The sequence below is a fragment of the Streptococcus sp. 1559 genome (assembly GCF_013276735.1).
GTDB lineage: Bacteria > Bacillota > Bacilli > Lactobacillales > Streptococcaceae > Streptococcus > Streptococcus pseudopneumoniae.
Map to the genome: position 1 here is coordinate 1 of NZ_VMLO01000009.1, position 57,671 is coordinate 57,671.

The 57,671-nt window shown below is 39.7% G+C and carries 49 protein-coding genes, 1 tRNA gene and 3 pseudogenes (1 of these 53 running past the window's edge); 9 read left to right on the top strand and 44 right to left on the bottom strand.

Annotated elements, in window-relative coordinates:
• Window positions 1-509 precede the first annotated feature (509 nt).
• From HT688_RS02200 to gyrA, 17 genes and pseudogenes are all read right to left on the bottom strand, one after another.
• A pseudogene (locus HT688_RS02200) lies at window positions 510-1,421 on the bottom strand (Rpn family recombination-promoting nuclease/putative transposase).
• A gap of 337 nt (window positions 1,422-1,758) precedes the next feature.
• On the bottom strand, window positions 1,759-3,582 hold the full coding sequence (gene lepA / locus HT688_RS02205; protein WP_001047210.1) for a translation elongation factor 4: 1,824 nt from the start codon (window positions 3,580-3,582) through the stop codon (window positions 1,759-1,761).
• Between the two features lie 78 nt (window positions 3,583-3,660).
• The gene (locus HT688_RS02210; protein WP_172923507.1) at window positions 3,661-4,389 is read right to left on the bottom strand and encodes a metallophosphoesterase family protein; all 729 of its coding nucleotides are present in this window, start codon (window positions 4,387-4,389) and stop codon (window positions 3,661-3,663) included.
• Window position 4,390: 1 nt separating this feature from the next.
• The gene (gene recN, locus HT688_RS02215) at window positions 4,391-6,058 is read right to left on the bottom strand and encodes a DNA repair protein RecN (protein WP_172923508.1); all 1,668 of its coding nucleotides are present in this window, start codon (window positions 6,056-6,058) and stop codon (window positions 4,391-4,393) included.
• A 6-nt stretch (window positions 6,059-6,064) separates the two neighbouring features.
• The gene (locus tag HT688_RS02220) at window positions 6,065-6,496 is read right to left on the bottom strand and encodes an arginine repressor (RefSeq protein ID WP_172923509.1); all 432 of its coding nucleotides are present in this window, start codon (window positions 6,494-6,496) and stop codon (window positions 6,065-6,067) included.
• On the bottom strand, window positions 6,489-7,304 hold the full coding sequence (locus HT688_RS02225; RefSeq protein WP_001041041.1) for a TlyA family RNA methyltransferase: 816 nt from the start codon (window positions 7,302-7,304) through the stop codon (window positions 6,489-6,491). The genes HT688_RS02220 and HT688_RS02225 overlap by 8 nt, the downstream gene beginning before the upstream one ends.
• A complete protein-coding gene (locus tag HT688_RS02230) occupies window positions 7,297-8,172 on the bottom strand; it encodes a polyprenyl synthetase family protein (protein WP_000743837.1) in 876 nt (291 codons plus the stop codon). Before HT688_RS02230 ends, HT688_RS02225 begins: the two co-directional genes overlap by 8 nt.
• Window positions 8,169-8,381 (bottom strand): exodeoxyribonuclease VII small subunit, encoded by a 213-nt coding sequence (locus HT688_RS02235; protein ID WP_000043232.1) that lies wholly within the window; start codon window positions 8,379-8,381, stop codon window positions 8,169-8,171. The genes HT688_RS02230 and HT688_RS02235 overlap by 4 nt, the downstream gene beginning before the upstream one ends.
• Window positions 8,359-9,699 (bottom strand): exodeoxyribonuclease VII large subunit, encoded by a 1,341-nt coding sequence (gene xseA / locus HT688_RS02240; RefSeq protein WP_000417491.1) that lies wholly within the window; start codon window positions 9,697-9,699, stop codon window positions 8,359-8,361. The genes HT688_RS02235 and xseA overlap by 23 nt, the downstream gene beginning before the upstream one ends.
• 127 nt (window positions 9,700-9,826) lie before the next feature.
• Window positions 9,827-10,465: a uridine kinase gene (gene udk, locus HT688_RS02245; protein ID WP_001181364.1), complete on the bottom strand. Its 639-nt coding sequence runs from the start codon at window positions 10,463-10,465 to the stop codon at window positions 9,827-9,829.
• 107 nt (window positions 10,466-10,572) lie between these two features.
• Window positions 10,573-10,875, bottom strand: a complete 303-nt coding sequence (locus HT688_RS02250) for a bacteriocin immunity protein (RefSeq protein ID WP_000983427.1) — start codon at window positions 10,873-10,875, stop codon at window positions 10,573-10,575.
• Complete coding sequence (locus HT688_RS02255) at window positions 10,872-11,093, bottom strand: leucocin A/sakacin P family class II bacteriocin (RefSeq protein ID WP_000811515.1); 222 nt, start codon at window positions 11,091-11,093, stop codon at window positions 10,872-10,874. The genes HT688_RS02250 and HT688_RS02255 overlap by 4 nt, the downstream gene beginning before the upstream one ends.
• 148 nt (window positions 11,094-11,241) lie before the next feature.
• On the bottom strand, window positions 11,242-12,120 hold the full coding sequence (gene truB, locus HT688_RS02260; protein WP_001013283.1) for a tRNA pseudouridine(55) synthase TruB: 879 nt from the start codon (window positions 12,118-12,120) through the stop codon (window positions 11,242-11,244).
• A 10-nt stretch (window positions 12,121-12,130) separates the two neighbouring features.
• Window positions 12,131-13,405 carry a DUF2130 domain-containing protein gene (locus HT688_RS02265; RefSeq protein ID WP_050207941.1) on the bottom strand — a complete coding sequence of 425 codons (1,275 nt, stop codon included), beginning with the start codon at window positions 13,403-13,405 and terminating at the stop codon, window positions 12,131-12,133.
• 95 nt (window positions 13,406-13,500) lie between these two features.
• A pseudogene (locus HT688_RS02270) lies at window positions 13,501-13,782 on the bottom strand (PLP-dependent transferase); the annotation flags it as partial.
• 159 nt (window positions 13,783-13,941) lie between these two features.
• Entirely contained in the window at window positions 13,942-14,685 is a 744-nt protein-coding gene (srtA, locus tag HT688_RS02275) for a sortase SrtA (RefSeq protein ID WP_000018518.1), read from the bottom strand.
• A complete protein-coding gene (gene gyrA, locus HT688_RS02280) occupies window positions 14,685-17,153 on the bottom strand; it encodes a DNA gyrase subunit A (RefSeq protein ID WP_101514747.1) in 2,469 nt (822 codons plus the stop codon). The genes srtA and gyrA overlap by 1 nt, the downstream gene beginning before the upstream one ends.
• Window positions 17,154-17,346: 193 nt before the next feature.
• Here gyrA and HT688_RS02285 point away from each other — a divergent pair, with 193 nt between their 5' ends.
• Entirely contained in the window at window positions 17,347-18,315 is a 969-nt protein-coding gene (locus tag HT688_RS02285) for an L-lactate dehydrogenase (protein ID WP_000204723.1), read from the top strand.
• A 269-nt stretch (window positions 18,316-18,584) separates the two neighbouring features.
• Here the strand turns inward: HT688_RS02285 and HT688_RS02290 are convergent, their stop codons facing one another.
• From HT688_RS02290 to HT688_RS02340, 12 genes are all read right to left on the bottom strand, one after another.
• On the bottom strand, window positions 18,585-21,839 hold the full coding sequence (locus tag HT688_RS02290; protein WP_172923510.1) for a DEAD/DEAH box helicase family protein: 3,255 nt from the start codon (window positions 21,837-21,839) through the stop codon (window positions 18,585-18,587).
• 164 nt (window positions 21,840-22,003) lie between these two features.
• A complete protein-coding gene (locus HT688_RS02295) occupies window positions 22,004-23,875 on the bottom strand; it encodes an Eco57I restriction-modification methylase domain-containing protein (RefSeq protein WP_023940171.1) in 1,872 nt (623 codons plus the stop codon).
• A gap of 75 nt (window positions 23,876-23,950) precedes the next feature.
• Window positions 23,951-24,205, bottom strand: coding sequence for a type II toxin-antitoxin system RelE family toxin (locus tag HT688_RS02300; RefSeq protein WP_007285186.1), 255 nt, complete (start codon window positions 24,203-24,205; stop codon window positions 23,951-23,953).
• A 1-nt stretch (window position 24,206) separates the two neighbouring features.
• Window positions 24,207-24,449 carry a type II toxin-antitoxin system RelB family antitoxin gene (gene relB, locus HT688_RS02305; RefSeq protein ID WP_000208079.1) on the bottom strand — a complete coding sequence of 81 codons (243 nt, stop codon included), beginning with the start codon at window positions 24,447-24,449 and terminating at the stop codon, window positions 24,207-24,209.
• Window positions 24,450-24,539: 90 nt separating this feature from the next.
• Window positions 24,540-25,349, bottom strand: a complete 810-nt coding sequence (walJ, locus tag HT688_RS02310) for an exodeoxyribonuclease WalJ (protein WP_172923511.1) — start codon at window positions 25,347-25,349, stop codon at window positions 24,540-24,542.
• A gap of 1 nt (window position 25,350) precedes the next feature.
• Entirely contained in the window at window positions 25,351-26,700 is a 1,350-nt protein-coding gene (gene vicK, locus HT688_RS02315; RefSeq protein WP_050090938.1) for a cell wall metabolism sensor histidine kinase VicK, read from the bottom strand.
• On the bottom strand, window positions 26,693-27,397 hold the full coding sequence (vicR, locus tag HT688_RS02320; RefSeq protein ID WP_172923512.1) for a cell wall metabolism response regulator VicR: 705 nt from the start codon (window positions 27,395-27,397) through the stop codon (window positions 26,693-26,695). The genes vicK and vicR overlap by 8 nt, the downstream gene beginning before the upstream one ends.
• Window positions 27,398-27,452: 55 nt before the next feature.
• On the bottom strand, window positions 27,453-28,628 hold the full coding sequence (gene mutY / locus HT688_RS02325; RefSeq protein WP_172923513.1) for an A/G-specific adenine glycosylase: 1,176 nt from the start codon (window positions 28,626-28,628) through the stop codon (window positions 27,453-27,455).
• Between the two features lie 498 nt (window positions 28,629-29,126).
• Window positions 29,127-30,797 (bottom strand): formate--tetrahydrofolate ligase, encoded by a 1,671-nt coding sequence (locus HT688_RS02330; protein WP_172923514.1) that lies wholly within the window; start codon window positions 30,795-30,797, stop codon window positions 29,127-29,129.
• A 175-nt stretch (window positions 30,798-30,972) separates the two neighbouring features.
• On the bottom strand, window positions 30,973-31,641 hold the full coding sequence (locus HT688_RS11630; protein WP_240148154.1) for a hypothetical protein: 669 nt from the start codon (window positions 31,639-31,641) through the stop codon (window positions 30,973-30,975).
• Complete coding sequence (locus HT688_RS11635) at window positions 31,616-32,449, bottom strand: hypothetical protein (RefSeq protein WP_240148155.1); 834 nt, start codon at window positions 32,447-32,449, stop codon at window positions 31,616-31,618. The genes HT688_RS11630 and HT688_RS11635 overlap by 26 nt, the downstream gene beginning before the upstream one ends.
• Window positions 32,442-33,587, bottom strand: coding sequence for a kinetochore Spc7 family protein (locus HT688_RS02340; RefSeq protein ID WP_172923515.1), 1,146 nt, complete (start codon window positions 33,585-33,587; stop codon window positions 32,442-32,444). The genes HT688_RS11635 and HT688_RS02340 overlap by 8 nt, the downstream gene beginning before the upstream one ends.
• Before the next feature lie 135 nt (window positions 33,588-33,722).
• Here HT688_RS02340 and coaB point away from each other — a divergent pair, with 135 nt between their 5' ends.
• The 5 genes from coaB (at window position 33,723) to HT688_RS02365 (ending at window position 36,751) form a co-directional block, all read left to right on the top strand.
• Window positions 33,723-34,412, top strand: a complete 690-nt coding sequence (gene coaB / locus HT688_RS02345; RefSeq protein ID WP_172923516.1) for a phosphopantothenate--cysteine ligase — start codon at window positions 33,723-33,725, stop codon at window positions 34,410-34,412.
• Between the two features lie 11 nt (window positions 34,413-34,423).
• Complete coding sequence (gene coaC, locus HT688_RS02350; RefSeq protein ID WP_172923517.1) at window positions 34,424-34,975, top strand: phosphopantothenoylcysteine decarboxylase; 552 nt, start codon at window positions 34,424-34,426, stop codon at window positions 34,973-34,975.
• Window positions 34,959-35,522: an ECF transporter S component gene (locus tag HT688_RS02355; RefSeq protein ID WP_000747412.1), complete on the top strand. Its 564-nt coding sequence runs from the start codon at window positions 34,959-34,961 to the stop codon at window positions 35,520-35,522. The genes coaC and HT688_RS02355 overlap by 17 nt, the downstream gene beginning before the upstream one ends.
• 174 nt (window positions 35,523-35,696) lie before the next feature.
• Window positions 35,697-36,224 carry an ECF transporter S component gene (locus tag HT688_RS02360; protein WP_172923518.1) on the top strand — a complete coding sequence of 176 codons (528 nt, stop codon included), beginning with the start codon at window positions 35,697-35,699 and terminating at the stop codon, window positions 36,222-36,224.
• Between the two features lie 11 nt (window positions 36,225-36,235).
• A complete protein-coding gene (locus HT688_RS02365) occupies window positions 36,236-36,751 on the top strand; it encodes a transcription repressor NadR (protein ID WP_172923519.1) in 516 nt (171 codons plus the stop codon).
• Here HT688_RS02365 and HT688_RS02370 read toward each other — a convergent pair.
• The 6 genes and pseudogenes from HT688_RS02370 to HT688_RS02395 form a co-directional block, all read right to left on the bottom strand.
• Window positions 36,748-36,915, bottom strand: a pseudogene (locus HT688_RS02370) (8-oxo-dGTP diphosphatase); the annotation flags it as partial. The gene HT688_RS02365 and the pseudogene HT688_RS02370 overlap by 4 nt on opposite strands.
• A 103-nt stretch (window positions 36,916-37,018) precedes the next feature.
• Window positions 37,019-37,786, bottom strand: a complete 768-nt coding sequence (locus tag HT688_RS02375; RefSeq protein ID WP_172923520.1) for a class I SAM-dependent methyltransferase — start codon at window positions 37,784-37,786, stop codon at window positions 37,019-37,021.
• A gap of 193 nt (window positions 37,787-37,979) precedes the next feature.
• Window positions 37,980-38,447, bottom strand: a complete 468-nt coding sequence (locus HT688_RS02380) for an 8-oxo-dGTP diphosphatase (protein WP_172923521.1) — start codon at window positions 38,445-38,447, stop codon at window positions 37,980-37,982.
• Window positions 38,448-38,838: 391 nt separating this feature from the next.
• On the bottom strand, window positions 38,839-39,507 hold the full coding sequence (locus HT688_RS11640; RefSeq protein WP_240148156.1) for an acyltransferase family protein: 669 nt from the start codon (window positions 39,505-39,507) through the stop codon (window positions 38,839-38,841).
• 30 nt (window positions 39,508-39,537) lie between these two features.
• A complete protein-coding gene (uvrB, locus tag HT688_RS02390) occupies window positions 39,538-41,526 on the bottom strand; it encodes an excinuclease ABC subunit UvrB (protein ID WP_172923522.1) in 1,989 nt (662 codons plus the stop codon).
• A gap of 76 nt (window positions 41,527-41,602) precedes the next feature.
• Window positions 41,603-42,556 (bottom strand): CPBP family intramembrane glutamic endopeptidase, encoded by a 954-nt coding sequence (locus HT688_RS02395; protein ID WP_172923523.1) that lies wholly within the window; start codon window positions 42,554-42,556, stop codon window positions 41,603-41,605.
• Between the two features lie 172 nt (window positions 42,557-42,728).
• Between HT688_RS02395 and HT688_RS02400 the strand changes: the two genes are divergently transcribed.
• The 3 genes from HT688_RS02400 (at window position 42,729) to zwf (ending at window position 47,272) form a co-directional block, all read left to right on the top strand.
• The gene (locus HT688_RS02400; protein WP_172923524.1) at window positions 42,729-44,894 is read left to right on the top strand and encodes an ABC transporter substrate-binding protein/permease; all 2,166 of its coding nucleotides are present in this window, start codon (window positions 42,729-42,731) and stop codon (window positions 44,892-44,894) included.
• Complete coding sequence (locus tag HT688_RS02405; protein ID WP_172923525.1) at window positions 44,894-45,634, top strand: amino acid ABC transporter ATP-binding protein; 741 nt, start codon at window positions 44,894-44,896, stop codon at window positions 45,632-45,634. The genes HT688_RS02400 and HT688_RS02405 overlap by 1 nt, the downstream gene beginning before the upstream one ends.
• A 150-nt stretch (window positions 45,635-45,784) precedes the next feature.
• Window positions 45,785-47,272 carry a glucose-6-phosphate dehydrogenase gene (gene zwf / locus HT688_RS02410; RefSeq protein WP_172923526.1) on the top strand — a complete coding sequence of 496 codons (1,488 nt, stop codon included), beginning with the start codon at window positions 45,785-45,787 and terminating at the stop codon, window positions 47,270-47,272.
• A 42-nt stretch (window positions 47,273-47,314) separates the two neighbouring features.
• Here zwf and ftsY read toward each other — a convergent pair whose 3' ends face one another.
• The 9 genes from ftsY to HT688_RS02455 form a co-directional block, all read right to left on the bottom strand.
• Entirely contained in the window at window positions 47,315-48,589 is a 1,275-nt protein-coding gene (gene ftsY / locus HT688_RS02415; RefSeq protein ID WP_172923527.1) for a signal recognition particle-docking protein FtsY, read from the bottom strand.
• Window positions 48,590-48,592: 3 nt separating this feature from the next.
• Window positions 48,593-49,411: a Cof-type HAD-IIB family hydrolase gene (locus HT688_RS02420; protein WP_055386921.1), complete on the bottom strand. Its 819-nt coding sequence runs from the start codon at window positions 49,409-49,411 to the stop codon at window positions 48,593-48,595.
• Window positions 49,411-50,205 carry a Cof-type HAD-IIB family hydrolase gene (locus HT688_RS02425; protein WP_172923528.1) on the bottom strand — a complete coding sequence of 265 codons (795 nt, stop codon included), beginning with the start codon at window positions 50,203-50,205 and terminating at the stop codon, window positions 49,411-49,413. Before HT688_RS02425 ends, HT688_RS02420 begins: the two co-directional genes overlap by 1 nt.
• Window positions 50,202-53,741 carry a chromosome segregation protein SMC gene (gene smc / locus HT688_RS02430; protein ID WP_172923529.1) on the bottom strand — a complete coding sequence of 1,180 codons (3,540 nt, stop codon included), beginning with the start codon at window positions 53,739-53,741 and terminating at the stop codon, window positions 50,202-50,204. Before smc ends, HT688_RS02425 begins: the two co-directional genes overlap by 4 nt.
• Complete coding sequence (gene rnc, locus HT688_RS02435; RefSeq protein ID WP_138700098.1) at window positions 53,732-54,430, bottom strand: ribonuclease III; 699 nt, start codon at window positions 54,428-54,430, stop codon at window positions 53,732-53,734. The genes smc and rnc overlap by 10 nt, the downstream gene beginning before the upstream one ends.
• Before the next feature lie 179 nt (window positions 54,431-54,609).
• Window positions 54,610-54,681 (bottom strand) — tRNA-Arg (locus tag HT688_RS02440).
• A gap of 65 nt (window positions 54,682-54,746) precedes the next feature.
• Window positions 54,747-55,733, bottom strand: coding sequence for a GMP reductase (locus HT688_RS02445; protein WP_172923530.1), 987 nt, complete (start codon window positions 55,731-55,733; stop codon window positions 54,747-54,749).
• 174 nt (window positions 55,734-55,907) lie between these two features.
• Entirely contained in the window at window positions 55,908-57,212 is a 1,305-nt protein-coding gene (locus tag HT688_RS02450; RefSeq protein ID WP_172923539.1) for an McrC family protein, read from the bottom strand.
• Window positions 57,199-57,671, bottom strand: the 3' portion of a protein-coding gene (locus HT688_RS02455) for an AAA family ATPase (protein ID WP_524539347.1). 1,225 nt of this gene lie beyond the right edge of the window; only the last 473 of its 1,698 coding nucleotides appear in the window; the start codon falls outside the window, past its right edge; it ends in the stop codon at window positions 57,199-57,201. Before HT688_RS02455 ends, HT688_RS02450 begins: the two co-directional genes overlap by 14 nt.

A 57,671-nucleotide genomic window follows, 5' to 3' on the forward strand; every position in this document is an offset into this window, starting at 1 on the left:
ATATATATGGATAGGCTGTACAAAGCTATTCTATCAAGCTTCCTGACGATTCTGTCTTGAGAAACATATACAAATCAAGGTTTTATTACAATTTGATAACATTTTAGTTACGGTTTGTTTCGAAGTAATTTCCCCCTGATGTTAAGCACATCAAATGCTAATTGATAAAAACAAATCCTAGCATTGTATCATTAAAAAGCCGCTCTTCTGTAGTAGACACGCCATACCCTCTTTTTAATCATTTATGGATAAAACTAAATCATAGGCCAGTTTATAGATTCTAACCCCTTGCTTAGGGATTCTTATAGATTAGATTATTAGCTAGCCAGCTCCAGTTTTTCTAAGATCACTACTTCTCTTAGGCTTACTTGATTTACAAATGACCTAACTAGCTAACTCCGAAATCACTGTATTTTATCGAACCCTATCTAGGAGATAGAGAGTTACAAAAAACTCCAACCATGGCTTGCGAACCTTGTCTTTGCTGGTTTCTCTGTATTTTTTAGGGCTTATTTGTATTTTTTCAATAGCTCCTCAAACTCAGCGACGGTTATGCCCAACTGCTGGCTAGCAACCTCAGAAGTCAGAAGACCTTGGCGGACTAGATTTACTAAACCTACTTTTAATCCCTGTTCAAGCCCCTCTGCACGACCTCTCTCCAACCCTTTTTCTTCAGCTTGTTCCAAGGCATAGTCCTGTGCTAATAAGGCTTGTTCTTCTCGCATACGTAGTTGACTAAACATCTCCCTGTCCTCCTCAGACCAGCTCTTGTAATCTAGCAGTTGGTCTGCTTGGCTGATGGCTCGCTCAGGTTCTTGGGTAAAGGGTTTATTCCCGAAAAACTCCAACCATGGCTTGCGAACCTCGTCTTTGCTGGTTTCTCTGTATTTTTTTAGTTCCAAGAATGCCATCTTAACCAGATGGTTTTCCTGTCCATTGTTTGTAATTGTTAAAACCTCACCTGTCCTATCCTCTCGCATGCTAAAACTATGAAAAGCCAAGTCATCTGAGAAGTAGTTACTATCCACAATTGCGATAGCGTATACTGGTGAGATGTGTTTATAACTCTGATGAGTATCACCTTCTCGTTGACGAATTTTTTCAAGATTTTGATTGACCTAACTGCAAAGGTAAGCCCATAAACGATTGATGAAAAAATTATGATGATGAACCTGAATTTCGATGATAACTTGCGTACCATTATCCAACTCCGCCAAAACATCTATACTGGTATAGAAATCTTGCGCCGAATAGGGCATGGAAGGCAAGACGTGAATGTTACTTCCCTCCAAAATGGTCACATTTTTGGCTGGTAAATCCAGCATATCGCGAATAAATTGACAAGTGATTTCCGGATTGCTAAAAATCTTCTTAGCAACCAAATCATTGGTCGGGCTAATGCCCGGATGACGTACAGTCATATTGCTTCTCCTTTCATTATAGCACATTTTTTAATCTAGATTTGATTATTCTATTTACTTATTCGAAAAAGAGAGGAAAATACAGTCAAGATATGGTCACAAATTTAAAATTTTATAGTGAAATGAAAAAATAAGAACAGGGCAAATCTATCAGGACAGTCAAATCTATTTCTAACAATGTTTTAAAAGTAGAGGTGTACTATTCTAGTTTCAATCTACTATACCATTATTTTCTCCGATTTCTTGATAGTTTATAAAAAAGCAGGCCATTAAAGCCTGCTTTACTATTGATTCTTATATACATTTCCTGTGAACAAGGAAAGGCATTTCTGATAACTTATTCTTCATCCATGCTCAAGACGCTGAGGAAGGCTTCTTGTGGGACTTCCACTGATCCAATAGCTTTCATACGTTTCTTACCAGCTTTTTGTTTTTCAAGGAGTTTACGTTTACGAGAAACATCACCACCATAACATTTAGCAAGTACGTTCTTACGAAGGGCCTTAATATCAGTACGAGCGACAATCTTGTGTCCAATTGCTGCTTGGATTGGAACCTCAAATTGTTGGCGAGGGATGATTTTCTTGAGCTTATCAACGATGAGTTTCCCACGTTCGTAGGCAAAATCCTTGTGAACGATAAAGCTGAGGGCATCCACCTTGTCTCCGTTGAGAAGGATATCCATTTTCACCAGCTTAGATGGGCGATATTCTGACAATTCGTAGTCAAAGCTTGCATAACCACGTGTCGAAGACTTAAGTTTATCAAAGAAGTCAAAGACAATTTCAGCAAGAGGAATTTGATAGATAACATTGACACGGTTATCATCAATATAGTCCATAGTCACAAAGTCCCCACGCTTACGCTGAGCTAGCTCCATTACTGCTCCGACGAACTCCTGTGGTACCATGATTTGCGCCTTGACATAAGGCTCTTCAATGGTCGCAATCTTAGTTGGGTCTGGGAACTCAGATGGGTTTGACACATCCATAGACTCACCGTCGGTCAAATTAACCTTATAGATAACAGACGGAGCTGTCATGATGAGGTCAATGTTGAACTCACGTTCCAAACGTTCCTGGATAACATCCATATGAAGAAGTCCAAGGAAACCACAACGGAAACCAAATCCAAGAGCCTGAGATGTTTCTGGTTCAAACTGAAGACTAGCATCATTCAGTTGCAATTTTTCAAGGGCTTCACGTAGGTCATTGTACTTGTTTGACTCGATAGGATAGAGACCCGCAAAGACCATAGGATTCATCTGTTTGTAACCATGTAATGGCTCTGTCGCAGGATTGGTTGCCAAGGTAACGGTATCACCCACACGAGTGTCCTGAACCGTCTTGATAGAAGCCGCAATATAACCAACGTCCCCAGTCGCAAGAAAATCACGACCAACTGCTTTGGGTGTAAAGATACCGACTTCGGTCACATCAAAGGTCTTGCCATTGCTCATAAGCTGAATCTTATCGCCAGGTTTGACCACCCCATCCATGACACGCACTTGGAGGATAACCCCACGGTAAGCATCGTAAACTGAGTCGAAAATCAAAGCCTTAAGAGGCGCCGTCACATCACCCGTTGGTGCTGGTACTTTTTCTACAATTTGCTCAAGGATTTCCTCGATCCCAATACCAGCCTTGGCAGAAGCCAAAACTGCTTCACTGGCATCTAGACCGATGACATCTTCAATCTCTGTACGCACTCGCTCAGGGTCTGCAGCAGGCAGGTCAATTTTGTTAATGACTGGCATGATTTCCAAATCATTATCCAAGGCCAGATAAACGTTGGCAAGAGTTTGAGCCTCAATCCCTTGGGCAGCATCGACCACCAAAATCGCTCCCTCACAGGCAGCTAGCGAACGTGAAACTTCATAGGTGAAGTCTACGTGTCCTGGTGTGTCAATCAAGTGGAAAATATAAGTTTCCCCATCTTTTGCAGTATAATTGAGCTCGATGGCATTCAACTTAATGGTAATCCCACGTTCCCGCTCTAAATCCATACTATCCAAAAGTTGGGCCTGCATTTCACGACTGGATACTGTCTCTGTCTTTTCCAAAATGCGGTCTGCTAGAGTCGACTTTCCATGGTCAATATGGGCGATAATAGAGAAGTTACGGATCTTCTCCTGTCGTTTTTTCAATTCTTCTAAGTTCATGATTCTCTTCCTTTCAGGGTATCTATTTATTATAAATTGTTTTTGACATTTTGACAAGACCATCCCCTGCTAGGAGTACTAATCTTCAGCGACAAAGCCGTCATTCTCAATAAAGTGATGTTCTGTCATCCCTTGGTCTGTAAAGACAATCCCGTGAAGGACACCACCATAAACAGCTCCTCCATCCATTCCAATCTTACCATCTTCTGTAGTCCAAAGCTCAGCTGTACCTCGATCTTGCTTTAACAAACCATAGACCGGTGTATGACCAAAGACAATAGTTTTTCCAGTATGATTTTCGGCTTCATGGAATGGTTTTCTAAGCCAGACCTTTTTATAATCTGTGGTTTCATTCCAGTCATCCAAGGTCAAATCAATACCTGCGTGAACGAAGATATACTTGTCTGTCTCTACCACAAATGGCATTTGACGAATAAATTTGACCAAGTCTGCCGCTTCAGTAGCAACACGCTTGGCATCCTCAATCCCGTCAACTGGGGCATCCAAGGGACGACCTAGGATAGAGTTAATAGTTGTATCACCACCATTACGACGATAGTGGTCATAGCTTTCTTCTGGATCATCTAGCCATGTCAAAAACATATACTCGTGGTTTCCTGACAAACAGATAGCCCCTTGATTATCCACCAAGTCCTTGACCATTTCAAGGACACGGCGACTATCTTCACCACGGTCAATTAAATCCCCTAGAAGGAGCAACTGGGTCTGACCATCCCAGGTTTTGAGAAGGTCTTCCAGCATCCCAGCTTTTCCGTGAACATCTCCAATTACATAATAGTCAGTCATCTTATTTCTCTCTGTTTCTCAACAATTCTCTGGCTTGCGTCAGGGCTGCTTCGGTCACATCATCACCTGCCAACATCTTAGCAACTTCCTCCACTCGCTCTTCAACCGTCAAAAGACGAACAGTCGAAACCGTTGAATGGTCATTACTAATCTTCTCAATAAAGAATTGATAATCCGCAATCGCAATCACTTGTGGCAAATGGGAAATAGCCAGAACCTGACCATGCTGACCAATTTTATGAATCTTCTGTGCAATAGCTTGAGCTACACGACCTGAAACTCCTGTGTCCACCTCATCAAAGACTATGCTGGTCTTGCCTTCTTTACGTGAAAAGGCAGACTTAATGGCTAACATGAGACGAGATAATTCCCCTCCAGAAGCAACCTTAACCAAGGGTTTAAAGTCTTCTCCAGGGTTGGTTGAAATATAAAACTCAACCATTTCATTGCCCTCACGACTGAATTTGCCCTTGCTAAAACGAACCTGAAACTGGGCTTTTTCCATATAAAGGTCTTGCAGTTCTTGTTTAATCTCAACTTCGAGCTGCTGAGCCAAGTCATGACGAGCAGAGACAAGCTGACCTGCCAAGTCGACAAGATTGACTTCCAACTTCTTGAGCTCTGCTTCCATGTCCTCAGACGAAAGATTATTGCCTGTCAAGAGATTGTATTCTCCCGTGATCTTGGCAAAATAAAGCAAGATATCGTCTACAGTCCCACCGTACTTACGGGTAATGGTATGAAGGAGATCCAAACGATTCTCAACCTGCATGAGACGATTGCCGTCAAAATCAAGATCCTCGATAATAGCTTCCAAACGTTTGCTAATGTCTTCTAAGACATAGTAGGTCTCAGACAGAGAGCTTGAAATTTCACGGTATTCAGGGTCGTACTCTTCGACACTTTCCATATCATTCATAGCTGAACGAACATTGGCCAGACTTGAAAAGTCTTCATTGTCCAACATACTGTAGGCATTGGTCAGTGTATCCGCAATATTTTTATGGTTGAGCAGTTTATCACGTTCTTGATTGAGAGCCAAATCTTCTCCAGCCTGCAAGTTTGCTGCCTCAATCTCTGCCATTTGAAATTCCAACATTTCGATACGTGCCTTGTGTTCCTGTTGGTTTTTCTTGACTTCCAGAACCTGCTTACGCATTTTCCGATAGGCATCAAAACTCGTTTGATAGGTTTCTTTTAAGTCCCAAAAGGCTACATCGCCAAATTCATCCAACATCTGGATATGCAGTTGGGGACGCATTAACTCCTCTTGGTCATGTTGACCATGTATATCCACCAGATGTTGTCCAATAGCACGCAAAACAGACAGATTAACCATCTGGCCATTGACACGACTAATACTCCGACCATTTTGCAAGATTTCCCGACGGATGATAATTTCATCACCTAATTCTAAACCTTGCTCATCAAAAATTTCCTGTAAAAGACGACTATTCTCAACTGAGAAAAGCCCCTCAATCTCTGCCTTTGGCGCACCATGACGAATAACATCTGTCGTAGCACGAGCTCCCAACATCATATTCATGGCATCAATGATAATCGACTTCCCTGCACCCGTTTCACCAGTCAGGACTGTCATCCCCTTTTCAAAATGGAGGGAAATAGCCTCAATAATGGCAAAGTTTTTTATCGAAATTTCAAGTAACATATAGACCTACCATTTTTTTACTTGTTCAAAGATTTCCTCAGCTAGACTTTCACTTCTGGCCATGACTAAAATCGAGCTATCATCAGCCAAACAGCTGAAAATCTTATCCGCAAAAGTCTCAATTAACTGAGCTTTTACAAAAGACGTATTTCCTGGAATAACTTGGAGATTGATCATCTTGTCCATCAATTGAGCCGATTCGATATTATATTCAGCTAGTTGCAAACTTTTTACGATTGATTTTGGCAATTCATAGACATAGGTGTTGTCTCTCAAAGGAATTTTGACAATGCCTAGCTCTTTGATATCACGTGATACTGTCGCCTGAGTGGCAGTGATGCATGCCTCTTTCAAATGTTCTACAATTTCTTCTTGTGTACCGATTTGATAATCTGTCACAAATCGTCTAATTTTTTCAAGTCTCTCTTTTTTATTCATTTTTAAATTGACTATGCGCCCTTTCTACTATTTCTTCAATCTCAGCAAGAACCTGATTGCTTGCTGACTCTTCTTTTTTCAAATACGCTAAAAACTCGATATTTCCATGTCCACCTTGGATGGGAGAAAAATCCAATCCAAGGACTGAAAAGCCTTCCTCTACTGCCATAGCTGTGACAGATTCAAGGACATGTTGATGAACCTTAGCATCGCGAATAATTCCATTTTTCCCGATCTGCTCTCGACCTGCTTCAAACTGAGGTTTAACCAGAGCCACGACCTGCCCTTGATCTGTCAAGACTCGGTGCAAGGCCGGAAGAATCAGACTAAGGGAAATGAAACTCACATCAATACTGGCAAAGCTCGGTTCCTGCTCGAAATCGGTCTTTTCAGCATAGCGGAAATTAAACTGCTCCATGCTGACAACTCGTGGGTCTTGGCGTAGTTTCCAAGACAATTGATTGGTACCAACATCAACTGCAAAGACAAGTTCAGCACCATTTTGCAACATGACATCGGTAAAACCTCCAGTAGAGGCACCGATATCAATCGTTGTAGCTCCTTCCACTGACAAATCAAAGACCTGCAAGGCCTTTTCCAGTTTCAAGCCACCACGGCTGACATACTTGAGTTTCTCCCCCTTGAGTTTTAACTCAGTGTCGTCCGGGATTTTCTCTCCTGGTTTGTCAAACCGTTCTCCATTCAGGACTGCTAGGACTAGACCAGCCATGACACCGCGCTTGGCCTGCTCTCGCGTTTCAAACAAGCCCTGTTTATAAGCTAGTACATCCACTCTTTCCTTAGCCATTGATTCTCAAACTTTCTACTACTCTTACAATCGATTCTATCTCAAAGGGAATCTGCTGGGCAATGTCGTGTAATTTGGCATTAGCTTGATCCAAAGTCTGGTTACAAAAGGCAATGGCCTCTTCCAAGCCCAATAAGGCTGGATAGGTTGATTTTTCAGCCTGCAAATCCTTTTGTGGTGTCTTGCCGATTTCCTCAAAACTAGCTGTCACATCCAGCACATCATCTCTGACCTGAAAAGCCAGCCCAATCAATTCACCAACAGTTTTCAGCTTTGTCTGCATTTCAGGTGCCAATTCCGCAATGATAGCAGCCGCTTGGAAGGGATAGGCTAGTAGTTTTCCAGTCTTATTAGCATGAATAGTCTGGAGTTCTTCCAAAGACAAATGCTGGTGTTCGCCTTCCATATCCAAAACCTGGCCTGCTACCATACCCAGACTTCCTGAAGCAAGCGATAAGTTGGCAATCAAGTCTACCTTAATCTGACTTGGCAAATCTGCCTGCGCTATCAAGGCGTAAGGATCTAGGAACAAAGCGTCTCCTGCCAAAATGGCCATAGCTTCACCGAATTTTTTATGGTTTGTCAATCGTCCCCGACGGTAATCATCATCATCCATAGCAGGAAGGTCATCGTGAATCAAACTCCCTGTATGAATCATTTCCAAGGCCGCGGCCACCTGCGCGTGAGCAGGTTTGATCGCAACCTGCAAGGCTTCCAGAACTTCTAACAAGATAAAAGGTCGAATACGCTTGCCACCAGCATGAATAGAATAGAGAACAGACTCTCGCAAACTAGAGGCAAACTGCTGGCCTCCATAAAAATCTTCCAAGGCTGACTCGACAAGAGCTAATTTTTCTTGCTTCTTCATTCAAAATCACTTTCTGTTCCGTCTTCTTGCATGACCTTGACCAAGGTCTTTTCAGCCTTGTCCAGCGTCGCTTGGAGCTCTTTTGACAAGACCATGCCCTTTTGAAAAGCAGCAATCGCATCTTCCAGAGCAATTTTACCATTTTCCAAACTTTGGACAATGGTCTCCAGTTCTGCTAGATTTTCCTCAAATTTCTTTTGTTTTGACATCTTTAACCTCTAATTCTACTTGACCATCTCGCATCAAAAGCGTTACTTGGTCTTTTTTCTTCAAACTCTCAACCGAATCTACAACGGACTCTTCTTTTTTGACAATAGCATAACCACGCGCCACGATTCGACTGGTATCCAACATGAGCAGGGCTTCTGAAAGTCTCTTGACTTCAGCAACCCTGGCATCATAAACCAGCGCCATTTGGCTACGGAGGAGCTTGTCCAACTGGCCTAGACGGTCTTGATAGCGTTGGATTTTGGTAACAGGTGATAATTGAACCAGTTGATGCGTCCTTGCTTGGACTAATTGCTTGTTATCAGAAATCCGTGTTCGCAAACTTTGTTTCAAACGCAATTGCAGTTGATCCAAGCGTTGCATATAGCCATCATACAAACGTTCTGGTTGTCTAAAGATAACAGACTGACTGCATTTTTTCAAAGCTTCTTGTTTCTTAGATAGGACATTTCGGACTGCCGTTGCCATCCGTTTTTCCTGATTTTGCAAATGAGCTAATAGATCCAACTTGGTCACAGGTGTTGCTAGTTCAGCCGCCGCTGTTGGCGTTGCAGCGCGTCGATCTGCCACAAAATCCGCCAAGGTCACATCCGTCTCATGCCCCACACTAGAAATAACTGGCAAACGAGACTCAAAAATAGCTCGTACCACAATTTCTTCGTTAAAGGCCCAGAGATCCTCTATGGAACCACCACCACGACCAATAATGAGTAAATCCAAATCGTCCCCTTGATTAGCACGCGCAATATTTCTAGCAATTTCCTCGGCAGAGCCTTCACCTTGCACCTTAGTCGGATAAAGTAGGATATCGACACCTGGAAAGCGCCTGCTGACGGTCGTGATAATATCTCGAATAACGGCTCCACTGCGACTGGTTACCACACCAATTCTCTTAGAAAATTGGGGCAGAGCTTGCTTGAAGCGTTCTTGAAACAGGCCTTCTTCTGTCAATTTTTTCTTGAGTTGTTCAAACTGAATCGCAAGCGCCCCAACCCCATCAGGCTCAGCCTTTTCAATGATGATGGAGTAGCTACCACTTGGTTCATAGACCTGCACACGCCCAATCACATTGATTTTCATTCCTTCTTCTAGGTCGAAACCTAATTTCTGATAAACCCCAGACCAGATGGTCGCTTGAATAACTGCATGGTCATCTTTTAGGGAGAAATATTGGTGAGTAGGTCGTTTACGAAAGTTGGAAACTTGACCAGTTAAATAGACCCGCTCCAAGTATGGGTCTTTATCGAATTTCATTTTCAGATACTTGGTCAAAGTTGTTACCGATAAATACTTTTCCATCTCCACCTACTATTCATTTTCTTGCTCTTTCATGGGTATTATTATACCAAAAATATGCCTAAAAATCTCCATTTATGTACCATTATGAGGGAAAAATAGAAAAAGGAGGCAAGGCCTCCAATTCTGTTTATTTGCTATTTCGAGCTTCTTCCAAAATCTTAGCAATCTTGGTCGTCAACAGGTCGATAGCTACTGTATTGCTGACTCCCTCAGGAATGACGATATCAGCATAACGCTTAGTCGGCTCGATAAACTGATGGTACATGGGTTTAACCACACCTAGATACTGGTCAATAACGCTATCAAGGCTACGGCCACGTTCTTCCATATCGCGCTTGATACGACGAATAATGCGCACATCATCATCCGTATCCACAAAAATCTTGATATCCATCAAATCGCGTAGACGCTTGTCCTCCAAGACCAAAATCCCCTCAACAATAAAGACATCTTGAGGTTCCTGACGATAGGTCTTGCTACTCCGTGTATGCTCTGTATAGTCATAAGTCGGGATGTCCACCGGACGCCCTGCTAACAATTCCTTCATCTGCTCAATCATCAAGTCTGTATCAAAGGCAAATGGATGGTCATAGTTGGTTTTGATACGCTCTTCAAAGGTCAAATGAGACTGATCCTTGTAATATGAATCATGCTCAATCATGGAAATCTTTTCATCAAGAAAATGCGATAAAATGGCTCTTGAAACACTGGTTTTACCACCACCAGAACCACCTGTCACTCCAATAATGATTGGTCTATTTTGCATGCTATCCTCCGTTATTTTATCCGTCGTCTATTCTATCACATTTTTTACAAAATTTATAGTCTCATCAGCAAAAAACACCAGAGTCTTCCCTCTGATGTTCGATAGTTTTAACGAAAGCCCTGTAGGGTTTGAGCAAGCATCTGCAAGAAAGCCAGTCTCCCTCTTTCCTGGCTAGGAGCTTTGGCAATCCATAAACCAAAATCAATGACAGACTTAGGTGCCTGGTAATGATGCGTCATGAGGTAAAGCGACAACCCTTGACTCAAATTGGCCATGACCGATTGGTATTTTTCATTTCTGTCTAAATTTTGTATAGCAAGACGAAACAGGTGACTCAACTCACTATTTTCATTTATTTCTTTTTGTTGAAGAAGTTGCTCCACCCTTTCTCGAAACTCATTTTGCATCATGGAATTATCACACCAAATCCTGGTCTAGGTGCCCATGGACCATAATTAATCCAGCCATTGACTATTACACTTCCCGTGTACCCCCAAAACTCTCCAGGATTGATACTGCATTTTGCTCGACCTTTAACGTCTACACAATATATTCCTGGGCCTAAGTTCCCACCAGAACCTGTAATGGACTCTAAATATTTATCTGAAAGAATTTTAAGTTGCTTCATTTCACACCTCTAAATTTCTATATAGATTATTTGAGTATCTACAACTCGCAACAATTGGAATATTATAATTCCCAAAACTATTCTACTATTAGTATGGGGTTTTATCAAGCAATTGTTATCTATCACCCGATTTTTATTCCTAAACAATCTAGCTAAAAACCTTCCTTGGCTTATAGAGATTGCCTCGTTTTTCTAGAATGGCTAACAATTTATCATCTTCAAAGGCAGCCAGTTCTTTGTCCGTTTGGTCTAGCTCAATAAAACGACCAAAGCGAACTTCTGTAGCTTCTTCTGGACTTAGGAAAACTTTGACAAGATCACCTGTCCCAATCTCTAAAGGATGGAGAAAATCTAATTGCCCAGCCTCTACTTTTTCAGCAATTTCCTCCAAGGTCAGTGCGTCTTCTAATTGTAAGCCAGCAGCACTAGTACGAGTTAACTGAGACATATGAGCCGCATAACCAAGCTTTTCACCCAAATCAACTGACAAAGTACGGATGTAAGTCCCTTTACTGCATTTTACACGAAAAGTGAATCGGGCAAGTTGGCCATCATAAGAAATCGGACTTGTTCGCTCAAATTGATAAATGGTCACCTGACGTTCTGGACGCTCCACTTCCTGACCAGCACGCGCATACTCATAGAGCTTGCGACCATTAACCTTAACTGCCGAATACATAGGGGGAATCTGGGTAATAGGCCCAGTCAAGCTCGCAATCGCTTCATCAACAAGCTTTTCATCCAATTGCGATAAAACAGGTGTCTCTGCGACCACTTCCCCACTGGCATCCTCAGTTGTCGTGGAATAACCCAGAGTGATTTCCCCCTCATAGACCTTGCCCTCGTCCTGCATAAACTCGACCATGCGGGTCGCCTTGCCAACCGCAATGGGCAAAACGCCCACTACATCTGGATCCAAGGTCCCACCATGACCAATTTTCTTGGTTCCCAAAATCTTACGCAGTTTAAAAACCGCATCATGCGAGGTCATCCCCGCTTCTTTTTTTAAGTTGATAATACCGTTCATTTTTGCTTTCTCACTCCCCCTTCAATGCTTCAAATTTCGCTTTCATGGTTGGATTTTTCCGGGTCAATTTTTTAACAGAGACATCTTCCAATTTGTTGTTAGCTAAACGGAGTTGGTTTTCAGATGTGGTCAGGAATTTCTTAACCTCTTCCATGCGTTTGATGGCCTTGTCGATTTCATCAATAGCTTTTCCAAAGTTGGTCGAAGCTGAATTATAGTTCTTAGCAAAAGCTAGTTTAAAAGCATCCAAGTCTTCCTCAAAATGTGTAATGTCGATATTTTGCTCGCGAACAAGCGCTAACTCCTGCTTGTATTTTAAAGAATTAAGAGCCGCATTACGTAAGAGCCCAATCAACTGAATAAAGAATTGAGGACGAACCACATACATCTTTTCATACTCGTGACTGACGTCAACAATCCCTGTGTTAAAGTAGTCATTATCAGCCTCAAGCATGGTCACCAAAACGGCATACTCACAGTTCTTCTCCCGACGGTCCTTGTCCAATTCCTTGTAAAAATCTGCATTCTTGTGCTTCTTCTCCGTTCCGTCAGCTTCATTCTTCATCTCAAACATGATGGAGATAATCTCTACCCCATTTTCATCACACTCACGGAAGATGAAGTCTCCCTTAGACCCACGCGCAGAGACCTTGTTATCCTTCTCAAAGTAGGCATTTGGAAAGGCGAAACTACGGACCTTGTTAAACTCACTCTCTGCATACTGTTCCAGACTTTCCCCGATCGCTTTTGTAGATTGCTGGGCTTTGAAATTCTTATAGAACTCGACTTGTTCACTAGCTGCTTTAAGCTGGGCTTCATAGTTTTGCTTAACAGAAGCCAAAGACAACTCATTTTCCTTTTCTTGCAATAGTAACTGATTTTTAACCTGATCACGTTCTTTTTCTAGGTCAGAAAGGGTCTTTTGCAGTTGATTTTCATGCTCTAAACGCAAAGTGGCCAATTGGTTCTCCAAAGCCTGTACTTCCTTGTCCTTAGCCAAGAGGGCCTGATGGCTTGTCTCTTCAACTTCTTTCTTGGCCAATTCTTTTTCTGTATCAAAGTTTTGGATCTGACTCTGTAATTGCGCAATTTCTTGATCCTTCTGAGCCAGTTTAGTCTGTTGCTCATTCATAGCCTTTTGCTCAGCCAAGGCCAGTTCTTGCCTCATCCTATCGTGTAGTTCCTTATCAAACTCTGCCGTTCTCACTTGGGACAAAAGTTCAGCATACTGGCTTTCATTTACTGTAAAGACTTCCCCACAGTTGGGACATTTGATTTCGTTCATATCGTTCCTCTTTCTAGACTTCTTTATCCATTATATCATGCCTGAAGGAAAATCAAAAACAGCGAGTCGAAACCCACTGTTTATCTTCTTTTACTTTAAATTTTCTCCAAGGCCAAGCGCAAGTCTTCAATCAAATCATCTACATTTTCAAGTCCGATTGACAAACGAATTTGGTTTGGTGTGACACCTGCCGCTTCTAGGTCTTTTTCTGACAATTGACCGTGAGTGGTTGTTGCTGGATGGACAACAAGCGATTTAGCATCTGCCACATTTGCAAGATCAGAGAAGATTTCTAAATGATCAATGACCTTGCGTGCTTCTGCCTCCCCACCTTTGACATGGAAGGTAAAGATGGAGCCGACACCTTTTGGCAAGTATAGTAGATTGAAACTAGAATAGTACACCTCTACTTCTAAAACATTGTTAGAAATCGATTTGACTGTCCTGATCGATTCGTCCTATTCTTATTTCATTTTACTATATTTTTATGAAAATCTTAAAAAAATCAGTGAAATTCTGGATTTCACTGATTTGTATTAATAAAATTGTTTATATGGTTGATTGAAAGCTGTTAGGATTTCATCAGATGTTTGTGAATAATCTTTTGTTTCTTTCAAATCACCTTTGACAATAATACGTTCTGTAGCAGCAAGGTCTTCACAGGTTACTAATGTGATTTCATTGACCCCTTCTCTATCATCAACTTCATCAACACGATCCGGTGTCACACGTTTGACTTCACGTATTTCATAAGTATAAACTTTATTTTTATCGGTTAGATAAATCTTCATGCCATTTTTAGCATTATCTAAAGGAGAAAATAACATTTTATTAGCATTATCAACACCAAAGATATGGTGACTAGCTAGACTATAATTTCCTTCCCCCATTACTTGCTCGCGTTTCATTGTACCAGCTCCGTAGAAGAGATTAACATTATCAAGTCCTTTAAAAATCGGCAAATTCATTTCCAATTCAGGAATTGCAATTCCCCCAATAACTGGTAATTTTTGAGCATCCCATTGAGAAGTTAGAACAGCTTCCGAAGAGATAGCTTTGACAGAATCAAAGTCAAAATTGCCTTCTGTATCCTGATTTTCTTCTAATTTTTCTTTTGATACCTGGCTAACTTGATACTTATTGGTATTCCAGACTATGAAAATATTTCGAATTTGCGCATTAAAAATCAAAGCCAGTGACAGTAATATCAGAAATCCTGCTAGGATATTTGTCAGCAGATTTTTTCGCTTGTTTTTCTTTTTATTATTTTTATGAGACATTATTCTTCACCTTCTGTTTCATTTTCTGTCCCAACCTCTTCTTTTTCTGCCACCGCAACCGTTGTGAAAGTCACTATCTGAGCATCTTGATCCAGGCGCATTACTTTAACTCCCATAGTTGCACGTCCTGTTTGTGAAATATTGGCAAGATTGGTTCGAATCATGACACCTGTATCAGTGATAATCATCAAATCCTCATCCCCTTGAACAGTCATAAGACCGGCCAGCAAGCCATTTTTTTCGGTAATTTTAGCTGTCTGCATTCCCTTACCACCACGACCTTTTGTTGGGTATTCAGTAGCGACTGTACGCTTACCATATCCTTTTTCTGTGATAATAAGAACCTCATCTTGATCAGTAATCAAGCTGGCACCAACAACTGTGTCTCCTTCACGAAGGTTAACACCTTTCACACCAGTGGCGATACGACTCATACCACGAACGGCTGATTGATTAAAGCGAACTGCATAACCAAACTTGGTACCAATGATAATATCCATATCTCCTTCCGCCAACAAGACATTGATTAACTCATCTTCATCCTTTAAATTCAGCGCTTTGAGACCATTTTGACGAATATTGGCAAATTCCTTAACACTGGTTCTCTTCACAATACCGTGACGGGTTGTAAAGAAGAGATAAGCATCATCACTGCGATCAGACTCAACATTGATAACCGTCTGAATATTTTCGTCTTCATCCAATTTCAAGAGATTGACTACTGGTAGCCCTTTGGCAGTCCGACCATACTCAGGAATTTCATAACCTTTCAAACGATAAACTCGTCCTTTATTTGTGAAGAAGAGCAGATGATCATGGGTGCTAGTTGATACTAACTCACGAACAAAGTCATCATCTTTCACTCCTGTTCCTTGGACACCACGACCTCCACGTTTTTGAGCAGTAAATTCAGCTTGGTCCAGACGTTTAATGTATCCTTTGTTAGAAAGGGTAATTAAGACATCCGATTCTTCAATCAAGTCCTCATCCTCGAGACTCAAGACCTGTCCAACCATCAACTCTGTACGGCGTTTATCGGAAAATTTACGTTTAACTTCATCCAATTCGTCTTTGATGATTTGAGAAACACGTTCAGGCTTAGCAAGAATATCCGCTAAGTCCGCAATCAGAGCCAAGAGGTCATCATACTCAGATTGAATCTTATCGCGTTCCAAACCTGTCAAACGACGAAGACGCATGTCTAGGATGGCCTGACTTTGACGTTCAGAAAGCTTAAACTTACTCATCAACTCATCTTGTGCTTCCGCATCCGTTTCACTAGCACGGATGATACGAATCACTTCGTCGATATGGTCTAGCGCAATCAAGAGACCTTCTAAGATATGAGCGCGCGCTTCCGCTTTTTCCTTATCAAAACGTGTACGACGAACAACCACTTCTTTTTGGTGCTCGATATAAGCATCCAAAATCTGACGAAGAGACAAAATTTTCGGTATACCATTTTGGATAGCCAGCATATTGAAACCAAAATTGGTTTGCATTTGGGTCATTTTGAAGAGGTTATTGAGAATAACATTGGCTGAGGCGTCGCGCTTGACTTCAATAACAAATCGAACACCTTCACGGTTTGACTCATCACGTACTGCTGTGATACCCTCAATGCGTTTTTCCTGAACCAAGCGAACAATATGCTCATGCACCTTGGTTTTATTGACCATGTAAGGAAATTCTGTTACAACGATGCGCTCACGACCAGTCTTAGTCGTTTCAATCTCTGTACGAGAACGTAGGACAATCGAACCTTTACCTGTTTCATAAGCCTTATGGATACCTGATTTCCCCATGACAAGAGCACCAGTTGGAAAATCTGGTCCAGGCAAGACTTCCATCAAGTCCTTGGTAGTCACTTCAGGATTATCCATGACCAACTTCACTGCATCAATGGTTTCACCCAGATTATGAGGTGGAATATTGGTTGCCATCCCAACCGCGATACCAGTTGCTCCATTAACCAAAAGGTTTGGAAAACGCGCTGGCAAGACCAAGGGTTCCCGTTCGTTGGCATCATAGTTATCAACGAAATCAACTGTATTTTTGTTGATATCACGAAGCATTTCCAGAGCAATCTTGCTCATACGTGCCTCGGTATAACGTTGAGCGGCAGCACTATCTCCATCCATGGAACCAAAATTCCCATGACCATCTACAAGCATGTAACGGTAGCTCCACCATTGAGCCATACGGACCATGGCTTCATAGATAGAGGAATCCCCGTGTGGGTGGTATTTACCCATGACATCCCCTGTAATACGAGCAGATTTTTTATGGGGTTTGTCTGGAGTAACACCCAATTCATTCATTCCGTAGAGAATGCGACGGTGAACAGGTTTTAAGCCATCTCGAACATCAGGAAGAGCTCGCGCTACGATAACACTCATGGCGTAGTCGATAAAGCTAGCCTTCATCTCCTTTGTCAGATTGACATTCACTAAATTTTTATCCTGCATTAATAAATGCCTCATTTCACAATTAGTAAGTAACAACATTATACCATAAATTTCCATCTATTTCAGCCTCTAAACCACTAAAACGTTTACATAGAGAACTATACGGCATATTCGTGACAAAGTTTTTTAAAAGTGATAGAATGAAGTTGTCTAGGGAAAATCCCCTAATAAAATTAAGGAGATGTTTAGAACAATGACTTCAACTAAACAACACAAAAAAGTTATCCTTGTCGGTGATGGTGCTGTAGGTTCATCTTACGCTTTTGCACTTGTTAACCAAGGAATTGCACAAGAGCTTGGAATTATCGAAATTCCACAATTGCATGAAAAAGCTGTTGGTGATGCGCTTGACCTTAGTCACGCCCTTGCCTTCACTTCACCTAAAAAAATCTATGCAGCTCAATACTCTGACTGTGCAGACGCTGACCTTGTTGTGATCACTGCAGGTGCACCTCAAAAACCAGGTGAAACTCGTCTTGACCTTGTAGGTAAAAACCTTGCTATCAACAAATCAATCGTAACTCAAGTTGTTGAATCAGGTTTCAAAGGTATCTTCCTTGTTGCTGCTAACCCAGTTGACGTTTTGACTTACTCAACTTGGAAATTCTCTGGTTTCCCTAAAGAACGCGTTATCGGTTCAGGTACTTCACTTGACTCAGCTCGTTTCCGTCAAGCCCTTGCTGAAAAAATCGGTGTTGACGCTCGTTCAGTTCACGCCTATATCATGGGTGAACACGGTGACTCTGAGTTTGCCGTTTGGTCACATGCTAACGTTGCCGGTGTAAAATTGGAACAATGGTTGCAAGCTAACCGTGACTTGAATGAAGCTGACCTTGTAGAACTCTTCATTTCTGTTCGCGACGCTGCATACTCAATCATTAACAAGAAAGGTGCTACATACTACGGTATCGCTGTAGCCCTCGCTCGTATCACTAAAGCAATCCTTGACGATGAAAACGCAGTACTTCCACTTTCCGTATTCCAAGAAGGTCAATACGGAATTGAGAACGTCTTTATCGGTCAACCAGCTATCGTTGGAGCACACGGTATCGTTCGTCCAGTAAACATTCCATTGAACGATGCAGAAACTCAAAAAATGCAAGCATCTGCTAAAGAATTGCAAGCTATTATTGACGAAGCATGGAAAAATCCAGAATTCTAAGAAGCTTCTAAAAATTAATTTAACTATAGACAACTCCTTGAATCATCAGGGAGTTGTTTTTTCTGTATTATAGTAGGTTGAAGTTGAAATAGCACCCTATCACTCTAAAACGTTGTTATAAAATGCTTTAAATTCCTAATTGATTTGTTCATATCTTATTTCAATCCATTATACATCTTCCCACAATAAAACGCATAATATCAAGGATTGTCAATACCTTATCTTATGCGTTTTTTCTGATTTCAAAGAATTTTGACTCAGCCTTCTTTTTAATTATTTTCAAAATAGGAATCAACCAACTTTTGAATGCGCCCTTCTTTAGCCGCTGGAATGGTATCTGCTAAAACAAAATTCTTCCTACTGATATCTTTAGAAAGATTGCCAAATATAAAATTAGTGGAAATGTTATAGATAATCTCAGACGGAGCAAATCCATAAACTTGGTTTTCTAAGATATGTTTTAAGCGTTCTTCAGAATTTGGAAATGCATCTTTCAAACCTTCGCTATTATATAGTCGCTTAACAAGTTCAGCAATATAGAGACCAGACTTCATGTACAAATCAATAAATGTCTTAAATGGATCATCAAATATTCCTGGATTTTCTTTTTCAAGATCATCTACCATCCTCTTCACTACCCGTTTAGGAGTGAAAATCTGATTGGTTTTCTGTGGTGGAATATAGTCAAAAATATCTTCTTTTTGGTCTTTAAAATAATCCGCCAACTCCTCTTTCTTGCGAAGAAATTCTTGAATAGCTTCGTCAAATGTTGCTTTATCAAAGAGATGTCCTGCAAAATCTTGTCCTCCATCTCTCAAATAACGAAATTGATCAATCGTAATACTAGTCACCTCAAAGAAGACTTGCTCAGGAACAAAGGTCTCAAAATTATCAAGTGTTAGAGATTGATTGCCATAAGCCATAATAAAACTTGGGATGGTTCGTGCAAATCCACGAAGATGGTCACGAATCTCATCTTGAGCTGATTGTTTCAACTGCTCAACACGTTTTCTCTCAACCTGTTCGATAAATCTCTCAGGCATTTTCTCTACTTCTTTTTTGAGTGTTTGCTCTAGTTTTTCTTTGTGAATGAGATTATTTTCTTCTAAACGTTTATCAAAATCTTCTTGAATCTTATCCTTTTGCTCCTTATCATCTGCTTCTTTAATTTGTTGCTGCAATTCTTGCTTGATACGAGCTTCAGAAATTTTTCTTTCAATGTCATTTTTTCGAATTTCATTATCAAATGTTGCTGTAATTTGCTTCTTGATTTGGTCTGTTTCCCGAGTTTTAAGGTTGTATTCAGCTTTTAAATCTTCTACAATCACTGAAGAAACTGTCTTACTCAAATCATTTGCCAATTGTTTTTGAGTTCGTTCCTCATCTTTTGTGACTAACTCAGCAACAGATTCACCAAGCCCATAAACTTTTTCACCAAAAAGTCGCATTTGCTGATTAACTACAATTTCATGGTCTACTACTGCATTTCCCTCATCATCGACTGTAACATCTGAAAAGTCTAATAAATCAGAACTATCTTGTACCTTCCCTTCCTTTTCAACTGGCAGCTCATTTAAAATATCTAGAACTGTTTGACTAGCTTGGAAAATACCGCTAATATTATCAAATAATAGATTGGACATAAAGCCACGTTTAAGAACTTCTCTAGCTTTTATCTGGCGAGGAATGGTTAGAACCGCCTTGGCATCAATTTCAACCATTTTACCAGCACGGTCTTCAGCTATGACAGGGAAGAAATTGAGTAATTCTCTGATGTTTTCTTCACGAGTTGTCGAAGTCCCGCCGCCTCCTGCAGTCGCAAGCGATAAGTTGTTGGCAAACTCATCAAAGAGAATCAAGGTTCTTTCCGGCGCAAAGTCAAATACATAGGCTCTTTCTTTGCGAAAGTGATTTCCTTTGTTATCGATCCATGAGTAAGGATTTTGAGCACGGAAGGCGGCCTGCATATAAAGTGCAGGTGATTTCAAATTCGATAACATCAATACACCTGTCCACTCAGGGATAGTGACACCTGTCGTCAATTGACCGACGGATAGGGTAATGGTTTTGTCATTACCTGCTATCGCTTTTCTAACCAAGTCCAAGGATTTGAGTTTGACTTTATCGTCTTCTTCGGACATACGTCCGTCACCAGCAGCTAGAACGATCTCATAGTTTTCATAGATTGGGTGTTCTTCTAGTAGGGCTTTTAATGCTTTGGCCGAAGCGACACGTTCTAAAAGCCAAAAAGTATGCTTGAGTTCATTACGGAGTTCTTTGGTTGAAAATGGATATTTTTCATTGCTTGATAGAGTATCTAACCAATTTCTGACATCTTGCTCATGGATAAATTTACCTTTATCATCTGTAGCGAAAAATTCACTCAAGTCAAAAGCATAGTCAATATTTTCACCATCAAGTTGAGCGCCTTTCTCTAGCTCTTCACCAATCATCTGAGACATTTGATAGGTAAAGAGATTTAACTGAGGTAAGGTTTCATATGGATTTTCCTCTTCTTGCTCAGGCGACCAAATAGTTTTGGCTGCCTGCTCATCAGCATAAGACCAGTTATAGATTTGCTCCTCGGTAAACTCTCCCTTTGCCAATGCTTTAAATGGAGTTCCAGAAAGGTGTAAGGTAAAGTTTCGACGGATCTTATTAAAGGCTTGGTCAGTCTTGAAGGTATCAACTCCTTCATGAGCCTCGTCAATAACCAACAAATCCCAATGCAGATCAGTCACCCATTTGAGTTTATCGTGCTCGCCACCTAAATAAACAGAACCTTTCAAGTCTTGGAGACTGATAAAAGCAAGTTGTCTTACATCGTCAGCTAAAATACCAAGAAATTCTTGTCGTGACAAGATTGGACGACTCTTAAGGCTATCTGATTCAGAAACAAACTTGTAAGTCGTTTGACCTGCTATGAATGTTTCAAAATCATCATACCATGAGTTAGCAATGGCAGGGCGGTTTGTTACAATTAGGACATTGACAGCTTCCATCCGTCGAGCTAGGTCATAGGTAGACAAGGTTTTACCAAAGCGTGGCTTGGCATTCCAGAGAAACTTGCCTCCAGCATGTTCTTGGAAATAAGCTAATGTCTTAGCAACTGCTTCTTCTTGCTCTTGTCGCAGAGTATAGTCCTGTCCTTTTCCAGGCTGATAACCAGACAAATCATGCTGAACAAACTTATCAAAAAGATTTTTTGATTTTTCAGGAGTTCCATTAAAATAGAACCATTCCGTCTTAGGACGACGTTCTACATCATGGAAAGACAAGAAATGGTGGAAATCATGGTCCTTGAAAGTTTTCCCCTTATCAGGCTCTTCTGTATAAGCTGCATCACCAGTCCATAAGACATCTGTAGCTATATGAGCTGTATGCGTTTGCTCCTTGATACGTTGTGTGACATCACGTTCTGTATACCCAATCTTAATCCAGCCTTCATTACTGGTTACTGTCGGTGTGGTATAGGCATAGATTTTAGGATGAATCTCTTTAGTGGTTTTAATTTCTACTGGCATAAGTTTTCCTTTTTTGAACGTTTGCTAACGAAGTCAATTTATCTAACAAATGACTTTCTCATCTCATAAGTACAAAAAGGGTCAGGGCATCGTATGCTTCCTGACCTAATCCTATATAGTCATTTTAGATCATTGAGCACTATTTGTCAAATAAAAATACTTTTCTAATCCATCTCCCTTACATGATTCTCAATAAAGGCAATTTCTTCAGGGGAAAGGTCATATTTTTGATCAAGCTGGCGGTCAATATCAGCCACTGATTGTGTCCAATCAATGTCCGAATTGACCGTAAAGTCTTGGAGGGGGACGTAATACCAAGTTTTGCGTGAATTATGCTGAGTAACTTTCAAAACACCTAATAATACTCTAGCGAATTTAGTTTTAATAAATTTAATACAAGCATCGGCTTCAAATTTTGTTTTAAAATTACCAATAGATAAAAAAGTATCTGTATGCCCGATTAGGGGTTCCCCGATTAGGGGTGTTGATAAGACTTCACCTAAGGCACCACTTCCATTAGCTTCTGGTACAAAAACATTATAATTTTCGAATGTTTCCGGTAAATCTAAATATTTTTTATTAATATATCGATAAACACGTTCGGAGCCAATTCTTCCAAGTAGAGCAACATGGTCTTTTTCTTCGTTGTTTTTGAAAACAAAATCTAACTGAGTTAGTGATTTCGAAACAATTTTATTTTTTGTCCCTTTTCCTTGCAGCTTTTCAGCATTTGGATAATCAGAAAAAAGTTTATTTGAAAATCTATAAATACCTTGAGGATAAACTAAATCAGAAAAAGTTTCAAATTCTGGATGTTTTTCGATTTTTTTTACAATACCATTCAAAGTTTCAAAAATAGTAAATACTCCGATTGGTCCCAAATCTTTATCAACATCACGATAAGTTATTGCTACTCCACCCTTAATATCCGTTCCTGTAAATACTTTACCGCTTTTAAGTTCATAGAATTGAACTTTTAAATGCTTGTCTTCAAGCATCTTTTCCATCCAATTTTTAGGAGTTTGACCAGCTTTAAATAAAAACCTTGCTGGGGTGATTAGTATAGATTTATCTGCGATTTTATAAGCTTCATCAATAAAATAGTGATATATCGGCTCATCTCTAGCTTCTCCTATTTCCTGATACGGCGGATTTCCTATCACGACATCAAATTTCATTTCACTTTCCTCGCTAGATAGGCGCTCAAAACCTATCATTCTATTCTTTTTCCAGTCTTTGATATGGGTTTTAGATTCTTCTACATCTTGGACCTCTAGCTCATCCGCAAACAAACTCAATTGTTGAGATTGCCTTTGTTTAGCTGAATAAGGACTACTTTTTTTCAATCCATCCATCTGAAAGACATTGTAAGAAATAATAGTCGCAATTTCTTTCTTTTGCTCTAATGTTGGTTGATTTCCAGTCTTAGCTAGATAATAGTCCTCAAAAGTTGCCAAAAGATTCTCACGCGCCAAAAGGAGAGAATCTCCTTGATACTCATAGCCATAAGAAGCTCGATAAGCTTTTTTTACAAATTCATAAAAGGTGACTTCATCTGAGACCTCACGACTAATGCGCTGCAATTTTCTATCAACAAAACCAACTCGTTCAGATAATGGAATTTCCTTACCAGTCACTGTATCATAGCGAGTTACCATATAAGGTGCTTCACCACAGGTAATTTCTAGCCATCGCACTTGGATATAATCTTCAAGATCCAGAGCTTCAAGGTCGGCTTCCACATATCCATTTTGCTTTGCGACCAACCAAGTTGGTGTAAACACTTCTGCCCTTATTTTTGTACGATCTTTTTGCTCATACTTGGATTTTTCAGATCTGGGCTGAATCAAGTTAGCATAGTTTCCAGTAACCTTACTTGGACTAATACTATCACTAGGACTAAAGCCTTTTCCTAACAAGTTATAAGAATGCGTCGCCCAAACTATATTTTTCTTTGTTGTTCTATCTTTTAAAAGTATTTTTAATAAATCAGCAGACTCCTTAGCCAACTGCTCTTCACTAATATCTATTGCCATAAAGCAACCTCTCTTGTATTGTAAGCCCTATTATATCATATTTAAAAGAATGAAAATTTACTTGAAAAAAGTAATTCAATAAATATCTCTCCGATGACCAACTTCTAGAATAGCAACGACTAATTCATCATCTACAATTTGTACGATAACTCGATAATTACCAATTCTATAGCGCCATTGACCAACACGATTACCAACCAAAGCCTTTCCGTGTCGTCTTGGGTCTTCCAAAACATTGGCTTGTAAATAGTTTGTAATTAGCTTCTGCGTATAACGATCCAATTTTTTCAATTGCTTGATGAATCGTCTTGTCGGAACTAATTTATACAAATTATTCATCCTCCAAGCCTAAATCATGCATCATTTCTTCCCAAGTAATGGGTTCAACTCCTTTTTCCAAGTCTTCTAAATACTCTTGATAGGCTAAATCTGCCACACGAGCATCGTATTCGTCTTCTAGAGCTTCGAGAGTTTTGGTGCGGATCAGTTCCGACAGGGAAACTCCTTCAAACTTAGCCATTGCTTTCATAAATGTTTTATCAGCTTCAGAAACTTTTAATGTAATAGTAGTCATCTTTTGCACTCCCTTTTTTAATGGTAACACCATTGTATTACTTTTTAGGTGTTCAGTCAATATAAAAAGAACACCTTCTCAGCGTTCTTTCTATATGTCCGTCAAGGGTGTTGCGGTATCTGGTGAGGTATCATAAACCTTAAAGTCCACTCCGACTCCCAGATCAGCTTGAGCCAGCTGATTGACCATGGTCATATGAGCCAGTTCCTTGATATTGTTCTCCTTAGATAAATGCCCAAGGTAGATTTTCTTAGTGCGGTTTCCCAAGGTACGAATCATAGCTTCAGCACCGTCTTCGTTAGAAAGGTGACCGAGGTCAGATAGGATTCGTTGTTTGAGTCGCCAAGCGTAAGAACCTGCTCGCAAAATCTCTACATCATGATTGGACTCAATAAGATAGCCGTCCGCATTTTCGACAATTCCCGCCATACGATCGCTAACATAACCTGTATCAGTCAGCATGACAAAACTCTTGTCATCCTTCATAAAGCGATAAAACTGCGGTGCGACTGCATCATGGCTTACACCAAAACTCTCGATGTCGATATCTCCAAAGGTTTTGGTTTTACCCATTTCAAAAATATGCTTTTGCGACGAGTCTACCTTACCGAGATACTTGCTATTTTCCATAGCCTGCCAGGTCTTTTCATTGGCATAAAGATCCATACCATACTTGCGAGCCAAAACGCCTACTCCATGGATATGGTCTGAATGCTCATGGGTAATCAAGATGGCATCCAGGTCTTCTGGCTTGCGGTTAATTTCAGCAAGTAGGCTAGTAATCTTTTTACCAGACAAGCCAGCATCCACTAAAAGCTTCATTTTTGGGGTTTCCAGATAAAAGGAATTTCCACTGGAACCCGACGCTAAAATACTGTATTTAAAGCCTGTTTCACTCATTCTAGTCTTCTACTTCATCCTCCCATACTTCTTCTTTCACTGCATCCTTATCATAAGGGAGCACAATGGTAAAGGTTGATCCCTTACCGTATTCACTCTTGGCCCAAATAAAGCCCTTATGTTGTTTGATAATTTCTTTGGCAATAGACAGTCCTAAACCTGTACCACCTTGTGCACGACTTCTAGCACGATCCACACGATAAAAACGGTCAAAGATACGTGGTAAATCCTGCTTAGGAATCCCCAAACCGTGGTCAGAAATGGATAAAATCATCTGGTCTTCAGTTGTCTTCATTCTGACAGTGATTTTACCCCCATCTGGCGAATACTTAATGGCATTATTTAAAATATTGTCGACAACCTGCGTCATCTTATCTGTATCAATTTCCATCCAGATAGAATTGATAGGATAATCTCTCACCAACTCATATTTTTTCTCCTTTTCCTGTCCTTTCATCTTGTCAAAACGATTGAGGATAAAGGTAATAAAGGCAGTGAAGTTAATCAGTTCCACATCCAAGTGACTGGTGGCGTTATCAATCCGTGAAAGATGAAGGAGGTCCGTCACCATCCGCATCATACGGTTGGTTTCGTCCAAAGACACCTTGATAAAGTCTGGTGCTACAGTTTCACACAAAGCTCCCTCATCCAAGGCTTCAAGATAGGATTTTACGCTAGTCAGAGGAGTCCGTAACTCATGGCTAACGTTGGAAACAAAGAGTCTCCGTTCGCGCTCTTCCTTCTCCTGCTCCGTCGTATCATGCAAAACAGCCACCAAACCTGAAATAAAGCCAGACTCTCGACGAATCAAGGCAAAGCGAACTCGAAGGCTAAGATATTCCCCATTGATGTCTTGGGAATCTAGCAACAATTCTGGACTTTGGGTAATCAAATCACGCAATTCATAGTCTTCTTCTATCTTGAGCAATTCCAAAATGCTTCTATTCAGAACATCTTCTTTAACCAGCCCCAGTTGCTTCTTGGCTGTATCGTTAATCATGATAATCTGCCCCCGACGATTGGTCGCAAGAACCCCATCTGTCATATAAAACAGAATACTATTTAGCCTCTTACTCTCTTGTTCTAGATTTTCCTGAGTGAGACGAATAACCTCCGACAAGTCATTCAAATTATTGGTAATATTGGTGATTTCAGACCCACCTTGCATATCAAGAACCTTGGAATAATCTCCTGCAATCAAGTCTTTAACCTTTTGATTGATTTGCTTCAACCGAATATTATCACGTCTATTCTCTAGTAATAAGAGGGTCACAACAAGGATGAAACCTAACAAAATCAGGATAAAGATAAAATCTCTGGTAAAAATGGTTTGTTTCAGTAAATCAAGCATTATTTCTCATGTAATACCCTACACCACGGCGCGTCAAGATATACTCTGGTCGGCTGGGCGTATCTTCAATCTTCTCACGCAGACGTCGGACAGTCACATCAACTGTACGGACATCACCAAAATAGTCATAACCCCAGACAGTCTCAAGCAAGTGTTCGCGCGTGATGACTTGACCTGTATGCGATGCCAAATGATACAAAAGCTCAAACTCACGGTGGGTTAAGTCTAGTTCTTCGCCATATTTTTTAGCCACGTAGGCGTCTGGAACAATTTCTAAATCCCCAATTTGGATAGGTTGAGGCTTGCTATCTGCTTCCTGCCCATCTACTAGCATAGGTTGAGAACGACGCAGAAGAGCTTTAACACGCGCCTGCAACTCACGATTGGAGAAGGGTTTGGTTACATAGTCATCTGCCCCAAGCTCCAAACCGATAACCTTATCAAATTCACTGTCTTTAGCCGACAGCATGATAATAGGCACACTGCTGGTCTTGCGAATGGTCTTAGCAACTTCTAAACCATCAATTTCTGGAAGCATCAAATCCAGAATAATAATATCTGGCTGCTCTGCTTCAAATTGCTCTAGCGCTTCACGACCATTAAAAGCAGTTACAACCTCGTAACCTTCCTTGGTCATATTAAACTTGATAATATCCGAGATTGGTTTTTCATCATCTACAATTAGTATTTTTTTCATATGTTCACCTTTTTCTCTACTATTATACCAAAAAAATAGCAAGAAGACACAATAGCTAGTCTTTGCTACTGTCTAAGTTGGCTTTTGCATAAGCCTGCCAGATTTTTTGTTGGGGTTTGGCAAGTGGGTAATTCTTGAACTCTTCTGGTGAAAGCCAGCGAACTTCCCTATCTGAAAAATCATGGTAGTCAGTCACCTGACCGGCTACAATTTGAACATGCCACTTGCGATGGCTAAAGACATGCTTGACAGTCTCAAAATAAACATCAAGCCAAGCAACATCTAGGTCATAGTCCTGCTGGAAAATCTCCTCTGGACTGGGACCAAAGTTCACATTGTCTTCTGCAACCTGATGAAAGAGGTCAAACTGCTCCTCTTGCGAAAAGTTATCAACTTCTATCAATGGGAAATGCCAAAAACCTGCCAATAGCTTTTCACTTTCATTTTTTTCAAGCAAAAATTGTCCTTGAGAATTTTTCACAACTAAGGCTTTAAGATAAATAGGAACTGGCTTTTTCTTTGGTGCCTTAATTGGATAACGCTCCATGCTTCCATTCTGATATGCCGCACTAAAGTCCTTCACTGGACTGTCTTCTGGTCTAGGATTAACTGGCGCCTCAATATCAGACCCCAAGTCCATCAAAGCTTGATTAAAATCACCCGGACGATCCGGATCAATCAAGATTTCCATCATTGCCTGAAAAATTTTGCGATTACTTGGAATTCCAATATCGTGATTGACTTCAAACAGACGTGCCAAAACCCGCATGACATTACCATCGACCGCTGGCTCAGGCAAATTAAAAGCGATACTGGAAATGGCTCCTGCAGTATAAGGTCCAATTCCTTTCAAGCTGGAAATTCCTTCATAGGTGTTTGGAAATTGGCCACCAAAGTCAGTCATAATCTGCTGGGCTGCAGCCTGCATATTACGAACTCTAGAATAATAACCCAAACCTTCCCAAGCCTTCAACAAACGCTCTTCAGGCGCATTCGCCAATCTTTCCACTGTTGGAAACCAGTCCAAGAATCGTTCATAGTAAGGGATAACCGTATCCACTCTGGTCTGCTGGAGCATAATTTCAGACACCCAGATATGATAAGGATTCTTACTTCTCCTCCAAGGTAAATCTCTTTTGTTTTCATCATACCAAGTGAGGAGTTTCTGACGAAAAGAAACAATCTTCTCCTCCGGCCACATGACGATACCGTATTCTTTCAAATCTAACATATCTCTAGTATAACACAGAAGACTCTAACTGTCCTTTTCCTAGTATTAAAAAGCCTCTTCCCAAGGGAAAGAGGACTGATACTCAATGAAAATCNNGATAGAACTGACGTAGTCAGTAACATCTATACGGCAAGGTGAATCTGACGTGGTTTGAAGAGATTTTCGAAGAGTATAGTAGATTGAAATAGACTGTGAACAAATTGATAAGGAAATTTTAAAGTAATTCCTAATAATGCTTTAGAAACTATGATGTACTATTCTAAATTCAATACACTATATAAATCTTATTGATGAACTGCTTGCAGTCTGAGAAAAAATGAGTTTGGGACAAAAGTCTAACCTTAAATATAAAAAGCGAACAAAACGAGTTATCTGACATTCAGAATTCTATCTTGTTCGCTTTTTTTCTTAATCTATTGATTTTAAAAATTTATAATAAAGAATTCCTAAAATCAAAATCTTTTTGTCCCAGACTCACTTAAAGTCAATTACAATCCACTAGAACAAGCCTAGTACAGTTCCATCGCTTTCAACATCCATGTTGAGAGCAGCTGGTCGTTTTGGAAGTCCTGGCATGGTCATGACATCACCAGTTAAGGCAACGATAAAGCCTGCACCTAATTTTGGCACCAATTCACGAATGGTAATTTCAAAGTTTTCAGGTGCTCCAAGTGCATTTGGATTATCTGAAAAACTATATTGAGTTTTAGCCATACAGATTGGCAATTTGTCCCAACCATTTTGAACGATTTGAGCAATTTGTGTTTGAGCTTTCTTCTCAAAGTTCACTTTGCTACCACGGTAGATTTCAGTAACAATCTTTTCAATCTTTTCTTGGACAGAAAGGTCATTATCATACAAACGTTTGTAGTTAGCTGGATTTTCAGCGATAGTCTTAACAACTGTTTCGGCAAGTGCTACTCCACCTTCTGCACCATCAGCCCAGACACTAGCCAATTCAACTGGTACATCAATAGATGCACAAAGTTCTTTCAAGGCTGCGATTTCTGCTTCAGTATCAGATACAAATTCGTTAATCGCAACAACTGCTGGAATACCGAACTTACGGATATTTTCAACATGGCGTTTCAAGTTGGCAAAACCGACACGAACAGCTTCTACGTTTTCTTCAGTCAGAGCGTCTTTAGCCACTCCACCATTCATCTTAAGGGCACGAAGGGTTGCGACAATAACTACTGCATCTGGAGATGTTGGTAAGTTTGGTGTCTTAATATCAAGGAATTTCTCGGCACCAAGATCTGCTCCAAAGCCAGCTTCAGTAACTGTGTAATCAGCTAAGTGAAGGGCTGTGCTTGTTGCCAAAACAGAGTTACATCCATGAGCGATATTGGCAAATGGTCCACCATGTACAAAGGCAGGTGTTCCGTAAATTGTCTGAACCAGGTTGGGCTTAATCGCATCCTTCAAAATCAAAGCTAAGGCACCTTCAACCTGCAAATCACCTACAGAAACAGGTGTACGATCATAGCGATAACCGATAACAATATTAGCCAAACGGCGTTTCAAGTCCTCGATGTCTGTTGCCAAGCAAAGAATCGCCATGATTTCGGAAGCGACGGTAATATCAAAGCCATCCTCACGTGGAATACCATTTAGAGGGCCACCAAGTCCAACGGTCACATGGCGAAGAGCACGGTCGTTCAAATCCACAACACGTTTCCAAAGGATACGACGTTGGTCAATTCCCAGCTCATTCCCTTGGTGCAAGTGGTTGTCAATCAAGGCAGAAAGAGCATTGTTAGCAGTTGTAATGGCATGCATGTCTCCAGTGAAGTGGAGATTAATATCTTCCATTGGCAGAACTTGGGCATAACCACCTCCTGCAGCCCCCCCCTTAATCCCCATTACTGGACCAAGAGATGGTTCGCGAATAGCAATCATGGTTTTCTTGCCAATCTTGTTCAAGGCATCCGCAAGACCAATGGTAATCGTTGATTTTCCTTCACCTGCAGGTGTTGGGTTGATAGCAGTAACCAAGATCAATTTCCCAACTGGATTGCTCTCAACTGCACGAATTTTATCAAAGCTGAGCTTAGCCTTGTACTTTCCGTACAACTCCAAATCGTCGTAAGAAATACCAAGTTTCTCTACAACATCAACGATTGGCTTTAACTCAATACTCTGTGCGATTTCAATATCTGTTTTCATTCAAAACTCCTCTAACCTCTTATATGATAATTCATTATAACACAAAACAAGATTTTTAACATCCCAAAACTCTCTAAACGTTCGTAAACATCCCTTATTTTTAAGGTTTTTAGAGCCCTTTCTTAAATTTTATATGGCTTTATAGTTTGAAACTATAGAATAATGAAAAAATAATTTAGTCAAGAAAATAGCTGTCAATTTCAGATAAATTATGTAAAATTATTGTATCTTCAATTTCTAATTTTTCTGCCAACTCAATAGAATATTCAAAACTAAGTTTAGTGTTTAACGATAAATCAAACGAGTAATCTTGTAATTTACCCAGTTTTTTATATTTTTCTATGATTTCATTATAAATAGCAAGATAATGCTTATCTAATATTTTTATGTAATTATTCAGATTTTCCTGGTAGTCTTGAATGATTTTTTGTTCGCTATCATTTAATATTCCCTTCCCTATTTCCCAAATGATTGAGCTGGCTATTGAACCTACTACAGAACCTAGAACTGGTATAGGAATCATTGCTTGACCAATACAAGCACCAATTGTTGCAAAGGAAGCATCCATTACATTTAATGTCAAGAGATTCATAAATTCATCTTGGGTTATTTCTGTAGATCTATACTTTAGAACAATGTCTATCATTCCATAAGTTGCCGTAACTAAAGCACTAGCATTTGGAGCACTAATCCCCAAGACATTTGTTAATCCGTAAATGGAATACCCAGATATTGCACCCTTTACAACTCCTTCAGCTGTATTCAATCCACAATCTAACCAATCTGATTGTTCGAATTCGAAAATACTTTTTCCATCTTTATATTTTCCATACACACTTGACATCAAAGCTAACCCCCCCCTGTAAAAAAGCGGCGTTCCTTGCAATCTTGTTAGCTTCTTTTATTCTTGGTAATGAATTTTTTTGTGCTACTAACCGTTTTCTATTTAACTCTTGTTGTTTTAGTCTGACAGTTTTACAAATATTCCTCTCCTCGGAATCTAAAATGGAATTTATTGAATTTCTTTGAGCATCATCATAATTTAGAACAGATGATTTCATCCAAGATTTATATGAAGTAAGTCCCTTGCTTTCGGTAATATCATTAATCATTTGTCGTATATCCGTAATTTGTTTAATAGATAATCGTTTACCATTAAATTCAACTTCTTTGGCCTCAGCCATTATTTTTTCAAATACTAGAACGTGATCTTTTGGAAACATCATTCTCATTTTTGCACTGTAATTAAATGATTGAGCTAGTTCATCACGTAAATTATTATAAAACTTCATTTGAATGGTATTTCTACCAATTAACAAATCAGCTGGTCCATTATCATTCAATACTTTTACAATAGGATGTAATCCTTCAAAAGCTCTTCTCGCATTCACAATTCCTGCTTCTGCAAATTCAGCAATAAAACCGTGACCGCCGTATTCACCTCCACGATTCTTTAGAATAACGTCTTCAATGTTATCTCTAGCATAGTTTAAGATTTTAGAGGCATTGTCCTTGTTTAAAATGACATTACGAGCTTCATCCTCAATCATTTTCATAGCAATTTGTAAGTCTTGAATTCTTAAGTTATTTAAGCAATTGATATATGCTCCAATACCTTGGTTAAATGCTTGATTAAAAATTTGATTAACCATTTATTTTAATTTCCTTATTTATCATAGCTGTCAGTGATAATGTTGAATTCACTAAATTACCTGCTTTATATTTTTCATCTTCAGTAAATAAGCTATAGTCCATTCCAGTTAAAGATAAATTGGCTAAATAAATTCCTTCTGTTTGTTTTTCAGTTAATTCTATTAATTCCGTAACTTCTATTACTTTTTCTTTAAGTTGTCTAGCCAACAATTCTACCTTTTTCTGTTCCTCTATAGCCTCTTTTGCAACTTCTTCATTTTTCCTATTAGCTACTACACCAGCGCCTACAGAAGCGGTCAACATAACGCCTGCAATTCCCCAACCGACAGGACCAGCCAATGCTAAAAATGCGTTACCAGCTGCTACACTTCCACCACCTAACAAAGCCAGAGCGGCGCTATTTGCTGCAGCACCTGTCAAACTTGAAATTGCAGTACCTGTTGATGCAACACCAAATGTAGTTGCAACACCCATAGCGGCAGTAGGACCTAAAGTTGCAACTGTTACTCCTAATGCGCTAAGAGAAGCCGTAGTCGCTGTGCTACCACTTGCTAATTCAGCTTCCTTAATTGACTGTGAAATAGCAATTTGCTTATCTTCAAAATTCTGAATTTCAACATCAATTTCTTCTAATTTTGTTTCAAACTCTTTTGGCTTATTTGCTAGCTTACTAATTCTTTCTTCAATAATTTTTACAACTTTGACCGCTTTTTCCCTAATCTGATAGAGTTCTGTTGATTTATTAGCTAAATTATCAGCTTCATCGTTATACAATCTTATAGATTCTTTATATTCCTCGACAGCTTCTTGTCTAAGTTTAGAATTAAAAAGGTCAACAGCATCAATTTGTTCTTTCGTATTATTCACTATTTTACCTGCTTCATTAAAAGTTTCCGATGAAGCTTTAGTTACATGTTCTACCACATCACTAGCTACCCCAATAGCTTTTTCAGAAACATCTGTGATAACATCGCCAACCTGACTTGAAACATCTTCAATAACTTTTACAGACTCTGTAATAGCTTCTCCAGTAAATTTACCTGCTTCATTTAATACTTTACTGGTAGCGGATCCAGCATCATTCAATACCTTACTAGCTTCTTTTGTAAAATTGTCAGCAAATTTAAAAAAATTCATTCAGCATTCTCCTTATTGCATATATTTCTATTATCCTATAAACAGGAGAGATTGTCAAAATCGACCATATATTAATTTACTTAATTTTCATCACTTTCATTTTACTTACCGTTTATTTTTGTGTACAATAGTGCTATGAAAATTTTAGTTACATCGGGCGGTACCAGTGAAGCTATCGATAGCGTCCGCTCTATCACTAACCATTCTACAGGTCACTTGGGAAAAATCATCACAGAAACCTTGCTTGCTGCAGGGCATGAAGTTTGTTTAATTACTACAAAACAAGCTGTGAAGCCAGAAGCCCATCCTAACCTAAGTATTCGAGAAATTAACAATACCAAGGACCTTCTACTAGAAATGCAAGAACGTGTTAAGGACTATCAGGTTTTGATTCACTCAATGGCGGTGTCTGACTACACTCCTGTTTATATGACGGGGCTTGAGGAGGTTCAGGCTAGCTCTAATTTGGAAGAATTTTTAAGCAAGCAAAATCATCAAGCTAAGATTTCTTCAACTGATGATGTTCAAGTTTTGTTCCTTAAAAAGACACCCAAAATCATCTCTCTAGTCAAGGAATGGAATCCTGCTATTCATCTGATTGGCTTTAAGCTACTGGTTGATGTTACCGAAGACCATCTGGTTGACATTGCTAGAAAAAGTCTTATCAAGAACCAAGCTGACTTAATCATTGCGAATGACCTGACTCAAATTTCAGCAAATCAACATCGAGCAATCTTTGTTGAGAAAGATCAGCTTCAAACAGTCCAGACCAAAGAAGAAATTGCAAAACTCCTCCTTGAAAAAATTCAAGCCTATCATTCTTAGAAAGGAAAGCTATGGCAAACATTCTCTTGGCTGTAACGGGGTCAATCGCCTCTTACAAGTCGGCAGATTTAGTCAGTTCTCTAAAAAAACAAGGTCATCAAGTCACTGTCTTAATGACTCAGGCTGCTACAGAGTTTATCCAACCTTTGACACTACAGGTACTCTCACAGAATCCTGTCCACCTGGATGTTATGAAAGAACCCTATCCCAATCAAGTCAATCATATCGAACTTGGAAAAAAGGCGGATGTATTCATCGTGGCCCCTGCAACAGCTAACACTATTGCAAAACTAGCCCATGGTTTTGCGGACAACATGGTAACTTGTACAGCTCTAGCCTTGCCCAGTCATATTCCTAAACTAATAGCTCCTGCTATGAATACAAAAATGTATGACCATCCAGCAACTCAGGCTAATCTAAAAACATTAGAAACCTACGGCTATCAGCTGATTGCTCCTAAGGAATCCCTACTAGCTTGTGGAGACCACGGACGAGGAGCTTTAGCCGACCTCACAATTATTTTAGAAAGAATAAAGGAAACTCTCGATGAAAAAACGCTCTAATATTGCACCCATTGCTATCTTTTTTGCAACCATGCTCGTGATACACTTTCTGAGCTCGCTTATCTTTAACCTTTTTCCATTCCCAATCAAACCGACTATCGTTCATATTCCTGTCATTATTGCCAGCATTATTTACGGTCCACGAGTTGGGGTTACACTTGGATTTTTAATGGGACTACTTAGCTTGACAGTTAATACGATTACAATTCTACCAACAAGCTACCTCTTCTCACCTTTTGTACCAAACGGAAACATCTACTCAGCTATCATTGCCATCGTCCCACGTATTTTGATTGGTTTAACTCCGTATCTAGTCTATAAACTGATGAAAAATAAAACTGGTCTTATTTTAGCTGGTGCCCTTGGTTCACTTACCAACACAGTCTTTGTACTTGGTGGAATTTTCTACCTTTTTGGAAATGTTTTTGATGGTAATATCCAAAAACTCCTAGCAACTGTTATCTCAACAAATTCGATTGCCGAATTAGTTATTTCCGCAGTTCTAACCTTAGCCATTGTTCCAAGACTACAGACTTTGAAAAAATAAAAACATCTCCACTTTCAAGCTTGAAGGTGGAGATTTTGCTCTATACAGTTTCTTTTTAGTGAAATCTTTACCAATATTTAATTTAAAATGGCCTATAAACTCAAGTAAATCCTTGCTTTATTGTCTTGTTTGTTGTACTATACTAGTGTATATACAGTTAAAAAGGAGATTCTTATGAACACACGGAAAAAGACACAATTTATGACAATGACTGCCCTCTTAACGGCTATTGCGATTTTGATTCCAATTGTTATGCCTTTTAAAATTGTCATTCCTCCTGCTTCTTACACTTTGGGGAGCCACATCGCTATTTTTATCGCCATGTTCTTGTCGCCCTTGATGGCTGTTTTTGTCATCCTAGCCTCTAGTTTTGGATTTTTGATGGCTGGCTATCCCATGGTTATCGTTTTTCGAGCTTTTTCCCATATCTTTTTTGGGACTTTGGGGGCTCTTTACCTACAAAAATTCCCCGATACCCTAGATAAACCAAAATCTTCTTGGGTTTTTAACTTTGTTTTAGCGCTTATCCATGCCCTTGCTGAAGTATTAGCCTGTGTCCTTTTTTACGCAACTTCTGGTACCAATGTAGAAAATATGTTTTATGTTCTATTTGTGCTAGTTGGATTTGGTACAATTATACATAGTATGGTAGACTATACATTAGCACTAGCTGTCTATAAAGTGCTTCGAAAACGCCGTTAAAAGGAAAAGCTATGACAAAAGATCGCAAACAAGCTCTGCTCCAACTCTTGAAAGAAGCTCCTAAAGCCCTTAATGGCCAAAGTTTGGCGGAACATTTTCATGTCACACGTCAGGTCATTGTGCAGGACATTGCAATTTTGAGAGCCGATGGCGCTCCTATCCTATCCACCAATCGTGGCTACGTCTATAAGCAAGTTGATGTTAATCCATACGTCCACAAACTTTTCAAAGTTAAACATGAAGTTGAAGAGATCGGTCAAGAACTCCTTGCTATCGTTGATAATGGTGGACGTGTTCAAAATACCTTGATTGACCATCCCGTTTATGGAGAAATCGAAACCTTGCTGAAACTGTCTTGTCGCAGAGATGTGCAACATTTTCTAGAACAAGTCGATCATTCTGACTTTAGACCTCTGTCTGAATTGACAGATGGCATCCATTACCACCTAGTCGAAGCTGAAACACAACAAGACCTCCACTATATCGAGGAGGCCTTGGATCAGCTAGGTTATTTAGTAAAGGATTAAAAAATTTCTTTCTCCCAGCCATCTTCTGTACGGTGGCGGTAGAAAAACTCTGACTTGTCAGGAGCTTCCATCATTTCCATCAAAGATAGCATATCATAGGCCAGATCCAAGTTTGGAATCTGGTCTTTTTGCACCCAAGAAACTTCTCCAAATCCAAAAGATTGAGAATTTTATATAGAATCAGCTATAGCAGGCTCTAAAGACTATCCGCTTGATTTTATATTGAAAAGTTTCTCCTTAATTTTTCACAATTTCGTTCCCTTAATTTTACTTTCGAGCAATAAACATACCATATTCTTTAGGAATAATTAACTTCCCCTTATGAAAATGTACTTCCAATCTTTTACGAATGACTTTTTCTTCTAGCGAACCTATTTCTGAAATTCCTTTAAAGGATTGGATGTATTTAACTAGATCATCTATGCTAGTTACCTGTAACTCATCATCATAGAGTAATGTATCGACAGAGTTAAAATACCTACTCAGGTACCTTTTACCATTTTGTAAAGTAAACGTTTTATTTTCTAAATCTTGATTAACCTCATCTTTAAATAAACTTGCCAAATAATCTACAACTCCATTTTCACCAAATGTAGCACAGTAAAAAATTCCGCCTGTTTTTAAGACTCTATTCACCTCAGAGAGCGCTTTAGGAATATCATTTACATGATGTAGAAGCATATTAGCAATAACAATATCAAACGTTTCATCCTCAAAAGAAATCTTTTGAATATCCATTATTTCATAGTTAACATTGTCTCTATTTCCAATCACTGACTTCGTTGATTTTACCATATCTTTAGAAAAATCTGTAACAACCAACTGCTTCATTTTATCTATAGAATCACTATTACTTTTCCACAGTTCTCCTGTACCACATCCCAATTCTAGAACCTTTACTTCATCAGTGATTTGGTAGTTAGAAAATATCCAATTATTAAATCCTAATTTATTTTTTGAATACTTCTTATGCAATTCTACTCGAATATCAAGATTATCATGACTTTTATATTGTTCAATTACTTTATCATCCATTTTCTGGTACTTCCTTTCATATTTTAAGATTATACCATAAAATAAAACAATCTCCGATTTCAAAATTGAAGATGGAGATTGTTCAAGATATAGATAGGAAATTTAGCAATATTCAGTTGACTTACATCGCCATACTTAGCCTATATTTCAGTACCGTACTTTAAAAGATAACACCTATCAACTAATCATAGAACTAAAAAATTTCTTTCTCCCAATCGTCTTCTGTACGGCGAGGGTAGAAAAATTCAGACTTGTCAGGAGCTTCCATCATCTCCATCAAAGGTAACATATCATAGGCCAGATCCAAGTTTGGAATCTGGTCTTTTTGCACCCAAGAAACTTCTCCCTCTTCTGAAGAGCGAAGGGTACCAGAGAACTCAGTCGCCTTATAACAAACGACAATATAGCGCCCACCTGTATCCAGAGGCCAGTTCTTGATACCTACCAGTTGAGGATTTTGGATAGTCAATCCTGTTTCTTCATAGATTTCACGAATGACAGACTCTGCAAAAGCCTCACCATTTTCAACATGACCTCCAGGAAAGGCATAACCTGACCAGCGATTGGTTTCAGGAGAGCGATACTGCATCACCACGCGCTGGTTTTCGAGGTCTTCAATCAGACAAATGTTTGTTAAAATCGTTAATTGGGAACGGGACATATTTTCTCCTTCTATTGTTTCATTAACACGTTTGTTATTTTTAAAATTTTATCTATTAGTATTCTCCTAATAAATTCAAAAATAGCTCCTGCAAAAAATAATAAAAATGTTACTATAAAAATAATAATAGCAAACATAGATAATTCTTACCCATCAATTAAGAAATTTATGCTAGGTAGAATTCTCCTGAAAATAAGAGGATGAACATGAAATAGATAAACGCCCAATGTAAGCGGAGATAAAAATAGAACTATTTTTTCAAGTGAAAGTGGAATGTTTTTTATATTTAAGCATAATAAAAATATCAATATTCCTTGAAGAGTCACTGTCGGTGAACTATAACTCCTCCACTGTTCATAATTAAAGAAATACAATACAAAAGTTAGACTTGTTAATAATAATATCCCAAAAATAACTTTCCATGATTGAAAATAACTTTCCATGATTGAAAATAGCTTTCATACTTAAATTTTCTGATTATAGCACCCACTATATAGAGTAATATCATCCATAGAACACTATAACCTCTCCATATTCCTAATGAATCTTGTTTGAAAATTGTAGGAATAATAGAGAAATATATAAATCCTCCTGTTATTATTGGAATCAATAATTCTTTCTTCATTGTTAAAATTGCCTGATTTAATAATGGTGCTATTAACATCAAGCCAAAATAACAACTCATATACCAATACTGACCATTACTGATTGGGGTTAAGGCATAAAACCATTCAGTTGGAGTTACAGATGATTTTGAAAAAACTGCAAAAGCCAATGTAATTGATATAGTATAAAAAATAATTTGTAACCAAAACTTAGACATTTTTTTATAACTAAACTGTGAATATAGACCCACGTAACCACTAATTAAAATAAAAATATTAACAGCTGGATAAGAAAAACCTTCTAAGATATTAGCAAGAAAATAATATATATCTTTTTGATACTCGACTTTATCTAATATTCCTCCCACACCTAAAACATGTAAATTACAAATCATCAACATAGCTATAATTCTACAGCATTCAATCCCTATATATCTTGTTTTATTTGTTACCATATCTTCCTATCTATTATATTATAACGTTCGTTAATCTAACGCCTTGACTTCCAGCATCATATCACGTATCTGAGCTGCTAGTTCAAAGTCAAGCACTTCGACGGCTTCTTGCATTTGTTTTTCTAGTTTCTTGACAAGTTCTTTGCGTTCTTGTTTGTTGAGGCTGTTGATATCGACTTCCTTGTCCTCTTCCTTAGAAACTGCCTTGGTCACAGCAATCAGGTCACGGATTTCTTTCTTAATGGTTTGTGGTACGATACCATGCTCTTCATTATAAGCCATCTGGATTTTCCGACGGCGAGCGGTTTCATCGATGGCACGTTGCATAGACTGAGTCACAGTATCCGCATACATGATGACATGACCTTCACTGTTACGGGCGGCACGTCCAATGGTCTGGATAAGTCCGCGTTCGTTACGAAGGAAGCCTTCCTTGTCAGCATCAAGAATGGCTACGAGACTCACTTCAGGTACGTCAATTCCTTCACGAAGGAGGTTGATTCCGACCAAGACATCAAAGACACCCAAGCGCAGGTCACGGATAATCTCCGTCCGTTCTAAAGTCTTGATATCCGAGTGCATGTACTTGACCTTGATGCCCATTTCCTTAAAGTAGTCGGTCAAGTCCTCTGCCATTTTCTTGGTCAAAGTGGTGATAAAGGTTCGTTCATTCTTTTCAACACGAGCATTGATTTCACCCAAAAGGTCATCAATCTGTCCCATAGTCGGACGGACTTCCACCTCAGGATCCAAGAGTCCTGTCGGACGAATGATTTGCTCAATCACTGTCTCAGTCTGCTCGTTTTCATAGTCACCTGGTGTCGCTGAAACGTAAACAATCTGATGCACATGGCTTTCAAATTCTTCACGGCGTAAAGGTCGATTGTCCAAGGCTGACGGCAAACGGAAACCATAATTAACCAGCATTTCTTTACGCGAACGGTCTCCATTGTACATGCCTTTGATTTGCCCCATGGTCATGTGGCTCTCATCAATCATAATTAAGAAATCATCTGGGAAGAAGTCGAGAAGGGTATAAGGAGGCTCGCCCTCACTCCGTCCATCCATGTGACGTGAATAGTTCTCAACCCCGTTGGTATAGCCCATCTCACGCAACATTTCGATATCATACTCTGTCCGCTGTTTCAAACGTTGGGCTTCAAGCAATTTACCTTCCTTCTCAAAGATAGCTAACTGCTCTCCCAACTCTGCCTGAATTTTAGCAATGGCAACTTCCATGTGGTCATCATTGGTCACAAAGTGAGTCGCAGGGAAAATCGCTAAATGATCCACTTCTCCCAATACCTGACCCGTCAGGGCCTCAACCTCACGAATACGGTCAATCTCATCCCCGAAAAACTCTACCCGAAAAGCGTGTTCATCTCTGGAAGCTGGGAAAATTTCCACTACATCCCCACGTACACGAAATCTCCCCCGTTGGAAATCAATATCATTACGTTCAAACTGGATGTCAACCAAATCATTCAAGAGTTTATCACGAGAAATCTCTAGACCAGGACGGAGACTCACGACACTATCAGCGTATTCCTTGGGCGAACCCAAACCATAGATACAAGAGACTGAGGCCACGACAATAACATCATTACGCTCCAAAAGGGCTGAAGTCGCTGAGTGGCGGAGTTTGTCAATCTCGTCATTGACAGAGCTATCCTTTTCAATATAGGTATCACTGGAAGGGACATAGGCCTCAGGTTGGTAATAGTCATAGTAAGATACGAAATACTCAACAGCATTTTCAGGGAAAAATTCTTTGAACTCTCCATAGAGCTGGCCTGCCAGAGTCTTATTGTGGGCGATGACCAGAGTGGGTTTATTGACTTTGGAAATGACCTGACTCATGGTATAGGTCTTCCCTGTTCCAGTCGCCCCCATCAGAATCTGAGCTTTTTCTCCACCCTCGATATTATCAACCAACTGCTCAATAGCTTGAGGTTGGTCTCCTGAAGGTTGATATTTTGATACTAGTTTAAATTGATTATCTGTAATGCGGTTAATCATAAGAATCCTCTCTCGATATGCTATTCCTATTTTAGCATACTTGTAGCATTTTCACGAAGAAAAGGACGGACCGAAGTCACATCCTTTCATTTTCTTTCTTCAATTGATAAGCGAGATAAAGAATCAGCAGAAACAAAATAATACTGGACACGATGGAACCCTCAATACCAAAAGACCCACCAGATAGCCAGTCTTGATTGCCTTGTGGAGTAAATTTCATGATTGATGTTCCTGAAGACTGACCACTAACTAATACTCCAAAGAGATTTCCCTGTGCGAAATTCCAAGCTCCATGAATACCACCTATACCCCATATAGTATCTGTTTTAAGAAGATATAGGGACATGGCAACCCCAAATAAAAAGAGATCAATTGCAGATAAGAAAGTTATGCATGGATTTCCTAAATGAAGTAAGGTAAAGAGACTACTAGATATGATAATAGCGACTTTAAGATTGGTTCTCTTAGCCAATTGTGGAATCAGCCAAGCACGAGTAACCAATTCTTCTGCTGTCCCCTGTAAAATCCAAAATGGGATAGTAAAGACGACAAAGGCAAGAGAATAAGGATTCAAGTGAATGGATTCCAAACGATATTGACCTAAGACCACCAAACCTAACAAGGTCAGAAGAAAAAGTGCCAAACCTAGACCAAATCCTTTAAGAAAATCACTGAGGCAATTCTCTCTATAAAATCCCAAGGTTCGAATCGGTCTTTTCTCAACTTTTCTTGTCCATCTGAACACAGTATTGAGAATGAAACCAAAGGCCAGCAATTCTAAAATTAAACGAAAGTCACCTGTTTTATCCGTCAAGCTCTGCTGCAAGGTCTGCAAGTAGGTTGCAAGATTTTGACCAGCCTCTCCAAAATTTCTAGCAAGTCCGATGAGAGCTAAGAAACTAATACCATACAGAGTATAAGCCACAAACTCTCCGATGAAGACAAAAGCAAAGGCCAGCAAGGGGCTTGTGTAAATGTTTAAACTCATTTTAGAAGTTTCAAAGTCTTTTAAGATTCTTTTGTCTTTCATAACTTTATCCTCTTTTACTATATGATATACCTTTATTATAGCACTTCTGTTGTGTGATTCAAGTCAAAACAAGAATTATGGATGTTACATTTTCTGACACAGAAATATAAAGATTTGCCTTTTTTTACTTTTTCTGATATAATGGGAAAATATTCGGAAAAGGAGACTAAAAATGAAGAAAAAATTTCTAGCATTTTTGCTAATTTTATTCCCAATTTTCTCATTAGGTATTGCGAAAGCAGAGACGATTAAGATTGTGTCTGATACCGCCTATGCACCTTTTGAGTTTAAAGATTCAGATCAAACTTATAAAGGAATTGATGTTGACATTATTAACAAAGTCGCTGAGATTAAAGGATGGAATATTCAGATGTCCTATCCTGGATTTGATGCAGCGGTAAATGCGGTTCAAGCTGGGCAAGCTGATGCCATCATGGCAGGGATGACAAAGACTAAAGAACGTGAAAAAGTCTTCACCATGTCTGATACTTACTATGATACAAAAGTTGTCATTGCTACTACAAAATCACACAAGATTAGTAAATATGACCAATTAACTGGCAAAACCGTTGGTGTTAAAAACGGAACTGCTGCTCAACGTTTTCTTGAAACAATCAAAGATAAATACGGCTTTACTATTAAAACATTTGACACTAGTGATTTGATGAACAACAGCTTGAGTGCTGGTGCCATCGATGCCATGATGGATGACAAACCTGTTATCGAGTATGCTATTAACCAAGGTCAAGACCTTCATATTGAAATGGATGGGGAAGCTGTAGGAAGTTTTGCTTTCGGTGTGAAAAAAGGAAGCAAATACGAGCACCTGGTTACTGAATTTAACCAAGCCTTGGCTGAAATGAAAAAAGATGGTAGCCTTGATAAAATCATCAAAAAATGGACTGCTTCATCGTCTTCAGCAGTGCCAACTACAACTACTCTTGCAGGCTTAAAAGCTATTCCCGTTAAGGCTAAATATATCATTGCCAGCGATTCTTCTTTTGCACCTTTTGTTTTCCAAAACTCAAGTAACCAATACACTGGTATTGATATGGAATTGATTAAGGCAATCGCTAAAGACCAAGGTTTTGAAATTGAAATCACCAACCCTGGTTTCGATGCCGCTATCAGTGCTGTTCAAGCTGGACAAGCTGATGGTATCATTGCTGGTATGTCTGTCACAGATGCTCGTAAGGCAACTTTTGACTTCTCAGAATCATACTACACTGCTAATACTATCCTTGGTGTCAAAGAATCAAGCACCATTGCTTCTTATGAAGATTTGAAAGGGAAAACAGTCGGTGTTAAAAACGGAACTGCTTCTCAAACCTTCCTAACTGAAAACCAAAGCAAATACGGTTACAAAATCAAAACCTTCGCTGATGGTTCATCAATGTATGACAGTTTAAATACTGGTGCCATTGATGCCGTTATGGATGATGAACCTGTTCTCAAATATTCTATCAGCCAAGGACAAAAATTGAAAACCCCAATCGCTGGAACTCCAATCGGTGAAACAGCCTTTGCCGTTAAAAAAGGAGCAAATCCAGAATTGATTGAAATGTTCAATAACGGACTTGCTAACCTTAAAGCAAACGGTGAATTCCAAAAGATTCTTGATAAATACCTAGCTAGTGAGTCTTCAACCGCTTCAACAAGCACTGTTGATGAGACAACTATCTGGGGTCTGCTTCAAAACAACTACAAACAACTCCTTAGCGGGCTTGGTATCACTCTTGCTCTAGCTCTTATCTCATTTGCTATTGCTATTGTTATCGGAATTATCTTCGGTATGTTTAGTGTCAGCCCGTATAAATCTCTTCGTGTGATTTCTGAGATTTTCGTTGACGTTATTCGAGGTATTCCATTGATGATTCTTGCAGCCTTCATCTTCTGGGGAATTCCAAACTTCATCGAGTCTATTACAGGCCAACAAAGTCCAATTAACGACTTTGTAGCTGGTACTATTGCCCTTTCTCTCAATGCAGCCGCTTATATCGCTGAAATCGTTCGTGGTGGTATTCAGGCCGTTCCAGTTGGCCAAATGGAAGCCAGTCGAAGCTTGGGTATCTCTTATGGAAAAACTATGCGTAAGATTATCTTGCCACAAGCAACTAAATTGATGTTGCCAAACTTTGTTAACCAATTCGTTATCGCACTTAAAGATACAACCATCGTATCTGCTATCGGTTTGGTTGAACTCTTCCAAACTGGTAAGATTATCATTGCCCGTAACTACCAAAGTTTCAAGATGTATGCAATCCTTGCTATCTTCTATCTTGTAATTATCACACTTTTGACTAAACTAGCGAAACGCTTAGAAAAGAGGATTCGTTAATGGCAAAATTAAAAATTGATGTAAATGATTTACACAAAAGCTACGGAAAAAATGAAGTTTTAAAAGGAATTACGACCAAGTTCTATGAAGGAGATGTTGTTTGTATCATTGGTCCTTCAGGTTCTGGTAAGTCAACTTTCCTTCGTAGCCTAAATCTTTTGGAAGAAGTTACTAGCGGTCACATCACTGTGAACGGTTATGACTTAACTGAAAAAACAACCAACGTTGACCACGTCCGTGAAAATATCGGAATGGTGTTCCAACACTTCAATCTCTTCCCACACATGTCTGTATTGGACAACATCACCTTTGCTCCTATTGAGCACAAGTTGATGACTAAGGAAGAAGCTGAAAAATTGGGAATGGAGTTGCTTGAAAAGGTTGGACTAGCAGATAAGGCTAAGGCATGTCCAGATAGCCTGTCAGGTGGTCAAAAACAACGTGTAGCCATCGCTCGTGGACTTGCAATGAATCCAGACATCATGCTCTTTGATGAACCAACTTCTGCCCTTGACCCTGAGATGGTCGGAGACGTACTAAACGTTATGAAGGAATTGGCTAAGCAAGGTATGACCATGATTATCGTAACCCATGAGATGGGATTTGCTCGTCAGGTTGCTAACCGCGTTATCTTTACTGCAGATGGTGAATTCCTTGAAGACGGAACACCTGATCAAATCTTTGATAACCCACAACACCCACGTCTGAAAGATTTCTTGGACAAGGTCTTAAACGTTTAAACGCAAACTGTAAGGATTTCCTTGCAGTTTTTTTCTACCTCGTATTGGAATTTTTGATTTTTCGGAAAATTATGTTAGAATTAAGTTTATGAAATGAGGTTTCCTCATACCTAGCAAGACTAGGAATAAAAATAGAAATTAGGTAGCTAGATGTCATCTAAGGTTATTGTTACAATTTTCGGTGCGAGTGGAGACCTGGCTAAACGCAAGCTCTACCCTTCCCTATTTAGACTATATAAATCCGGCAATCTTTCCAAACATTTTGCCGTTATTGGAACTGCCCGTCGTCCTTGGAGCAAGGAATATTTTGAATCTGTTGTAGTCGAATCGATCCTTGATTTGGCAGATAGTACCGAACAGGCTCAAGAGTTCGCTAGCCACTTCTACTATCAAAGTCATGATGTCAATGATACAGAGCACTACATTGCTTTGCGTCAATTGCAGGCTGAACTAAATGACAAGTACCAAGCTGAACACAACAAGCTATTCTTCTTGTCTATGGCGCCTCAGTTCTTTGGAACTATAGCAAAACACCTCAAGTCTGAAAACATTGTTGACGGTAAAGGTTTTGAACGCTTAATCGTTGAAAAACCATTTGGTACAGATTACGCAACTGCAAGCAAGTTGAATGACGAGCTCCTAGCAACATTTGACGAAGAACAAATTTTCCGTATTGACCATTATCTTGGTAAGGAAATGATCCAAAGTATCTTTGCAGTCCGCTTTGCAAACTTGATTTTTGAAAACGTTTGGAACAAAGACTTTATCGACAATGTTCAAATTACCTTTGCGGAGCGCTTAGGCGTAGAAGAACGTGGTGGCTATTATGATGAATCTGGTGCCCTCCGTGACATGGTACAAAACCACACTCTACAACTCCTTTCCCTCCTTGCTATGGACAAACCAGCCAGCTTCACAAAAGATGAGATCCGTGCCGAAAAGATTAAGGTCTTTAAAAACCTCTATCATCCAACGGATGAAGAGCTTAAAGAACACTTTATCCGCGGTCAATACCGTTCAGGTAAGATTGATGGCATGAAATATATCTCTTACCGTAGCGAGCCAAATGTAAATCCAGAATCAACAACTGAAACCTTTGCATCTGGTGCTTTCTTTGTAGACAGCGATCGATTCCGTGGTATTCCTTTCTTCTTCCGTACTGGTAAACGTCTGACTGAAAAAGGAACTCATGTCAACATCGTCTTTAAACAAATGGACTCTATCTTTGGAGAACCACTTGCTCCAAACATTTTGACCATCTATATCCAACCAACAGAAGGCTTCTCTCTTAGCCTAAATGGTAAGCAGGTAGGAGAAAAATTTAACTTGGCTCCTAACTCACTGGATTACCGTACAGATGCGACCGCAACTGGTGCCTCTCCAGAACCATACGAGAAATTGATTTATGATGTCCTAAATAACAACTCAACTAACTTTAGCCACTGGGATGAAGTAGGTGCGTCATGGAAATTGATTGACCGTATCGAAGAGCTCTGGGCTGAAAATGGTGCCCCACTTCATGACTATAAAGCTGGAAGCATGGGACCTCAAGCTAGTTTTGACTTACTTGAAAAATTCGGTGCCAAATGGACTTGGCAACCAGATATCGCCTATCGTCAAGATGGTAGACTAGAATAAAAAATTTCCTGCAAGATAACCTTGCAGGATTTTTACTTCTGATTAGATTAAGCCTTCCAAGAGACCCTTCATAAAGTTTTCTGAGTTAAATTCTCCAATATCATCGATTTTTTCACCAAAACCAATCAATTTTACAGGAATATTAAGTTCCTCTCGAATAGCTAAAACAACACCACCTCGAGCAGTTCCATCAATCTTAGTCAAGACAATTCCTGTTAAAGGAGTGATTTTCGAAAATTCTTTGGCCTGCACCAGGGCATTTTGACCAGTTGAAGCATCCAGAGCCAAGAAGGTTTCATGCGGTGCTTCTGGCACAACACGTTTGATGATACGACCAATCTTTTCTAGCTCGGCCATAAGGTTATCCTTATTTTGCAGACGACCAGCAGTATCAATCATGAGAATATCAATTCCTTCTGCTACAGCTCGTTCCATACCATCAAAGACCACGCTGGCTGGGTCAGCTTTTTCAGGTCCAGTTACAACTGGAACGTCAACACGACGGCCCCATTCAGCTAGCTGTGCAACTGCACCTGCACGGAAAGTATCTGCCGCAACTAGCATAACCTTCTTGCCAGCTTGTTTGTAGCGGTGGGCTAGTTTCCCGATAGAAGTTGTTTTCCCAACACCATTAACACCAACAAAGAGCATGACTGTCAAGCCATCTTGGAAGTGGATACTTTCATCATAGTTTCCATCCTTTTCATAAAGCTCAACCAATTTCTCAATAATGACACGGCGTAGTGCGTCAGGTTTCTTGGCGTTTTCAAGCTTGGCTTCGTAACGTAGCTCCTCTGTTAAGTTAGAAGCGACTTGGACACCAACGTCACTCATAATCAGCAGTTCTTCCAGTTCCTCGAAAAATTCTTCGTCAACAGAGCGGAAATTAGCAAAGAAGGCATTCAAACGAGCACCAAATCCTGTACGAGTTTTCTTAAGACTGCGGTCATATTTTTCCTGAACAGTTTCTTCTACTTGAGGCGTTTCTGCTTCAAGAACTTCAGAACTATTTTCTTCTACAGTCTCTACGAACTCATTATTCTCTTCATCTGCGACTTCTTCTGAGTTTGGCAATTCTTCGACTTCTTCTTGAGAAACTACTACAGTTGGCTCTGAATCCTGACTCTCTTCAACTGTCTCTTGATTTTCCTCTTCTTGGAGCAGAGTTTCTTCAGAACTTTCAACCTCTGCATCTTCTTGAGAAACTTCCTCAGCTTCTGTATCTTCAGACAAATCAAGATTTTCCAGAGCTTCTTTTACAACTTCTTCGATTTTAGGTTCTTCTTTTTTTCCGAATAGACGGTCAAATAATCCCATATCTTAGTTCTCCTTTAGCACATATTCTTCGATAGCCCAGGCAACAGCTTCTTCATCATTGGTCATTGGAGTCACTACATTTGCGACTGCCTTGACTTCAGGAACAGCGTTTTGCATGGCAACACCGAGTCCTGCCCATTCAATCATAGAAAGGTCATTGGCTTCATCACCACAGGCCATGACTTGGCTTTGGTCGATTCCTAGATGGCTGATTAGTTTTGCCAAACCTGTTGCTTTATGAACATTCTTTGGTGACCACTCTAGCAACATTTCACGTGATTTAAAGATTTCATATTGGTCAAACAATTCTGGAGAAATCTTCTGAATAGCTGCATCCAAGGGTTCTTGAGCAAAGGCAGTCACACATTTATTGTAAGTCGTTTGACTAGATAGGTCTTCAAAGTCCACTGGAACAAAAGTCAAAGCTGGATTAAATTTGGCATAAAGACTTTCTTGGTCAGATTGAATTTGATAAACTGTTCCTTCTGAGATGGCATCAAGAGGCAGTGATAATTTCTCTGTTTCTTCATACAAGCGTGCCACATCATCATATGAAAAGACTGTTTTATCAAGGATTTCTCCTGTATTTTTCTGAACCAAACCACCATTAAAGGTAATCGTATACTCATCTTCCTGACCGTCAGTCCCTAACTCATGGAGAAAGAAGTCCATGGCTTTTAAGGGACGACCAGTTGTCAATACGACCTTGATACCACGATCACGCGCAGCTTTCAAAGTTGCCTTGGTGCGATCCGTCAACCTTTTATCAGTAGTCAGCAAGGTCCCGTCCAAGTCCAATGCAATCAATTTTATATCTACCATTATAAGCCCTCCATATAAGCTATAACCGACTGGTCTTTATGGTGACCAATCACAGTCTCTGCTAATTCTAAAATTTCTGGTCGTGCATTTTCAGGAGCCACAGGATGTCCCACAACCTGCATCATATGCAAATCATTTAGATTGTCTCCAAAAGCCATAACCTGATCCATTGTGATACCAAGTTTTTTAGCTAATTCAACAATAGCCACACCCTTATCGACATAGTCCAGAACAATATCAATGGATTCAAAACCAGTTGTCATGGCCTTAACACCAGGGACATTTTCATTAACCCAAGTTTCACCAGCTTCTAGCGTTTCTTCTGTGAAGTTGGTTGTAAATTTGAAAATGTCATCTGTAATATCTTCCAGACTCGCTACTTTTTGGATATTTTCATTATAGTGCTGACTCACTTTTAAATAGGTCTCATCAACCGTATCTAGAACATAAGCTCCCTTTTTTCCCGTCAAGAGCAGTTTATTGATATCTACATAAGGTGAAGTTCTCAGCCTTTCAAAAGTTGATAGATAAAACTCACGAGACATGGTCGCTTCATACAAGTCTTGACCTCGATACTCTACCAAACTGCCATTTTCCGCGATGAAAATGATGTCATCACGAACATCAGCAAATAATTTTTCTAAGGATAGAAATCCGCGCCCCGAAGCCACCGCAAAGTAAATCCCTTTTTCCTTGTAGGAAGCTAAAAGGGACTTGAGGCGATCCATATCAAAGCGTCCATTCTCATCCAGGAAGGTTCCGTCCATATCTGTTGCTACTAGTTTAATTGTCATCCTTCAATACTTTCTAAATCTTTTAACTTAACCGAAACAATTTTTGAGACACCTGATTCTTGCATGGTCACTCCATAGATAGAATCAGCAGCTGCCATGGTTCCCTTACGGTGGGTCACAACGATAAACTGGCTGTCCTTGTCAAAGCGGTTGAGGTAATCCCCAAAACGTTTAACATTAGCTTCATCCAGCGCAGCTTCCACCTCATCCAAGATTACAAATGGGATAGTCTTAACTCGAATGATAGAGAAAAGCAAAGCTAGAGCTGACAGAGCTTTTTCACCACCACTCATGAGGTTAAGCGACTGGATTTTTTTACCTGGAGGTTGAACAGAAATCTCAACCCCAGCTGTCAGCAAATCCCCCTCAGTCAAAATCAGGTCCGCCTGACCTCCACCAAACATCTGCTTGAATGTCACTTTAAAGGACTCACGAATGGCTTCAAAGGTTGATTTAAAGCGTTCCTTGACCTCATCATTCATCTCTGTGATAGTCTCAAGGAGCAGATTTTTCGCTGACAAAATATCATCTCGCTGACTATTTAGAAAGTCCAGACGGTTGTGAACTTCTTCATACTGGTCAATAGCTTCCAAGTTGACAGGACCCAGTGTGCGAATAGCCTTCTCTAAATCCTGCACCTCTTGCTCTGCCAGATTGAGGTTTTCCAATTCATGTGCCTTTTCTAGTGCTTCAGTATAGCTAATCTGATACTGGTCTGTCAATTGACTTTGTAGATGGCGCAAGCGCTCGCTGACCTTTTCTTTCTTGGCTTCAGCACGTGTTTGCTTGCGAATCCACTCTTCATTCTGCTGGCGAGCCTGGTCCAAATGACTAGCAATATCATCCAGCTGACCTTCAATATCATCCAACTCAAACTGCTTGCGAATCAAACCTTGTTGGAGGCTTGTTTTCTGAGTTTTGGCTTCTTCCGACTGTTGACTGAGCAATTCTGTATCAACCTTCTCCAGATTATCAACCTTTTCTTGAAGAAGGCACTGAATTTCCTCTTGCTCGATATTCAGATTATCCAATTCCTTGCCTAAACGTTCAATATCAGCAACTTCATAACGTTTTTGTCCTTGCAGTTCTGTCTTAAGCAGGCGAGCTTGCGCTAGCTCTTCCTGCAAGTTTTGATAACGTTCTTGGATGGCGTTTTTGTTAGACTTAATCTCTTCAATCTCAGCTTCCAGATTTTGCTTGTCACTGGCGATAGTAGCAAGGCACTCTTGGCATTTTTCCTTATCCGCTTGCCAATCTCCCTCAGTAAGACGATCTAATTCCTCTTCTTGGAGTTTCCAAAGAGTTTCTAGCTCTTCAACTTGCTGACTAGTTTGCTGATAAGCGAGGGACAAGCCTTGCTCCTGAATACGAGCCTGCTCTCCTTGATATTTGATAGCTTCTAATGATTCGGTCAATCTAGCCATCTGGTCTTGTAAGGTCTTCAAAGCCACTTCTTCTGAACGAAGACTTGCTTCTTCTTCAGCAATTTCTTTTTGTAATTGCTCCAGTTCTGGCTTGATGAAAATGCTGTTATTCTGGCGATTAGCTCCACCTGCATAGGAACCACCTGTACGCAACTCTGTCCCATCCAATGTCACCATGCGAACCTGATAACGAACTTGTCGAGCAGCTTCACGCGCATGTTCTACTGTATCAAAAATCGCTGTCGTAGCTAGTAAATTCTTGAAAATAGCTTCCAGTCTAGTATCGAATGTCACCAACTCATCTGCCATGCCCAGAAATCCCGGACTTGCAGCGATAGCATCTTGATTCTGACTAGAAATCGTACGCGCCTTGATCGTTGTCAACGGAAGGAAGGTTGCGCGACCAGCCCTGTTGCGCTTTAGGAAATCAATCGCCTTAGTCGCCGCGTTCTCATCCTCTACGATGATGTGCTGACTGCTTGCTCCAAGCGCAATCTCTAAGGCAGTTTGATAATGAACATCAAAGGTCAGATGCTCACTAACTGCCCCAATAATCCCACCAAGGCGGTCTTTTTCTTGGAGGACACTCTTAACACCTGCATAAAAGTTACTATGATTTCTCAGGATATTTTCCAAACTTTGAGCTCTGGCCTGCTTGTTTTTGAGATTATCCAGACGGTCAAAGAGTTGACTTTGTTGAGCTTGATAGGAAGCTTTCTGCTCCTCTTGCTCCTTGGCAATAGCTTGGTAGTCGACCAGTAATTTCTGAACCTGCTCCTTAGCAGATTCAAGCTCCGCCTTTTGCTGACTAGCCTTCTCTTTAGCTGTAGCCAGCTGTTCTTTCAGCTTTTCTAATTGATCTGCTTGTTTTTGAGAAAGCTGACGACTATTTTCCAACTCATTCTCAATACGAGTCAGTTGGTTTGAGACATCCGCTTCTTCTTGTAAAAGAGCTACAAAGCGTTCACGCAAAAGCTCAATCATCTGATCAGGATCATCTGAAAAAGCCAGCAATTCAGCCTCTAGTCGATTGAGTTTTTGATTATTTTGGACTAGATTTTCCTCTAAAAGTGCCAAAGAGCTTTCCTTATCAGATTTTTCTTGGCTGAGTAAATTTCTCTTATCCTCCAAAGCAGCCAAACGGGCTTGTGCCTCCTGTTGATTGAGGGCTACTTGCTCAGATTCTAATTTCGATAGGGCTAATTTTCTCTCTAAATCACTAATCAGACTGGTCAAATCCATCAAACTGCCTTGGTCTTTGGCCATTTCAGCCTGTAAATCTTGGCGTTGCTTCTTGAGATTCTGATTTTCTTCTTCTAATTTTTCACGCTTTTGGTAATAACTAGTCAAGAGTTCTTGAACCTGTGCCAACTCTTCTTCTGTCGAGTCTAGTTCAGCTTTATTTTCCTTGATTTGAGCAACAAGGACATCCAAGTAAATAGCCTTGCGTTGACCTTCCAAGTCTAGAAACTTACGGGCATTCTCAGCTTGCTTCTCAAGAGGCTTGATTTGATTATCCAACTCGTAGATAATGTCTTCAAGGCGGTCTAAATTATCCTGAGTTTGTTGCAATTTGCTCTCAGTCTCTTTTCTACGAGTCTTGTATTTCAAAACTCCAGCAGCTTCTTCAAAAATTGCACGGCGTTCTTCAGGCTTGGAATTGAAAATCTCCTCAACCTTCCCTTGGGAAATGATAGAGAAGGAATCTCGTCCCAAACCTGTATCCAAGAAAAGATCATGAATATCACGCAGACGGACTTTCTTACCGTCAATCTTGTATTCACTATCTCCACTACGATAGATATGGCGCTCGACCTTGATTTCTTGACTAGCATCCTTGATAAATCCATCTTGATTATCCAGAGTCACAACTACAGAAGCATAATTGAGCGGTTTGCGACTTTCAGTTCCAGCAAAAATGACATCCGGCATCTTGCCGCCACGGAGACTCTTAACACTTGACTCCCCCAAGGCCCAACGCAGACTTTCTGTAATATTTGACTTTCCAGATCCATTGGGTCCAACAACTGCCGTCACACCTTGGTCAAAAACGACCTTGGTCTTATCAGCAAAAGACTTGAATCCCTGAATTTCGATTTCCTTTAAATACATGAATCCAGCCCTTTCTCAACGGCATTTTTGGCAGCTTCCTGCTCTGCTAGTTTCTTAGAACGACCTTGACCTTGACCAATGCTCTTACCTTCGACAAGAACTTCTACATCAAAGACCTTATCGTGGGCAGGACCCGTTTCAGAAATTACCTGATAACGAATAGCCACATCTCCATTGACCTGAAGTAACTCTTGGAGATGGGTTTTGTAGTCTGTAATCATTTCAAATTCGCCTGCTTCAACCTTAGGAATCATGACTTGATAGATAAATTCCTTGACCCTGGCCACATCCTTGTCCAAAAGGAGAGCACCAAGAAAGGCTTCGAAGGCATCACCAAGAATGGTGTCACGATTGCGTCCACCAGACTTTTCTTCCCCCTTACCCAGCTTGATAAACTGATCAAACTGGCAATCACGCGCAAAACCAGCCAAACTCTCCTCGCGAACAATCATGGCACGGAGTTTAGACAAATCACCCTCAGGCTTTTTAGGATATTTTTTATACAGATATTCTGAAATCAATAACTGTAGAACAGCGTCTCCTAAAAATTCCAAGCGTTCATTGTGTGAAATTTTTAAGAGGCGATGCTCATTGGCATAACTCGTATGAGTAAAAGCAGTTTCCAGTAACTTTTTGTCTGCAAATTCGATTGCAAAATGGTTTTTAAGTACAGTTTGTAATTCTTTCATACCAACCTCTTTCTAACTGATAACAGTCCTTTTTATTATATCAAAAAAAGCCTCCTGAGTCACTCTAAAACGGGACTGGAGAGCATTTGGGCATTCTTTAGAATGAAGTTTTCAGTCTTAGAGGCAAATTGGGGGCAAGATAAAAAAAGCCCTACTAAAGGCTTTTTAGGATGTTTACATCCACCCTGAGGGAATCGAACCCCCATCTCAAGAACCGGAATCTTACGTGATATCCATTACACTAAGGGTGGAAACTTGTTTTATTATAACAGAAATTTGCTCTAATAACAAGTTTTTTCTGGTCAAATAGCCCGTCCTAGTGGGAAGCATCCCCATTCCAGATGGAGTTTTTCACGATCACATAATCAACGTGTTTAAGGTCAGCAACCTGACGTCCACCTGCATAAGAAATAGCACTTTGAAGGTCTTGTTCCATCTCAGTTAAAGTGTCTTGTAAATGACCTTTGGCAGGAAGTAAGATGCGTTTTCCTTCCACATTTTTGTAAGCACCTTTTTGATATTGTGAGGCTGAACCATAATATTCTTTGAACTGTTCACCATCAACTTCAATCGTTTTCCCTGGACTTTCAATATGTCCTGCAAAGAGGGACCCAATCATGACCATGCTGGCACCAAAACGAATAGACTTGGCAATATCACCGTGAGTACGAATTCCTCCATCAGCGATAATCGGTTTACGCGCAGCCTTGGCACACCAACGGAGAGCAGCCAACTGCCAACCACCTGTACCAAAACCAGTCTTAACCTTAGTGATACAAACCTTACCAGGACCGATTCCGACCTTAGTGGCATCCGCACCAGCATTTTCCAATTCACGCACAGCTTCTGGTGTTCCCACATTTCCAGCAATGACAAAAGTATCTGGCAATTCTTTCTTAATGTGTTGAATCATAGAAATCACGCTATCCGCATGACCATGGGCAATATCAATCGTGATGTATTCTGGAGCATCAGCCTTGAGCTCGCTGACAAAATCATACTCATAATCCTTAACACCGACAGAGATAGAAGCAATGAGCCCTTGATCGTGCATGCGTTTAATAAAAGGAATGCGTCCTGCCTCATCAAAACGGTGCATAATGTAGAAGTACCCACCTTTAGCCAGTTGCTCTGCTACATTTTCATCCAAAATCGTCTGCATATTAGCTGGCACAACAGGTAGTTTAAAGGTGTGATTTCCTAGAGTGACACTTGTGTCCGCTTCTGCACGGCTTTTAATCACACATTTATTTGGAATCAATTGAATATCTTCGTAATCAAAAATTGGAAATTCATTTAACATATCGATGTCTCGTTTCTTTTGTAATGACCTACCTATGCTCTCGCATCACTACGCCTTTTCCGACGTTTCCTTAATTTATTATAAACCAAAGTACAGTTTTTGTCAAATAATTTTATAAATTAAAATGTATCGTTCGGGTTTTGCTTGTGTTAAAAATAAAAGAAAGAGGGGAAATTATTTTCTCCCCACTTCTTCATCAATAATCGCTTTAAAATTTTCTTCTGAATTTTCCATCATTTTACAAAATGCACTATAGGATGAGGCATTCTGAGGGATTCGAATAGACCACTTCTTCAATTGAGCTCCATAGCCAGCTACTTTTCCTATTTCACTATTTACTGACTGCTCCATACTAGGAAAAATCAGTCCAGCCTTCTCAGCTTTTAAAATATAAGAATAGGAAATCAGCTGGAACAAGTCCTCACGATTTATTCCTTTTTCAGCCTTTTCAAGCTTTTTATATTTAGCATCTAATACTATTTTAAGCTCTTCTTGATAAAAATCTGGATATACTTTTCTTTCTTGACTAGAAAATACTGAAATTCCGTCCGTCTTATCTTTATTCCGTGGATGGATAAAATCTTTTGGCAACAAAATATGAACATACTCTTCCCAAAGCCAGGCAACATCAAAAAGAATACCATGAATTTTTTGATTTTGATACCCTAAACCGTGCTTTTCTTGGTTTAGAATCATCAGACAAAGTTCTTGTAACTTTCTGTACTCATTAAAGTATGCATGACGTAGAGGTTTAGATTGATTTCCCCGAATAATCTTCACACGATCAGCTAGTTTATAGGCAGGGGTTACACGAGTAATTTCAGCTATTGTTTCACGATCACTATCGAGCATAACTCCAAAGCTTTTTTGAGTCTTTATGTACTCAATCGTATGCCGAATTAACTGCATGATAGGATTATCATAGGTGAACTCTCTCGTTGTGTAGGCAATATTTCCCGTGAAAGGAAGATTTTTCTTGAGATGATTTCCTACATCAACTACTCCTTTTACATGACTATCGTTATGGAAAAATCTCTGATATTCCTTATAAAGACCTTTTCGGAGAGCAGCTTGAAGATACTTGGGAAAGAGATACATCAAAAGTTGATAGAGTTTATCTTCACGCGACAAAGATACATCTAAACTAGTAAGATTGATATGAAGAACCTTTTGTAAAAGATAATGTAAAAAATAGTCATCACCTTTAATCGAAAAACGAGAGGAGATTGTTAATCTTTCCTGACCACACCCCAGAAAACCAATCACATTTCCTGTCTTGATTTCCTGATTGACCGTTTCCAAAATCTTTTGTTTCTTATCCAAATCTGGAGAATATTGTAGGTCATTTGGGAAAACAAAGATACTGTCTTCTTGAGAAAGATTTCCTAATGTTCTATCTAAAAGAAGTTTGTTTAGTTTGGGATATTCTGCGACAAAGTCTTCTTTAGTAATTTTATACTGATTATCAGTTATCCGCATCATCACTCTCAACGCTTTCATCGTCACTCTTATCTGACTGACTTGCTTCCTCACTAGTTGTTTTGTTAAATGCTTTTTTCAATGTTTTAAGGGTTTCATCTTCCTTATAAAAACCACGCAAGTAGTCTTCCAAAAGCGGTTCGAGATAATCAGACCAGAGTAATTCATAGTCAAAATCTACATCCTTCAACTTAAGGAAATAACTTGGCCCTATATGGTAATGACTGTTTAATTCCTGAACGTTTTCAATAGCAGCATTCAAATTTCTAAGACGAAGTTTTGCTTCTTCCGCACCGTCTTTGAGTTCTTCATCTAGCATTCCTAACTGACTTTCAGCTGTTATTTCTACAAAACGAAAGCGACGACGCATAGCAAAATCAAAGGTATCCACCGAACGGTCAATGTCGTTCATGGTCCCTATAATATAGATATTCTCAGGAATATAAAACTTGTCATCAC

Bases quoted from the DNA above. Each gene is read 5' to 3' on its own strand.
- lepA (WP_001047210.1), bottom strand. From the start codon at position 3,582: ATGAACTTAGAAGAATTGAAAAAACGACAGGAGAAGATCCGTAACTTC.
- HT688_RS02210 (WP_172923507.1), bottom strand. From the start codon at position 4,389: ATGACTGACTATTATGTAATTGGAGATGTTCACGGAAAAGCTGGGATG.
- recN (WP_172923508.1), bottom strand. From the start codon at position 6,058: ATGTTACTTGAAATTTCGATAAAAAACTTTGCCATTATTGAGGCTATT.
- HT688_RS02220 (WP_172923509.1), bottom strand. From the start codon at position 6,496: ATGAATAAAAAAGAGAGACTTGAAAAAATTAGACGATTTGTGACAGAT.
- HT688_RS02225 (WP_001041041.1), bottom strand. From the start codon at position 7,304: ATGGCTAAGGAAAGAGTGGATGTACTAGCTTATAAACAGGGCTTGTTT.
- HT688_RS02230 (WP_000743837.1), bottom strand. From the start codon at position 8,172: ATGAAGAAGCAAGAAAAATTAGCTCTTGTCGAGTCAGCCTTGGAAGAT.
- HT688_RS02235 (WP_000043232.1), bottom strand. From the start codon at position 8,381: ATGTCAAAACAAAAGAAATTTGAGGAAAATCTAGCAGAACTGGAGACC.
- xseA (WP_000417491.1), bottom strand. From the start codon at position 9,699: ATGGAAAAGTATTTATCGGTAACAACTTTGACCAAGTATCTGAAAATG.
- udk (WP_001181364.1), bottom strand. From the start codon at position 10,465: ATGCAAAATAGACCAATCATTATTGGAGTGACAGGTGGTTCTGGTGGT.
- HT688_RS02250 (WP_000983427.1), bottom strand. From the start codon at position 10,875: ATGATGCAAAATGAGTTTCGAGAAAGGGTGGAGCAACTTCTTCAACAA.
- HT688_RS02255 (WP_000811515.1), bottom strand. From the start codon at position 11,093: ATGAAGCAACTTAAAATTCTTTCAGATAAATATTTAGAGTCCATTACA.
- truB (WP_001013283.1), bottom strand. From the start codon at position 12,120: ATGAACGGTATTATCAACTTAAAAAAAGAAGCGGGGATGACCTCGCAT.
- HT688_RS02265 (WP_050207941.1), bottom strand. From the start codon at position 13,405: ATGAACGAAATCAAATGTCCCAACTGTGGGGAAGTCTTTACAGTAAAT.
- srtA (WP_000018518.1), bottom strand. From the start codon at position 14,685: ATGTCTCATAAAAATAATAAAAAGAAAAACAAGCGAAAAAATCTGCTG.
- gyrA (WP_101514747.1), bottom strand. From the start codon at position 17,153: ATGCAGGATAAAAATTTAGTGAATGTCAATCTGACAAAGGAGATGAAG.
- HT688_RS02285 (WP_000204723.1), top strand. From the start codon at position 17,347: ATGACTTCAACTAAACAACACAAAAAAGTTATCCTTGTCGGTGATGGT.
- HT688_RS02290 (WP_172923510.1), bottom strand. From the start codon at position 21,839: ATGCCAGTAGAAATTAAAACCACTAAAGAGATTCATCCTAAAATCTAT.
- HT688_RS02295 (WP_023940171.1), bottom strand. From the start codon at position 23,875: ATGGCAATAGATATTAGTGAAGAGCAGTTGGCTAAGGAGTCTGCTGAT.
- relB (WP_000208079.1), bottom strand. From the start codon at position 24,449: ATGACTACTATTACATTAAAAGTTTCTGAAGCTGATAAAACATTTATG.
- walJ (WP_172923511.1), bottom strand. From the start codon at position 25,349: ATGAGTGAAACAGGCTTTAAATACAGTATTTTAGCGTCGGGTTCCAGT.
- vicK (WP_050090938.1), bottom strand. From the start codon at position 26,700: ATGCTTGATTTACTGAAACAAACCATTTTTACCAGAGATTTTATCTTT.
- vicR (WP_172923512.1), bottom strand. From the start codon at position 27,397: ATGAAAAAAATACTAATTGTAGATGATGAAAAACCAATCTCGGATATT.
- mutY (WP_172923513.1), bottom strand. From the start codon at position 28,628: ATGTTAGATTTGAAAGAATACGGTATCGTCATGTGGCCGGAGGAGAAG.
- HT688_RS02330 (WP_172923514.1), bottom strand. From the start codon at position 30,797: ATGAAAACAGATATTGAAATCGCACAGAGTATTGAGTTAAAGCCAATC.
- HT688_RS11630 (WP_240148154.1), bottom strand. From the start codon at position 31,641: ATGTCAAGTGTGTATGGAAAATATAAAGATGGAAAAAGTATTTTCGAA.
- HT688_RS11635 (WP_240148155.1), bottom strand. From the start codon at position 32,449: ATGGTTAATCAAATTTTTAATCAAGCATTTAACCAAGGTATTGGAGCA.
- HT688_RS02340 (WP_172923515.1), bottom strand. From the start codon at position 33,587: ATGAATTTTTTTAAATTTGCTGACAATTTTACAAAAGAAGCTAGTAAG.
- coaB (WP_172923516.1), top strand. From the start codon at position 33,723: ATGAAAATTTTAGTTACATCGGGCGGTACCAGTGAAGCTATCGATAGC.
- coaC (WP_172923517.1), top strand. From the start codon at position 34,424: ATGGCAAACATTCTCTTGGCTGTAACGGGGTCAATCGCCTCTTACAAG.
- HT688_RS02355 (WP_000747412.1), top strand. From the start codon at position 34,959: ATGAAAAAACGCTCTAATATTGCACCCATTGCTATCTTTTTTGCAACC.
- HT688_RS02360 (WP_172923518.1), top strand. From the start codon at position 35,697: ATGAACACACGGAAAAAGACACAATTTATGACAATGACTGCCCTCTTA.
- HT688_RS02365 (WP_172923519.1), top strand. From the start codon at position 36,236: ATGACAAAAGATCGCAAACAAGCTCTGCTCCAACTCTTGAAAGAAGCT.
- HT688_RS02375 (WP_172923520.1), bottom strand. From the start codon at position 37,786: ATGGATGATAAAGTAATTGAACAATATAAAAGTCATGATAATCTTGAT.
- HT688_RS02380 (WP_172923521.1), bottom strand. From the start codon at position 38,447: ATGTCCCGTTCCCAATTAACGATTTTAACAAACATTTGTCTGATTGAA.
- HT688_RS11640 (WP_240148156.1), bottom strand. From the start codon at position 39,507: ATGGTAACAAATAAAACAAGATATATAGGGATTGAATGCTGTAGAATT.
- uvrB (WP_172923522.1), bottom strand. From the start codon at position 41,526: ATGATTAACCGCATTACAGATAATCAATTTAAACTAGTATCAAAATAT.
- HT688_RS02395 (WP_172923523.1), bottom strand. From the start codon at position 42,556: ATGAAAGACAAAAGAATCTTAAAAGACTTTGAAACTTCTAAAATGAGT.
- HT688_RS02400 (WP_172923524.1), top strand. From the start codon at position 42,729: ATGAAGAAAAAATTTCTAGCATTTTTGCTAATTTTATTCCCAATTTTC.
- HT688_RS02405 (WP_172923525.1), top strand. From the start codon at position 44,894: ATGGCAAAATTAAAAATTGATGTAAATGATTTACACAAAAGCTACGGA.
- zwf (WP_172923526.1), top strand. From the start codon at position 45,785: ATGTCATCTAAGGTTATTGTTACAATTTTCGGTGCGAGTGGAGACCTG.
- ftsY (WP_172923527.1), bottom strand. From the start codon at position 48,589: ATGGGATTATTTGACCGTCTATTCGGAAAAAAAGAAGAACCTAAAATC.
- HT688_RS02420 (WP_055386921.1), bottom strand. From the start codon at position 49,411: ATGGTAGATATAAAATTGATTGCATTGGACTTGGACGGGACCTTGCTG.
- HT688_RS02425 (WP_172923528.1), bottom strand. From the start codon at position 50,205: ATGACAATTAAACTAGTAGCAACAGATATGGACGGAACCTTCCTGGAT.
- smc (WP_172923529.1), bottom strand. From the start codon at position 53,741: ATGTATTTAAAGGAAATCGAAATTCAGGGATTCAAGTCTTTTGCTGAT.
- rnc (WP_138700098.1), bottom strand. From the start codon at position 54,430: ATGAAAGAATTACAAACTGTACTTAAAAACCATTTTGCAATCGAATTT.
- HT688_RS02445 (WP_172923530.1), bottom strand. From the start codon at position 55,733: ATGTTAAATGAATTTCCAATTTTTGATTACGAAGATATTCAATTGATT.
- HT688_RS02450 (WP_172923539.1), bottom strand. From the start codon at position 57,212: ATGCGGATAACTGATAATCAGTATAAAATTACTAAAGAAGACTTTGTC.